This is a genomic window from Paenibacillus sp. J22P169 (genome assembly GCF_059691995.1).
Window position 1 is genome coordinate 228,135 of sequence record NZ_JCAUAO010000008.1, and the last position, 57,671, is coordinate 285,805.

Sequence of the window (57,671 nt, forward strand, 5' to 3'; positions counted from 1 at the left end):
ATCTAAGCAGTTTTAATAATATTACGAATACGATTAATGTTGGATTAAATATTGGACCCACCGTTGGAAGCGATTATGCGCCAGCCTCGGGAGTAAAATATCCAATGGCGCTTTCGGCAACCAATGGCGTTACGATGACCGTAGATGGTCAGGAAAGCGACTGGGCCTCAATCGACAATAAATCTGTTTCGAGTGCGGCTTCCATGTCTTTACATGCTGTTCAAGATGACAACAAGCTTTACTTGCTGACGCAAGGGGCCAATCTGAACTCCCAAAATGAATACTTCATCGACAGCGATAACAACAGTACAACTGGCGATCATGATTCGAGATGGCCGAATGCAGGCATTGATTACAAAGTGTCTTACAACACGCTGTACCGTTTTGATGGCCCAGGCGGCTGGGTGAAGACTGGCTCTGTATTTAATGAGTTGAATATGAGTTCAAGTCTTGTTTATCTGTATTTGGATCAACTTAGACTTGCTGGTCCAGGTCAATTGAAAGTTGCTTATGTTTCCAAAAACTCTACGGCTCTTCCTGAAGTTGGAGCGCCAATGCTCGCAGTTTCATCGCTCATACAACAAACTGTCACTGCAGGCGTTTACTATCCAAGAGAGAACTTCGATGTGCTGCATAATCCGTATATGGGCTTCATGCCATGGGCGAAAGGTGTTGAAACTCCGGGGGGGATATTGAAAAACACCCCTTACCCGCAAGATGTAAAAATTCTGTATGCAGGTATCAACTGGAAAGACTTAGAACCTACGAAAGGGCATTTTGACTGGGCAGGCATTGAAGCTGCGAACCAACTTGATTATTGGTATAGTCAAGGCGCCAAGGTAAATCTGCGTATTGTCATGGATACACCAGGCGCTGTACCGCACCGTGATATTCCGGATTGGCTGTACGACGAGATCGTTGCAGAGCAAGGGGTTGCGAATGCTGGAATCGTATACGGCGATGTTACTTCTCGCACAGGCTTTGCTCCGAATTACAACAGCCCTGTATTGATTCAAGAACATGCTCGTATGATTCAAGCTTTTGCTGAACGCTATGATAATGATCCGCGAATTTCTTATATCCAAATCGGTTCATTGGGGCATTGGGGCGAGTTCCATAACACCTATGTTAATGCACCACTTGGCAATTTCCCGAAAGTTTCTATATCGAATCAATATGTTCAAGCTTATATCGATCATTTCCACAATAAATTGTTTGGCATGAGAAAACCGTTCCCAATTGCAGCAAGCAACCATTTAGGTTTGTTCAACGATATCATAGGGGATAAGGGTTCAACGGAAACTTGGAAAGACTGGACAGTTAACGGTTGGGGCGATGTCGGGCTATTTCTCGAGCCTGGACAAAATGCTGCTGCAGCCAAAGCGGCTTCCGCCATGCCTGATTTCTGGAAGGTTAACTTCTCAGGCGGTGAATTTACTAGCAATAGGGCACTGCTCGATCATTTCACTGATGACTATGTCATGGAACAACTGAATGAAGCTCGCTATTCTCATACGTCATGGGTAGGTCCTAACTCGCCTGCCAAATTTGTAGCGGGTGAGAACGGCGTAACACAAAGCATGCAAGAAAATCTGGATTCTTGGATGAAAACAGTCGGCTACCGATATGTGCTTGAATCCGTAGCTCATCCAACGCAAGCTGCGGCTGGTGATGCGGTTTCCATTGCAACGCATTGGAATAACAAAGGTGTGGCGCCGTTCTATTACAACTGGCCGGTTGCAGTCGCACTTGCTGACGCGAACGGCAATTTGGTTGCTTCTTCCGTAACGAAAGCAACGCAAACGGATATTCGCACATGGCTGCCAGGCGGCAATGACGCTAACCTTCCACTGCAAATTCCTGCCGATCTCGCGCAAGGAACATATAAAGTGTTAGTCAGTATGATTGACCCGGATAAGGGTCAACCTGGCATCGATCTGGCTATTGCTGGACGGCGCAGTGATGGTTGGTACCCGCTTGATCAAATTCAAGTGTCGGATGCTTCAACGCCAGCCACGGCTTCTGTCGTGTTGTCAGGTCCACAGAAGGTAACGACTTCAGGTCATGCAGATTTGCAATATGGTGTAATTGGCGCTCAAGATGTTACGGCACAAGATGTTACCATCTCCTATGATACTCAGAAGTTTACATTTGATAACGCTGTATCTTTAGACAGTACATCTAGGATTCAAGACGTTGCAGACGATTCAGTTGCTGGTACAGTACGCTTAATCGTTGTTAATACAGGTTCAGGTAATGCGCTTAACGGGGATAAACCTGCATTGCTGAAAGTTAACTTTACACCGGTTGTTGCCGCAACAGGGACGGGAAGTTTCTCGGTCAATCAAGCTAAATTCTCGGATTCAAATGGGCATGTTACTTCAGCGAATGTTACGGGCGCAACGGTTTCTGTTGATATCATCAATGCTTCTGCGCTGACTTCGGCGATCGAGACGGCACAGTCCAAACTTGCGAATGCAGTTGCTGGCATACAAATCGGTCAATATCCAGCGAGTGTCATCAGCAGGCTTGAACAGGCAATTGCTGCCGCACAATTGGTTGCTGACAACTCGAATGCTACAAGCGAGATGATCAACAACGCAGTAGCTGCTCTGAACTCGGCAATTACTGTATTTGACAGCTTGGTAATTACTAGCGCGACAGGCGATGTAAATGGCGATGAAGGAATCGATATCGGAGACGTCGGTAAGATTGCAGGCAACTATGGACTTAAAGCTGGTGACAGTGGCTGGGAGTCGAGATATGACATGGACGGAGATGGCGAAATTGGTCTTTACGAATTGGTCTTCGTTGTTAGACGCCTGTTGAATCATTAATCAAGAAAGGAAGAGGGCAAGTATTTGTCCTCTTCCTATTTCTCCCCAAAAGAGGTGTTGACTCCGTGAGACGTGCTGCCATACTTGCTTGGATGCTGACTTGTTGTTTTGTCTTATTTGTAACAGGAAATAAGGTATTTGCCAGTACTTCACCGACATTCAGTTTAACTTCAGATGTAACAACAATTAATGTTGAAGATAGTGTTACCTTCACCGTCAAGGGTAGCGGTCTGCAAGGTGTTGCAGCTTATGAAGTGCAACTGAACTGGGATCAATCGACACGCATAACGCCAGGGGAACCTCAGAATGTAATGCAAGGTAATGGTTGGCCTGCTGCGAAAATAGAAAGTAATCAAATTCGCTGCGCATACGCCTTGAGCGCTAACCAGCCTGTAATAAATGGGGAAGCAGAGCTTTGTAAATTTGTATTTACCGGTAAAGATGCTGGTACCGTGAAAGTGTCAATTGCCTCGGTTAAACTGATGGACGCCAGTATGGCTGAGAGTAGGTATGAGACTGACAGCTCGATTGAGCTATTCGTGCAAAGCAAAGGAAATGATGGGAATTCTGACGGTCAGGGAGGTAATAACGGGAGTACAGATAATCCGACTCCAGGAGTTGTCCAAATTGATGCAACACCTGACACCAATGGCATAACGACTGTTACTATTGCAGCAGACTCCTTTGAAAACGCGCTTAAATCTGCAAAACAAAGCACAATAAAGATTGACATTACAGGAGCAGAACGATCGAATCAAGTCGTCGTTCAAATACCAACTCCGCTTATTCAACAGGCGAACGATGCTGGAATTGATAAGCTCGAAATCAAAGCAGGTCTGGCGAACATCACGATTTCCCCAGAGTTGTTGACTAAAGCTGGCACCGGCAAGGGCAATGTTCAGCTTACGATTACGAAAGTTGATGTTGCTGAGTTGTCGGATGAAATTAAGCATATGATTGGGAGCAGCACTGTATACGACTTCAATTTGACTGTCGATAACCAGAAAATCAGCGATTTTGGAGGTAATCATCAAGTTCAAGTTGCTCTTCCATACACACTCCATTCTGGAGATTCACCAAATCGGATCGTTATCTATTACTTAACGGCTGACGGGAAGTTGGAAATCGTTAAGAACGGTAAATATAACTCAGCAACCGGCATGGTCGAATTCAAGACAAAGCATTTCAGCGAATATGCGGCAGTGTCCGTTAAGTCAATGTTTGTTGATCTAGGTTCAGTACCATGGGCAAAAGCGGATATTGAAGGGCTTGAAGCGCGCCAAGTCGTATCCGGCGTCAGTGAAGGACATTTCAGTCCACAAAGCCAAGTCACAAGAGCTGAATTCATTCAAATGCTCATGGGGGCATTGGATTTAATCAATCAACAAGCAACGAGCAATTTTAGCGACGTAGAGCGGGGGGCTTGGTATGATCAAGCTGTGTCTACGGCTGAGCAGCTTGGCATCGTTAACGGTAAAGAAGATGGCACTTATGGAATTAACGAAAATATCAGCCGACAGGATATGGCGGTTATGATCTACCGTACCGCTCAGAAGGTTGGCATCCCCCTAACATCTGCTGCGGGGTCTAAGGCATTTACAGATCAAGCAGTGATCGCGAATTATGCCAAAGATTCGGTAACAGCGCTCCAATTAGCGGGAATCGTAACCGGAATGGAAGACGGTAGCTTTGCGCCGAGCGAATTTACAACCAGGGCGCAAGCGGCCGTTATGATTTACCGCATTTTCAATTTGGCAAGATAACAAATAAGTGAGCCATGTTTCTAACAAACACATGGCTTTTTTTTTCATTCTCTTTTTTATTCTACTTGCTTGTAAGATAGCAGCATTGCTATAATCAAGTTAGTAAGTTCAATGAATAAACTAATTAACACGATCAAAAGGAGATTATGGATATGAATACACCTGTAACGCCTAAACAGCCGTTAGTTACACACATTTTTACCGCCGATCCTTCCGCTCATGTATTTAATGGTAAGATTTACATTTATCCTTCTCACGATCTAGATCATGATGAACCATCTAATGATAATGGAGACCAATATAAAATGGAGGACTATCATGTCCTTTCCATGGATGATTTTAATTCTCCTTGTGTCGACCACGGTGAAGCGCTTCATTTGAAAAATATTCCATGGGCCAAGCAGCAATTATGGGCTCCGGATGCCGCATTTAAGAACAATACCTACTACCTCTTTTTCCCGGCAAGAGATCATGATCAAATTTTTCGCATCGGGGTTGCCACAAGCTCTTCTCCGGCCGGACCTTTCACACCGCAAGAAAATTATATTCCGGGCAGTTTCAGTATTGACCCCGCTGTGTTCGTGGATGAAGATGACAAAGCTTATATGTATTTCGGCGGTCTGTGGGGAGGCCAGTTAGAGAAATGGCAGACGGGTACGTTTATTGCGGATGCGGCCGGTCCAGCTGGATCCGAGCCTGCATTGGGACCGCAAGTGGCGGAACTGTCCGAGGATATGCTGACGTTCAAAGAAGCGCCTCGAGAAATTTCGATTGTCGATGAAGAGGGCAATCCGATTGTTGCTGGAGACGAGGATAGAAGATATTTTGAAGGGCCATGGATGCATAAATACAATGACTACTACTACCTTTCCTACTCTACCGGTTCGACGCACTACTTAGTATATGCAATGAGTAAGAGTCCGACGGGGCCGTTTGTTTTCAAAGGCACGATTCTTAAGCCTGTTATTGGTTGGACTACCCATCATTCCATCGTACAATTTGAGGATAAATGGTACTTATTTTACCATGACTGCTCCTTGTCCGATGGCGTTGATCACAAGCGCTGCGTGAAATACACCGAGCTCAACTACAATGAAGACGGTACGATTCAAACGATTGATCCCTATAAAGATTAACTAGCTAATCTGCGGCCAACATAGAAAAACCCCCAATTCGATTTCACGTCGAATTGGGGGTTTCTTTATTGTTTGCATCGAGAACCTAACTAATCAAATTGAACTTCCTGATCCAAAATGATTTCTTTGGGCGGAGCTTCCATCGGACTGGCATACGGAATTAAGGCGAAATGCACGTCATCCATATTTTCAGGTAAGCACGGGCTGACGAGGTAAGTGATTTGCGTTCGCCCGCCACCGCCATGAGAGCCATATCTACGAACACTGTAAGGATGATTACTACTAACATCTAATAATAATTGAGGCCGAACGTGACCTATGTTCATGTCAGGTTCGATAAGTTTGATTTCAACGTAAACAATGCTGCAGTTTTGGTGTTGCATGGCATGTGTCAAAGCATATTCATAGCCTTCGACGACGGATTTCTTCATAATTGGCAAAACATGCACCAAATCGCCAAGTTCAGACGGTATGACAGGGTAGTTCGTTTCATTTAAACTGTTAAGTAACCAGTTGATTTGTGGAATCTCAATACCGAATCGAGTTGACCATTCTTGAAGGACTTCCTTCTGTGGGTAAAATCGTCGGCCTTTTGCTAGAGATTTGCGTTCCGTTAACAACTGAAGAAGGGATTCATCAATTATTTTCATTTCATCATTGTATTCATTTGGTATCATCTGTAGTTCTGACCAAGCCATCGTCACGCACCTCCATCTTCCAATTGTATCCATTTAGTATAACGGTTAATTAGGGGCTGGGAAAGTTCTATGAAAACCCCATCTATTCTTCTGGACGATTCCCCATGTTTTTGAGACGGAAGCCCAAGCAACTCACGTGCGAATGATGCTACTCTTTAGGTAGTCTTTTTATAAAAGGAGCTGCTAAAACAATGGATTTGGCATATGCAAATAACGCAATTAAGGTATGGCAAGAAATGATAAAAGATCATTCCGGCGAATGGGGAATGGACATTCATCACTGGGACTGGGTGCCAGGTGTGGGTGTCATTGCGATGCTGGAGTACTACGAGGCGACTCGTAATCCTGAAGTATTGGCCTATTTGCAGGAATGGGTGAAGCAAAATAGTGAAAAAGCCAAAGGCACGAAGGTGATCAATTCGATCGCGCCGTATGCGATTTTCCCAGCTTTATACCGTGTCACGGATGACGCTTGGTTCCGAGATGAAGCGGTTCGCGTAGCAGAGTGGCTGATTAATGAAACGCCACGAACCCGAGAAGATGCCTTCGAGCATACGGTGACGGAAAATGTGGCATTCGCGGAACAGGTGTGGGCGGATACGATATTTATGGCGGTGCTGTTCCTGGCGCGCACAGCTTCGTTAGTCGGCAGTAAGCAATATGCGGAAGAAGCGCTTAAGCAGGTGTTGATTCACCTTCGATTGCTTCAGGATGATGCGACCAATGTACTTTTCCATGGCTGGAATTGCGGTTCTGGCGATCATATGTCAGCGGCGCGCTGGACGAGAGCGAATGCCTGGATTGCCGCAGGTATTCCGATGATCGTGGAGGAGATTGAGGGACTGGTCGATATGCCTGCGGAACTGAAAGAACGATATGGACGCCTGATGTCAGGACTGCTTGCGTATCAGCAGGAGGACGGACTTTGGAGCACGGTCATGGATCAACCTCATTTTTATCGGGAAGTGTCAGGAAGTGCGGGAATTGCCTATGGTCTACTGAAGGGGATGAAGTTAGGGTTAATTCCTCAGCAAGAAGAGACTGCCGCATCGGCGGAGCGCGTATTTGTATCCATTTTGCCCTACATTACGGAGGAAGGCATTGTGAATGGGGTATCCGGCGGTACGCCAGTCATGCCAACAATTCAAGCATACCAAGACGATATTCCAACGTACCCAACGCTTTACGGACAAGGTCTAGTACTCATGCTGTTGGCGAAAGTGCTGCAAATGGAGAAGATTGAACATGCATAGAGATGAACTATTAAAAGCGATTCAAGCTAATGAGAAGCAGTATGACGCTGATGTCAAATTAATTCGAACACCGCTCACGGCGACGTATCATACGGCACTGAAGCCGCAGACGCACCCTTTTGTATATGCGTTGTATCCTTCCACATGTTATGCGTATGATTTGCTCCGCTACGGAGGTCAGGCAAACATCCAACGAGCGGCTGATATCCTTGAAGTTGTGATTGAGCGGCAGGACAAGGATTCATCACGAGCCTCATATGGCATTTGGCCATACTTTTATGAAGAATCATTGGATGAGATGGATCGTCCTGACTGGAACATGGCGGATTTTCATGGGAAGAAATTGGTTCTTATCTTGAAAAATTACGCAGCATCTCTTCCTGAGGCATTAGTCGAACAAATCAGTGAAGCGATATACCACGCCTGCCAAGCGATCATCCTTCGGAATGTGGGACCGCATTATACGAACATTGCGATCATGGGAGCCTTTGTTACGCTGGTTGGCGGCGAGCTGTTGGGTGATAGTGAGATTCAAAGCTATGGAGAACAACGGCTGAAACGATTCTATGCTTTTACCTCAGGGATCGGCACTTTCTCCGAGTATAACAGTCCATGTTATTCGCCAATTGCGATTGAAGAGCTGGACAGCATTTATCAGGAGTCGGTTACCCCAGAGGCTGTAACTCTTGCTGAGCAGTTATTAGACATTGCTTGGGAGATGATTGCGAAGCACTACCACCCAGCTACCGGGGAGTGGGGCGGCCCATACAGTCGGACCTATTCGACGTTGATGACAGAACGAGAGAAGCATTTCCTGGGAAATGCGCTCAACAAGGAATCGAGTGGGATACAATGTCCTGAGAAGTATCATGCCTATTTCAGCTCAAATGAGGAGCGGTATTTCATTGAGCCAACGATGATGGCAGCCGAAGCGGGCTTTCAGAACTATGCGACAACGTATCAAAATGAGAAACTTTCGCTAGGGAGCTACACGATCGGAAGTATGTGGAATCAGCGCCGAAACTTGCTAGGCTTCGTGGACGCTGGCGGAAAGAAAGTGTTCGCACAGCTGCAATTTCTAAAAGATGGGAAAGACTTCTGCTCTGCCATTTTTACGGGCGTGCAGTCACGGAATCAAGTGCTGTTCAGCTTTAATTTGGCGACGGATAATGGGGCGTGGCATCAGGAGTTGGATCTGATCAACGGCAGGTTCCAAGCGAAGGATCTGCGCATTCGACTGCTGCTCGGCGGTGAACTTGAACAGCTCGAGCTGCCTACTTCCGTAGAAGGGAAAAGCCTGACGACGATGCTCGGAGATACACAGCTGCGTTTAGAAGCTGTCTTTGAGGAGTCGGACTATGGGTCACTTGAGGTTGCAGCGGTGCGCGATGAAGATGAGCTTCATTTGGATTATGTCATCTATGCTGGCGAGGAGAGGGCATTTGATTTCCATGCGATCCAGAAAGCCGTTTGGATATTCGCATTATCCCTTGGTGAATCGGGGCAGCTGCCGGCGGTGGATGTTAGGCATGAGGCCAATTCTGTGACAGCTACAATAGGCACGCAGGAGGAGCAGATGTCGATTACGGTTCCGAAAGCACCGGGTAAGACTGGTGATTTCTACCGGAATAATCGGGTACAGCTGCCGCAAAATTTACTTGAGCGCGTGCTGTAAGCGTGAATATGGAGTTACGAAAGAGGTGCAGGGATCTTATCCTGCACCTTTTTTGCCGTTCCTAATGTCATCGGGAAAATGGGACTTTTCCATTATAGCAATCGTCGATACTCACTAGGCGTAACGCCGGAGAATTTCTTGAATGTGCGGTTAAACGAGCTTAGTGATTGAAATCCGGTCGCTGTTGCGATGTCTTGGATTTTCATCTCCGAGTTCTGCAGCAAATTCATCGCTTGTTTAATGCGGAACTCGTTGATATAGTCGACGAAATTCATGCCTGTCTTATCTTTAAAATACGAAGACAAGTACCCGCCTGTGATGTTCAACTTGCCTGCGACCAGTTCGAGTGAAATATCCTCGGCATAATGCTCCTCTGTATAGGTGACGACGAAGCTAACGATCTGATCACGCTCCTCTTTCTTCAACCGGACAAGCCGCGCCGCCTCTTTGACCAATGTTTCGAAATAATGCTCCAGTTGCTCTACCGTATGAATCGAGGAAATTAAGTCCGCTAGCCCGTACAAGGCTTCATTATCGCTCATATGAAGCATTCGTATCACTTTATCGGTAGTTTCCTCCGCATAACGATGGAAGCGTGCCGTCCCAACACCATTTTTCCTCATTTGCGCTAATATGCGGTGAAGCGACTGCATCGCTAGCACATCGTTCCCTTCCTGCAAATGAACATTAAATTCATGCTCCAACGCTGCTGTCGGCAAGAAATACTTCTCTTGAACTTGACCTGCTTCTAAGACACAGGTTTCATCGTCAAACGGCCGCAGTTTGATCAACTGAACCACTTCCTCGTAAGCGGAGGTCATTTGCGATGTGTGATCGTGCCGTGAGCTAACGGCTATCGTAAAGAAACAATACTGGCTATCCGCTGCCAGCTCATCTTTGACTTTGTCCAACACAGCCGTTAAGCGTGTGTCGTCTTCATCCAAATAAACGAGAGATAGTATTTGGTCCGACTCAATCTGGATGGTCTGCGACCTCTTCATCTCTTCGCCAATCGCCCGACTGACATACTCGTGAATAAAAGAGGTTGCGCGCTCTTCTTCGCCGAGAAGCTCCTCTCTAAACCGCGCTTTAAATGCCAATTGAAAAAGTACGAATCGAAACGGCCTTTCGTCTGGTTCGACCCCCTCCAGCGTTTCATGATGCCCGACGCGGATACGTTTGAGACGGCTAACAAGTGTATAAGAATGCAGGAGACTCTTTTTTTCTTCGAGATCGCTTAATGCCTTCTGATTCACCCGAAGCATTCTTCCGATGTTTTCATTAATAAATTCGAACTCATTAGTCCCTCTCTGATCCGAATCCTTCTTTTCATTTAAGTGGCGAATGGACTCGACGATTTTTTTTACGGGGTTATTGAATCGCCTGCTCAAAAATATGGATACCAAGACACTGATCGCTATAGACACGACGAGCAACACTAGTAATGTAACGTTGAGACGAACAATTCGCGCTGAAATACTGGCGTCAGGCACGATGTTTATATACGTAAGACCACTTAACTCCCCTTTTTTATAAAAATAATAACTGCCTCCGCTTTTGGCCCATCCCTTTCCAGACTTTAAAGCAGGAAGTTCGCGTTTATCCGTTTGATCGGACGAGAATAGGGGTACGCCTTGCGGGCTTAAAATATAAAAATTGTCGTTGATGGACTGATGGTAGGCTTTGTACAACTTTTGGACATCAATAAAAGCGAGCATGATGAATTCGGGATACAGCTTACTTTTGACCACATACGGAATGACTAAGCCAGTTTGTGAAATGGGAATGGTCTGGGCACTAGTGAAGGTAGCGGTTGGGTACAGTTTGGTACTGAACGGCTCTGAAAACTCTTTTTTCCAAAATTCGTAGGTATACTTCGGGTTCGTATAGTGCTCGGAGAACATAACATCCAAGCGGCTTCCCCGTACTTGCTCCAGAACTAGTGAATGCTTGACATCATAAACAAATAAATTATTCAGAAATAATTGTTGATTGTTCACCGTTCTTCGCACATCATCCATGATTTGTCCGGCTGCTACATAATCAATATCTGAGCCTTTGAGACTCAGTAAATGATCATCCAGATACATGCTGACAATGACATTGTTCAACAATTGAAAATACTGTTCGAAACTTTGCGCCGTATGCGTTAGATTAGCATCGTTGTAGGTAATAATTTCATCATGAATGCTTTTTCGGAACAGAATAAGCGAGACGACATTAAACGAAACAAACAGCACTATGATTGACAAAAAGCTGAGCAATAACTTCGTCAAAATGGAACGGGTATTGAGTTTTAACTGCAGTATGCTTCTCATCAATTGCCTTGTCCACCTCCAAGTTTCTGCAAGAAAACTCATTTGGTAAGTATCTACGATATCGGGGTAGTATCATTTTCGAAAACTGTGCATTTTTACGAAAACCTGCAAATTTGCGTCAATTCCTAATAATTACAGATATTCAAGAAGCAGTTCCCATTATAACATGGCAATATCAACACAAATCAAGACTATCTTATCCATTGCTTAGTAAAGGGGGGATTTCCAACTTGGACATCAACACGGCGGAAAAGGGTTTTCGCACTATGGCGGACACGGCCCGCAATACGAACAAAAAGCGCTCAATTTCGGCTAGGTTATGGAAGGAACGCTATTTATATCTGCTGGTCTTACCAGGCCTCCTATATTTCATTATCTATAGGTACATCCCGATGGCAGGCAACATTATTGCGTTTCAAGACTTCAGTCCGTTTCAAGGATTTCTGCACAGTGATTGGGTTGGATTCAAACACTTTAAGAAAATTTTCGAAGACCAAGAAGTCATTCGTGTTGTTTGGAATACCTTGTACTTATCCTTTTTGCAAATAGCCTTCGCTTTCCCGGTTTCGATCATTTTGGCCATGATGTTAAATGAAGTACGTAACGAAATGTTCAAACGAATCATCCAGTCCATCGTTTATTTGCCGCATTTCTTATCGTGGGTTGTCGTCGTTGGGATCGTGACTGTTTTTCTTAAGTCCGAGGGAATTGTTAATAAGCTGTTGCACGCACTGTTCGGCATGGAAGCGACAGCGTTCTTGACCTCATCAGGCTGGTTTATGCCGCTCATTGTGCTTGAAGTCATTTGGAAAGAATCCGGCTGGGGAACGATCATTTTTCTCGCCTCTTTAGCAGGCGTCAATCCGAGCCTGTATGAAGCAGCCGTTGTAGACGGTGCGAGCAAATGGCGCCAAATTTGGCACATTACGTTGCCCTCGATTCGCGGCACAATCATCATCCTGCTTATACTTCGTCTAGGAAGCGTACTTGATGTGGGGTTTGAGCAAATTTTCCTCATGTTGAATTCCTTAACGATGGAAAGAGGCAACGTAATCGATACTTTTGTCTATTTCAAAGGCATTGAGAAATCCGATTTCAGCTTTGCAACAGCCGTAGGATTGTTCAAATCTTTGATAGGCTTGGTTTTGATAGTCGGGGCCAACAAGCTGGCGAAACGTTTTGGTGAAGAGGGTGTATATTGATAAATCGCTTGGTTTGTATAGCTTGCAGGAGGTGTAGAATTGGCCAAGCTCAGATCGTTATCTGAAAAAACGGGAAATGCTTTAAATATCACGATACTCACCATGGTTGGAATTGTTATGCTGTTTCCGTTTTACTATATGCTAATGATTTCATTAACTTCATACGCGGAATATGTAACGAAGGAATTCGTGCTTTTTCCAACGCAATTTGTATCTGATGCCTATCAATATATTTTTAACTCGAAAGTGTTTATGCGCTCGCTAGGCGTTACCGCTTATATTACTATAGTAGGTACATTGTTCAGTTTGCTGCTCACCTCCATGATGGCTTATGCACTTACACGTGGTATTCTGGGGCAACGATTTTATATGTTCCTTGTGCTGTTTACGTTCGTATTCGGAGCAGGGATTATCCCCACTTATATGGTGGTCAAAGCGACACACCTGCTCGATAGTTACTGGGCGCTAATCATTCCTGGTGCGATAAATTCCTTCAATCTGATCGTATTACGTCAGTTTTTTGTAGGCATCCCGCAAGAGCTGACTGAGGCTGCCGTCATAGATGGAGCCAATGATCTGCATATTTTTTCGCGAATTGTTCTGCCGCTTTCTAAGCCTGCCTTGGCGGCTTTCGGTTTGTTCTATGCTGTAACCAATTGGAACATGTATTTCACCGCGCTTATCTATATCAGTGATCCAAGTAAATGGACCGTACAAGTCATTCTGAGGCAAATTGTGATCCTAAGCCAAAAGCTCGATTCCCTTTCGGATGGCCAACAAGCGGCTTTGGCGCAAAACGCGCCGCCACCTGAGACAATCGGCATGGCTGCAATTTTAATCGCGACGATCCCGATCTTACTGATCTATCCGTTTCTGCAAAAGCATTTTGCGAAAGGGGTGATGTTGGGTTCGGTCAAGGGGTGAGAAACGGCTTATCTTTACATGCTAAGTTAGATTTATAGGTTAACAAATAGGGAGGGTTCGACATTGAAAAAAAATCTCGTTTGCATACTGCTTTCGGTTACGTTAGTCGGCGGTATAACAGGCTGTTCAACCAAATCGGAGGAAAGCCCAAAAGAAAGCCCGAGTGCAGGGGCTACGGCGGCAGCAGACAAGGCTAAAAAGCTCACCATCAATTGGTTTGACGGTACATGGGAAGAGCCGGTTCCTGGGCCAGACAGCGAAGCCGTTAAACAAATAAATGAGAAATTCAACATAGACTTTAAGTCACAATACGTACCTTTCGACACCTATGATGAAAAGCTTGCGGTTAAGATGGCCTCCGGCGATCTTCCTGACGTTATTGGTATGGAAGTAGTTGACGCCAACTACTTGAAGTGGGCGCAACAAGGTGCGTTCCTGCCACTGGACGAGTTCTTGCAGCAATATGAATCTACCAAAACCGTTCCAAGCTTTATCTGGGATGCATTCAAAGTAAATGGTAAGGTGTATGGCATTCCGACCTACTTCTCACCAAAAGGCGGCAAGAAGCCGATCATCCGTAAAGACTGGCTTGACAAGCTCGGTCTGAAGATGCCAACGAATTATGAGGAACTCAAACAGGTGGCTATCGCTTTCACGAAGAACGATCCTGACGGTAACAGCAAAGCGGATACCATTGGACTTGGACTTGCAAAAGAAATCTACTATGACCCATCTTTCGGCTCTTATTACTCTAATTCCACTTGGTATCATAAAGATGATAGCGGTCAGTACATTCCCGGGATTATAGCAAAAGGGAATAAAGAAAAAATCGAGTTTTTGGCGGATCTGCAAAAACAGGATGCTCTCAACAAAGACTGGGCTGTCACGGCGTATAAGGATGTTTTCAAAGCGTTTAACGCTGGTAAAGTCGGCATATGGTACGAGCAACCAGGAACCAGCAGCGCTAACGGTGTTATGTTGGAAACGATCTTACAAAATGATCCCAAAGCAGAAGTCGTCCCGATTCCTCCTTTCAAGGCACCGGACGGATCACAAGGACTCACACTGGGCGCAGGCTATTATCGGATGTACATGATTTCCGCAAAACTGAAAAACGAGCCAGAGAAAGTGAAACGCATACTCGAAATGATTGACTACTTCCATAAATCCATACCGGATAATCAGAAAAATCCTCAAAATAAAGATTTCGATTGGTTGTCCGGCGGCGAAGGTAAAGGATACAAAATGGTCAATAACATTGCGCAACCGATCACGGAGAACCGCTCTAATGTTGCTCCAAGCGCTTATATCACGAACGGTGGCTGGGTGAAGGACGACGAGGACTTGTTCACATTTGCCAAAATCGCCAAGGTACCGCAATATGGCAAGTTCCAACAATCGATGGCTGACATGCTGCATACAATGAAGTTCTATATTAACCCAACGAGCCGTATCATCTCTCCAATTCTCATGGAGAAAAACGCAGCACTGGCAAAATACATTACAGACGAAACGACCAAGATGATTTTCGGCCAAAGACCTCTCACTGACTGGGATAAAATGGTCACAGAGTACATGGCAAAGGGCGGTAAAGAAATGATCACGGAAGTAAATAAGGCTATTCAAGCAGGCAAGATCCAAGGCGAATGGAAATAATGTAAGCTAAGAGGCTGTTCCTAGCATCATCGCAGGATGATTATGCGGACGGCCTCTTGGGACTTAAATGGGGGAACCTGACATGCAAACATTAACAGCTGTTTTAATCGGAGCAGGAGCTCGCGGTGCACGAAGCTATGCGCCATATGCGTTGGATTATCCGCATGAACTGAAATTTGTTGCTGTCGTCGAACCGGACGATTATAGAAGAGAACAATTTGCTGCAGAGCATCAAATTCCAGATGATTATCGCTTCTTGTCATGGAACGAATTGTACGCTAAGCCGAAGCTTGCAGATATTATGGTCATCTGTACACAAGATAAAATGCATTTTGAACCGACCATTAACGCGCTAAATCAGGGGTATCATGTTCTGTTGGAAAAGCCTATGTCTCCTGACCCAAAAGAATGTTTAGCGATGGAAGCGGCAGCCAAGGCGAACGAGCGCCTGCTAACGATTTGCCATGTGCTGCGCTATACGACCTTTTGGTCGACAATCAAACGATTAATTGATGAAGGTCGCATTGGCGAAGTCGTTTCCATCCAGTTGAATGAGAACGTCGCTTATTGGCATATCGCTCACAGCTTCGTACGTGGCAATTGGAACAACTCCGACACGTCCAGCCCGATGATTCTGTCCAAATCGTGTCATGATATGGACGTTCTTTCATGGCTTATGGACCAGCCCTGTGTCCGCGTAAGCTCTTTCGGTTCCTTGATGCATTTTCATTCAGGAAATGCGCCTGTTGGATCAACTGATCGTTGTATCGAGGGATGTGCGGTAGAATCAACATGCCCGTATTCAGCCACAAGATTTTATTTGGGAGATGGAAAAAACTGGGCGAGACATTTTGCGCCAGATTTATCGAAGGAAGCCATCGTCGAAGGACTTAAAACTTCACCTTACGGACGTTGTGTATATAGGTGTGATAACAATGTCGTTGATCATCAAGTTGTTAATATGGAATTTGAGAATGGTGCTACAGCGACTTTTAGCATGAGTGGATTTACGATGAAGCAGGAGCGGATCATTCAAATCATGGGAACGAAGGGTCAAATAAACGGACATGATGACAAAATTACGATGTACGATTTTGTAACCCAAGAAGTGAATGAGATTAAGGTTCATGTACCAAACAGCGGTCATGGCGGCGGCGATACGGGGATTGTACAGAGCTTCCTGCGCGATGTTCGCAATTACGATGGCGGAGAAGGTCTCGCATCTGCTTCCGCTTCTGTACGCAGTCATTTGATGGCTTTTGCCGCCGAAGAGTCGAGATTGAACAAAGGAAAATCGATTAATATTAATGATTTTGCCAAAACGTTTACTGAGCAAGGATGAATGGTGAATAGACCAAAAAATAATAAATGGGGCGTATACGATGACAAAGCTGGAAATAGGGGACAAGCAATTTAAGATGGACGGCCGTCCATTCCGCATTGTTGCTGGTGCGATTCATTATTTTCGGGTTGTGCCTGAATATTGGCGGGATCGGTTGCAGAAGCTGAAGGCCTGCGGTTTCAACACAGTGGAAACTTACGTAGCATGGAATATGCATGAACCGAAGGAGGGCGAATTCCACTTTGAAGGGATGGCCGACCTAGAACGCTTTATAGTAACAGCACAGGAGCTCGGATTATATGTTATCGTTCGGCCGAGTCCTTATATATGTGCGGAGTGGGAGTTTGGAGGTCTGCCTGCATGGCTTCTTCGTTACGACAACATCCGGCTTCGCTGCGCTGATCCAGCATTCCTCCAAAAAGTGGATGCTTACTACGATGTGCTTATTCCGAAGTTGACGCCGCTGCTTAGTACGAATGGCGGACCCATTATCGCTATACAAATTGAAAATGAGTACGGCAGCTATGGCAATGATAAGGTTTATTTAGAACATTTACGGCAAAGGCTTTTACACCACGGTGTCAACGTTCCATTGTTCACTTCCGATGGCCCCACCGACTATATGCTGCAAGGCGGCACGTTGCCGGGTGTGCTAGCGACGGTTAATTTCGGTTCAAAGCCGGAAGAAATGTTCGCCAAGTTTAGAGAATACCGACCGACAGAACCGCTCATGTGTATGGAATATTGGAATGGCTGGTTCGATCATTGGATGAAGCCGCATCATACTCGGAATGCAGAGGATGTGGCGGATGTGTTGGATCGAATGCTTAGCTTAGATGCATCGGTGAACTTTTACATGTTCCATGGAGGCACTAACTTTGGGTTCTACAATGGAGCTAATTACGGGGATGTCTACGAGCCAACGACGACAAGCTATGACTACGACGCTCCTATTAGTGAGTGCGGCGATCTAACTCCGAAATTCCATGCCGTTAGACGGATATTAGCACAACATATGGATATAGGAGAATGTGTCTTACCGGAGCCAATTGCGAAAAAGCAGTATGGCGTTGTCAACATGACACAGAAAGCTGATTTATTCCAACAGTTGTCGCAACTTTCAACTTCAATTTCAAGCGTATATCCGCTGACGATGGAGCAGATGGGACAGGATTATGGATTCATTCTGTACTCGACAACGGTCTCGGGTCCTCGCCTAAACATGAAACTACATCTGCAAGATGTGCACGACCGTGCCATTGTTTTCTTAAATGGCTCGTATCTCGGCACCGTGGAACGATGGGCTCCCCAGTCACTGGAGCTGGATATTCCAGCCGGTAACGTCAAGCTGGATATTCTCGTCGAGAATATGGGTCGCATTAACTACGGTTCCAAGCTGAAGGATTCTAAAGGAATAACGGAGGGTGTACGGTTGAACGGTCAATTTTTGTTCGATTGGACGATTTCCCCTTTGCCACTTGATCAGTTGTCAGACTTACAATACTTACCTTTTAAAGATGTTGCTAATGAAGGACCTGCGTTTTACAAAGGTTCTATCGAGATCGACGAAATAGCGGACACATTCATTCAGCTCGACGGCTGGAAGAAAGGCGTTGTTTGGGTAAATGGTTTCAATTTGGGTCGATACTGGGAGCGTGGACCGCAAAAGACACTGTATCTCCCTGGCCCTTTACTGCGCAAAGGCATTAATGAGATTATCGTATTTGAATTGCACGGTACGGACAGTCCAGAGATTATGCTGGTAGATGCTCCGGACCTAGGGTAACGAATGAAAAGGACCAAGTGAGGTAGTGACTGCTACCTTTCTCGGTCCTTTTTGTTTTTTCTTTTAAAAGCCTCAAGTCGATACTGCTTCGGCGTCAAGCCGATTTCCTTTTTGAACACGTGGAAGAAATGCGACATATCGCCAAAACCGACTGCGGATGACACATCCGTGACCGCTAAATCCGACTCCATGAGCAATCGTTTTGCTTTATTGAGGCGGTACTCGATGAGGAATTGCTTAATGGTCGTACCGGTGGTTTCTTTGAACAACGTAAAGAGCTGTGAGCGAGAAACAGGAAACCGAGCTACAAGATCTTCAATCTGTAAAGGCTCATGATGATGCCCAATCAAGTAAGAAAGCACATTACCAACAAGGTGCTGGTCATCTGTATGTTTCACAGCATTCTCACCCTGCAAACCAAATACGATAAGGAAAAAGTCCGCAATGCTTCTCAGCACAGCCAGCTCATAGCCCATCTTTTGCTCAACTAGTGCCTGTGTCAGTTCAGCGAATATCGTCTGGATACGGTCTAACTGCTGAGTGCTCAGGAAATAATGGCTGGAATCCGGATGATGCTCGGAGAGCTCTCTTGGAATGGATAAATCCGACAGCTGGCAAATGGCGTGAAGTTGATCCAAATAAGACTCGTCTATGGATAAGACATAGCGATGGAATTCTGCGCTCTGTCCATGGTACGGCCGATGAATGACATTGGGATGAATGATCGTTAAGCTTCCTGCATGCAGCGGATACAAGCAATCGCCAACGAGATAGGTGCCAGTGCCTTGCAGGACGAGATAGATTTCGTATCCATTATGAGAGTGAAGCAGCTGCTGGTCGAGCGGAATCGTCCGAAATTCACTATGCACAGGATAGGCAGCCAGGAAATGATTCGTATAATCATCGATGGCATAGCTAATCGGTTGTTCTTCCGTTATTTGCTCACGCTCTAACTCCTGTTGCTCCTTCATATCACGCATTTCCCCTTTTCATATGCTCTACATCCAAGTTGTCGCTCATATCGCCTTATCCTTTGCCTTTAACTATACGGGAATTCTTCATCTCATCACAATACCGAACCTCCATATAAAGCGTTTTCATCCTTCAGAAGCACATATTTTAATCATTGCCAAACTCATGCAATATTAGGGGCATAGGAAGTGAGCAAAAGTCGCTGCAGTCGTCCAGACGATTTGGAAGCGATGGACTTTTTGTTGCGCTAGCGCGGGAACCGCGCGGATCTGCTGCGGAGGATACGACTGTTAGGAAAAATAGATGGAAAAAAGGTAGTTATTTTCTTGAAAATCTGAGCTTGAGAGGGATTAACTGTATTTCTTACAGCTAATTTCATGAATATCCGCCAGAGGTGAGCATATCTAGGAATTTAGCTGTAGAATTTCCAGTTAATTTTGATTTATTGCAGCAATGGGGGAAATTAACTGGCATTTTTCCAGTTAATTACAATCAAGCTTGTGGAGTAAACTCCTCTAACTAAACTTCATCTTTACACGATAATGTCATCGTTTACAATTATGATTATAAGAACTAACGTAAGTAGATTGGAGTGATTTCAACATGGAACCGATGCAGGAGAAGGTAGTCAGAAAAGTGTCAGATTACAACGGATTTGAGCGCCACGATTATCAGTTCGAGGGCAGAGATGTCATTCTAGTAAAGCCTCTCGTCGAAGCTGAAGGCAGGCCCTGGGCGTGGCGAATGGAGTTTTTTGATGCTTTTGCATACGTGGATTTGGAGCTGTTGAAGCGGGGCTGGCACATCGTCTATCATCGTGTAAGCCACAAGTACGGTGCTCCGGAGGCGCTCCGCATGTTGAATGCGTTCCAGCAGGAGTTGGGGAAAGAGGAGGGGCTTACAGCCCTTCCAGTCCTTATTGGGCTTAGTCGCGGCGGCGTTTATGCGCTCAATTATGCAGCCGTTTATTCAGAGCAGGTGGCGCTTCTCTATTTGGACGCACCTGTGATTGATCTGAATTCATGGCCTGGAGGCAAAGGCGTTGGCATCGGTTCTACTGAGTTATGGGCGCAGTGTCTGAGTGTGTATGGGGTTTCGGAGGAAGCATCGGGATCGTATTTTGCAGCCTTGTACAAGGAGAATATGCGGATAGTTGCAGAGGCTCGGATTCCAGTCATGTTGGTCGCGGGCGATGTGGATGTCGTTGTTCCCTATGAGGAAAATGGCAATGTACTTGCTGAATTTCTCCAGAGTACGGACATGGAGTACCCGATTGAGGTTATCGTCAAAGAGGGCGTAGGGCATCATCCGCATAGTCTTGAGAATCCTGCACCGATCATTAGCTTTATTGAAACAAATTATAAGCCTTAACGGTTATTTAAGTCCTCCTTAGGATGGAGGGCTCATTTTGTATTCGCTGCACGGTTTATTTAAACCAACCTTTCTTCTGGAACCAGGCAAACATGCCTAAGCCAATGCCGATCATGATCACAAGCACAGCAAAGTATCCCCATTGCCATTCAAGCTCGGGCATATAGGTGAAGTTCATCCCGTAGAGTCCAGCGATAAACGTCAATGGCATGAAAATCGTCGTAATCACCGTCAACGTTTTCATAATCGTATTCATCCGGTTCGAGTTAAGTGAGATATAACTGTCACGAATGTCAGCGGTAATTTCGCGATTCGAGTCAATCATTTCAGAAAGCTTAAGTAGATGATCATGAATATCCGTGAAAAAGACGAGATGCTCGCGCACCTGCTCAATCCGATCCGTACTGATAATCCTATACAGAAGGTCACGCATAGGGACGATGGTACGGCGTAATTTCAACAGCTGGGAACGAATTTCAAAAACCTGATTCATCAAAGCATCAATAGCCTCGGCATTCATATTGTTTTCGATATCATCGAGTGCGTCTTCAATTTGATAGACACTTGGGAAATATTGATCGACGAGATTATCGAGAACTAAATACGCAGCATAGATCTGGCCCTGATTTCTCAGACTTTCTTGCTGGGACACCCGGGTCCAAGCATCTTCGATTTCTCTGGATTCATGCAAGTGGAACGTAACAATATAGTTGCTCCCAAGGAACATATCGACTTCTTCCGCATCCAGCGTCTTCGCATTAATGGCATGCATGACAAAGAAATGAACATTTTGATAATGATCGATTTTCGGTCGTTGCATGAAATGAAAGCAGTCCTCGATGGCGAGGGGATGAAAGTGAAAATGATCCTTCAGCTTTGAGGCTTCTTTTTCATCCGGATTATAGAAATCAACCCAGTACCAACGAATCGTTGGGGCTGATAATTCTTCAAGAGGGAGATCATGGATTACATCAAAATCGGTAGTGACGGCAAGCGTTCGTATCATATAGGGACTCCTAGCATATCATTTTTTCATAGGCATTTGCTTCATTTTACCATACAATGAGGAAAGATCAGAATGGAAAGAGGGATTGGGATGAAGCTCTCCGTTTGTTTGGATGCGCTCTATAAAGGGCGTGATTTTAGGGAAAGTGTGAAGGAACTGAAGGAGATCGGTTACGATACGATTGAGTTCTGGTCCTGGTGGCAAAAGGATGTGGACGCCGTTGCGGATGCTGTGGCTGAAGCGGGAGTTTCGATTGCGACATTTTGCACGAAATTCGTAAGTTTAGTTGATCCATCTCTGCGTAGTACCTATATCGAAGGACTTTCGGAATCAATCGCCGTTGCGAAGCGCCTGAATTGCACCCAACTGATTTCGCAAGTAGGACAAGAGCTTGAAGGCGTGTCGAGAGAGGCTCAGACGCAATCGTTGATTGATGGGCTTCGGGCGTGTGTTCCACTTTTAGAAAAAGAGGGAGTAACACTGCTGATTGAGCCGCTAAATACGCGTGTTAATCATCAAGGGTACTTCTTGGCTTCGTCGGAAGAAGCTTTTCATATCATAAAGCATGTAGGAAGCCCTTATGTGAAGGTCTTGTTCGATATCTACCATCAACAAATCACTGAAGGAAATGTGATCGCCAACATTCGTGAGAATCTAGCGTTGATCGGCCATTTCCATGCGGCAGGCAATCCTGGTAGACATGAGCTCGACAATGGTGAGTTGAACTATGAACAGATCTTCCAAGCCATTGATGATGCTGGTTTTACAGGGCATATGGGACTTGAATATTTTCCGGTGGATGAGCCGCAGGTTGGTCTTCGAAAACTGTTGAAGTGACAAAGAACGTGGCGATTGTTGCACGTATCAAACATTTGTAACACAATTGGAACATTCCCGTTACAGTTCTCTAACATAGAAAGGGTATTATAATAAACAAGACCCCCTTTTTTAATATAAACTTTGGATCTGGCCCCGTTGGCCAGGTCCCTTTTTTTGTTTGGATCCTTAAAAAGAGAAGACCTAAGTTCAGTTCCGACAAGGGAGATCGCCTTGACAGAACCGAACCTAGGTTATGATAGATCATGAAGTTAACCGAATAAATAGACTATGATTACTGATTCCAAATACGGTACAGAATGACTGCTGCTTCAGCACGTGTGAGCTGATCATTCGGAGCAAGCTTATCGTTCTTGCCATTCACAATCCCAGATTTCACTAGAGCTGCAGCGCTGTCTTTCGCGTAGTTAGATATACTCGCCGCGTCAGGATAAGCATCTAAAGATCCGCCGGCTTGGACTTGCTTGCCAGCTGCCGCCATCGCGCGTGTCGTCAGCACCATCATATCTTGACGGGAGATATTGCTGTTCGGCTTAAACGTATTGTCTTCAAAACCAGTAGTGATGCCCAATGCCTTCGCGATAACTAGCTCATCATAATAGTAAGCGGTTTTTGGGACATCGCTGAACATCGCTTCATTTGTGCCTGATCTATGCAATTCAAGTGCTCTCACAAGAAGCGAGATGAAGTCCGCTCTCTGGATGGAAGCTTCAGGCGAGAAGCTTTTCTCAGCCGTACCATTGATGACAGCACGAGATGCCATTATGTCAATTGCTTGTTTAGCCCAAGGAACGTTCTGCAGGTCCCCAAAGGTCTTGAATACAGAGGCTACCGCATAGGTGCTGAAATGGGTCGTTTGGAAGACAACCGTTCCACTTGCCGCGTCATAGCGACCATTCGGAACCACTGTCGCCTTGCCTTGACCATCGATGTACCAAATGACGATATGATCTGTATCGCTAAGCTCTTCCGTTGTTGGTGTGTAAGGAATGGCTACTGTTACAGGTGCATTTGGGTTGTTCCATGCAATGACTTTGTCGCCTGCTGATACGGTCAGTTCGATAACTGGGCGGTTTCCGATTTGTTCACGGGTAGCTGCATCCATGTTGTCCGTTGAAACCTTAGCTACACGCAGGGACACTTGCTCCGCATTTTCTGTCACGCTGGACAGCATGTTGCTTGGAATTTGGATCGTTGCGTCTGCTGTTTTCAATGAAAGCTCGAAGGTTTCTTGACCTTTCAGGCTTTGTGTAGGCAATTGCACTTCATATGAAGTTGCATTCGCTTGCTTCGGCACTTCGATGACGATTTGTTTCTTGTCGTTTGCTGCAGGAGCGGCTTGTTCAAGCGCCTTTTTCAATGTGTCGCCTGAAATCGTAGCTACCGTGCGTCCATTATCCGTTTTCAATTCAGGTTTGATTGTACCACTACCGCTACCAGTGTCAGTGCCGGTGCCCGGATCAGTGCCGGTGCCTGGATCAGTGCCCGTGCCCGGATCAGTGCCGGTACCCGGATCAGTGCCGGTACCCGGATCAGTGCCAGTGCCCGGATCAGTGCCCGTGCCCGGATCAGTGCCCGTGCCCGGATCAGTGCCGGTGCCCGGATCAGTGCCGGTACCCGGATCAGTGCCGGTGCCCGGATCAGTGCTGGTGTTTTTGCTGGTTAGGTTAAGCACGCCGTAAACAGATGTGTCCTGAAAGCCAGTGCCTGTCGTATCGTTCCATGCGGCAACACTTTGACGAGCACCGCTTTTAGCATCATTGATTTGAACGTCGAAGCCAAGCTTCGTAGCGTCAGCTGGCGTTATTGTTTTCAACGGAATCTTCACTTCAACCGTGTAGTTGGTGCCAGAAATATGGGTTTTGGATTCAAAACCAGTTGCTTTACTTGCTGGATTGAATGATTGTTCGTTGTCAAAGTTGATTCTGTATTGTCCGTCATCTGCTTCATAAGACGATGTCTTTGCATTGTTTTCGTCCAAGAAGATTTCGACGGAGTCTTGTTCATAGGCATTTTGGCTGCTTTTATCAAGCTCAGCGTTGCTAACCTGGATCAGAACATACAGATTTTGATCATCCCAAAGTGCTTTAGCTACTCCGCTTGCCCCTTGCCAAGCTAGCTGATACCGGTTAATCGGCATTTCAGGGGTCTGGCTCCAAGCAACATCATCAGCTATCCCGTCGATGGTAGGCGTAGCAAATTTGGCGGTTGACTGATTAGCTTCTGCCACTGGCTCAGGTGGATGTGCGGCTAAGAATGCAGCTGGGTTAATTACGCCATAGTACGCGGGTTTGGCTTGCAGATCGCTATTAAACAATTGCGGATTCTGACTGGCTCTCCAGCTTGTAGCATCGTTCAGTCCCCAGAAGGTAACACGTTCGATACTAGATGCGTGAGCCTTAAAAATCTGGAGTATTTGCGCGTATAAAGAGCCCTGAGCAATTGCTTCTTTTTCGGACAGACGAGAGTTGCTACCTGCCGTAATATCTAGCTCGGATATGCTCACTTGTACGCCTAAAGAAATAAATTTCTCCAGGGACAGCTTAACATTGTCCGGATTCGTGTTTAGATTATAGTGCGCTTGCATGCCGACGCCGTCGATGAGAAGTTTGCCAGGGTGTGTCAGTGCATAGCTATTATTTATTTCTTTGACCATGCTGTAAATAGCCTGAGCTTTGTTCTGATTATCTTCGTTATAATCATTGTAATAAAGTTTGATATCCCATGTAGGATGGGCGTCCAGCACTTCTCTTGCCGCCAAGAATGCCTGCTCTACATAGTCATCTCCAATGGCAGCTTTCCATGGGGATTGGCGCAGTGCTCCATGCCAATTCGTCGGATTAGACGGGTTATCATTCATCGCCTCGTTGACGACATCCCACGAGATCACCTTGTTACCGTAATGCTCCATGACCGTTTTAATATGGTTCTTCAAGTTGGCAAGAGCCTCAACTCGTCCTAATGGGAGTGAATCAGTTGTCGTCGTCAACCACGTAGGTGTTTGTTGATGCCATACGAGCACGTGCCCATGCAACTTGAGTCCCGCAGCCTGAATTTTAGTAACAAGTGCATCTTCTATAGCAAAGTCAAATTCTTTATTTGCATTATACGTTTGATCAGGTTTCATGGCATTTTCTGCTGTAACAACATTGTTGTGCAGCTTGAGAAGCTGAAGTCTGACGCCATCCAGATCTGCGGACGATACTGCGTTGCCAATCAAGAAATCGTTCTGATAGGCATCTTTAATCGGAGTTAAATTGGTTTGCACGGCGATTGGTGCCGAACTCTCTACAAAGCTGATATCATCGATATAGAAAGAAGCATCTTTGCTGCTAGCGCTTTCAATATAGATGCTCAAAAACTCATCAGGTACCGTGTTATAACGGTAAGTTCCTTCGAATTTAACCCAGCCATCTTCAGTGCTAATTGTTTTTTTGTCAATGGTATTATAACTTGCGCTTGTATTACCAACCTGTGTGGACAGCTGGAGTTGCGAGCTTCCAGGGGAGATGAGCTTAACCCAAGCCGTGATTTTATATTCGTAGCCCTTATCAACATATTTCTCCACACGCAACGTTGGTCCATGCCAAGTTTCTGATCGGCCCTCTACCTTCAACGCGCTTGTACCGCCATCAGTATGGTTGGCTTCATTGGTGACAGTCAGTGTTTCCGTACCTTTTCTACCAGCAAATCCGCCTTTCGTTTGATCTTCAAAAGTAATGGTAGACAAATCCACAGCTGGGAGTCTAGGTGTCTCAACGACAACGACTGGAGCTGCTTTTTCGGTGATCAGGATATCGCCAATATAGAACGGCACAGATGCCCCGCTAGCGCTCGATTGAACACGTAGTCGGTTATCTTTGCTCGTATCTACGGTAAACTCTTTTGTCAGCGTGATAGCACTTCCAGCTACAAAGTTTGCACCTGCCAAGAAGCCATAGCTGCCTATCGTTTGAAGATAAGATTGTGCGCCGCTTGGCACAGTTACATTGGCGTCAACATAGACGGTTGCAGTCACCGTATAGGTTTTACCATTTACCAAACCGATGTCGCTGTAATTGAAATCCACGGCGTCATAATCGTTTGAACGGGTGCTTACATATAGCGCTGCTCCGTCAGTATTGCCTCCAAAAACCTTGCCGGTGACCGGAGTTAGGGTAGCACCTCCTGATTTATTTGCTTTTCCTTTACCGGTTGTAAAGTCTTCGTGAAAAACTTGACTTACGGTGTCTGTTGCTTTTTTAGCCGTGATTAGAATATCTCCAATATAGAACGGCACAGATGCCCCGCTAGCGCTGGATTGAACACGTAGACGGTTATCTTTACTCGTATCAACGGTAAACTCTTTCGTCAGGGTGATAGCGCTTCCAACAACAAAATTGGCACCTGCCAAGAAGCCATAACTGCCGATCGTTTGAAGATAAGCTTGTGCGCCGCTTGGCACAGTTTCATTGGCGTCAACATAGACAGTTGCAGTTACCGTATAGGTTTTACCATTTTCCAAACCGATGTCACTGTAATTGAAGTCTGCGGCATCATAATCGTGTGAACGGTTGCTCACGTATAGCGCTGCTCCGTCCGTATTGCCTTCAAAAACCTTGCCTGTGACCGGAGTTAGCGTAGCACTTCCTGATTGATTTGCTTTTCCTTTACCGATTGCAAAGTCTTCATGATAAATGGTCGTAGTCTCCGTAGTCGCAGCTTTCGTAACCGTAGTAAGCAAGCTTGATGGTATAACTAAAGCCGTTGCGAGTAAGATTATGGCGAATCTAACGAATTTTTGTCTCATATTTGGCATTCCCCCTTCTCCATAATCAGTAATCAGCGAATTAGTTAAGCGTTTACATTTTGTTGAAAAGATCTCCTTTCCAACGTAATTATAGCGTGATCAAAAACACGTTTAACTAAAAAAACTTTACATGATACTGTAATTATTAAATACAAAGTCGGTTTTTTTATAGGATATTCATATTGTAAAAACGGAAACTGACCTTCGAGGCGGTTTAATAATGGAGAGGATAGCATGTTGCGAATCACAAAGTTATTTCTAAGCTTATTACTGCTCATATATTTAGTTGGATGTATCGCCGATCCCAAAGTCGAAGGCGCCAAACAGCTTAGCCAGATGGAAAGGACTCAAACATCTGCAGCTATTTTGAAAGAAAACAAAGATGCTGACTTCCTATGTGTTTACGGATCCCGTTTCTATATTCGTGCTGAGAATCAGCAACAGTATGTTCAGATGAATTTGAAAATCAATCAAGAATTCGGCGAAATCAAGAAGAAATACACCACAGGTTCTGATTTTGAAGATGAGATGTCAACGAAACTACCAGTGGGTACGAAAATATTTACGATACAAGGTGAGAGTCAGTCTGAACTTTTGCTAGTAAAAGAAGGCTCCAATTACGTTGTTTATATACATAGAACTATGTAAGCCAATTAAAAAGAGCAGCCTCAGCTGCTCCTCCATTACCTATGATTGAATGCGAAAACGTTGCAGCAACAAATATCCGTTTACGCTTGTCGTTCTTTTCTGATATACGATTTTGAAATCGTCCAATAGACAACTCAATGCCGTACTAAGCAAACCATTGGTTACCAAGGTAGCCCGGCAAGGTTGTGAACTACCAATTACACGTACAGCAGTAATCCTTCTCGGGGAGCCTGCAATAAGAGGGTTTCTAGACCAACGGATCAAAACTAAGTCAGGTTGACGAACAGCTTTAATTTTAATACAAGCCATTCCAATCACCTCGTTTCTAGTTAGCATCAGTAACAGTATATAGAATGCATGATAGATTAACGGTGTGAGGGACAAGGGCGGAGTCAGAAACCATAGATAATTTCCCAACAGCTTGGATAGTATAACCAGATAGCTTTAAATTCTAAAGGAGGATATACATGGCGAGCGAAACAACCCTGTACAATAAGCTTGGAGGAGAAGGGGCGATCACAGCAGTGGTGGACTACTTCTATGAGTTGGTTTTGGCGGATGAGACGGTCAATCACTACTTTCGCAACACAGATATGGAGAAGCAGCGCAAGCATCAGGCGAAATTTTTTAGTTTCGCGTTAGGGGGGCCGAATCAGTATACAGGGGCATCCATGGCCAAAGCGCATGCAGGAATGAATCTGCAGGAGGAGCATTTTAATGCGATTGCCACGCATCTTCATGATGCACTTGCTCATTTTCAGGTGGGGGCAGAAGAGATCAATCAAGTGTTGGCGAAGGTATCTACGTTGAAGGAAGATATTTTACATAAATAAATGTTAGTTAAAAAAAGAGGGTTTCCCAAAGGTCATTATGTGGCTGGGGACCCTCTTTTTGTAATTTAATGGACTTGGAGGAAGTCCGTATGGTGAATACGGTAGTGAAAAATGCAAAAGTGCATCTTTTTTCCTTCGAATTCATCTCTCTATTTGAAATGCGTGCGAAAGTGCAACTATTTCTGCCGGCACTCCTCATATTGGTATCATTCGGTCCAAAAGGTTGCCTTTTTGCACTTATTCATCCACGTTCAGCTGTTTTCATCGAAAATAAGTGTATATTTGCATCTTTGACCATTTTCGTCTACACCCAGACCTGAGTTATTGTTCTTTAAGCTATTCCCCCCGCTGAAGCCACATTGTATAAAGGGGATCGACAAAAAAATAAGGAGCTAAGAGTAAACACGCCTCTTAGCTCCCTTTCCATTACCGTTCAGAGCGATAAATCTCCTTCACTAAGCGATAAGCCAATTTCGGCTTGCGATATTCGCTGAGCAAGCCTTTGTTGTTGAAGCTCCGCGCGCGATCGCGGAAGTAAGGGCGGTCGCTTCGCACATCGACGCGAATGTCTGCGAAGTGCCAGATTAGCGTCCCGACGATGCGAGGGTCGTCGCGGAAGATTTTCAAAGCACGCGTGACGACATCAGATTGATAGTCTTCACTGAACAGGCGCGGCTCCCAGCCAGCATCGCCAAAAATCCCCGCTGCGCCGAACTCGCTCATGATCACAGGCTTGCCAGCAGCGCCATGCTTCTCCGCATTCATGAAGTAGTTCTGCAGCATAGTACTAAATCCATCCACGCTGCCTTCATACCAGCCGTAGTATTTGTTAATCCCGATAACATCAAAGTAGGAGAGTACGATATCTTCCTCCGGTTGCATAGTCGCGTAAGTGACGAGTCTGCTGGAGTCCATGCTGCGGATTTTGCCTACGAAAGCTTTCGTGAGCTCCAGCGCTTCCTGGGTACGTGTATCGATTTCATTGTGCGCCCCCCAGAAAATGATGGAAGGATGGTGGTAGTCGCGGCTGATCATTTCATCCAGCATATGGACGCCACGCTCTCTGAAGATAGGGCTTGCCAGCGTTTCCATACTCATAAAGCAACCCCACATCGGAATCTCGCTCCAGAGCAGCATTCCGTGCTCGTCGAGCAGATCAATCCAGAACTGGCTTTGCGGATAATGGGAACCACGCACTATGTTACATCCCATGTCGTTCAGGATGTCCAAATCCTTCAGCATGAGCTTAGGCGGAAACGCAAATCCCCACTCCGGGTGCTCTTCATGACGATTCACACCTTGGAGGTAGAGCTTTTTGCCATTCAGCAGGATATCGCTGCCCTGAACTTCAACCGTACGGAAGCCAGTCCGATCGATGAGATCATCTTCACCGGCCTTAACTGTGAAGGTATACAGTGCAGGTTGTCCGACATCCCATCTTTGAATATTCGCTAGGCTGCCATTTAGCGTGAGCTTAGTAGATTGACCCGCAGCGACCGCGACATGACTAGCGGAGAGGGAGAGTCCTTCCGTACTAGCACTAACCTCAATCTGACAATCTTCCTGACTTAATGAACTTACTTGAATCTGCAGCTGAACATCAGCCGTGTCGTTCTTCAATTGATAATCGATTTTCATCGAATCAATGTAGACATCTGGCAACTCTTGAAGCTCAACAGAACGAATAATGCCCCCGTAGGAGTGCCAATCGGCAATGTCAGTCGGTAGTGTTTGCCAATCCACCGTATTATCAACGCGAATTACAAGCTCATGCTTGCCTGCTGCTAGGTGGGGGAGAATCATAGAGAACTGTGTAAACCCGCCAAAGTGGTAACCAATATGCTGACCATCCACGTACACATCCGCATGATGAAGAATGCCTTCAAAGACTAGTCGAATATTCGCTTCTTGTAAATTATCAAAATAAGTGCGGTACCAGGCTGCACCAATATAATCGTAAGTGCCTAATTCATTATTCCAACAGGAGGGGACGACGAACTTTCTGGAGCTCGCTGGGAAATGTGAGGCCCACCCCTCGGAAACACCTTTATTGTCAGGATCCGTAATGAAATCCCATAATCCATCCAAAAGTCGGTTAGGTCGCAAGTTATGCTGCTGAAAAGTACGTATCACGTTCGTTAAAACCCCTTTCATGTATGTTTCGTAAAGCGTATCATAGAAGAAGAGTTCATTTGAATGGATAAACCTTATCTCTATTTGTCAAAATCGCTACAAGGGAGGTGATCAACTCCATTGAATAACCATCGTATTTATCATCATCGACTTTCGTACGAGAAGCCTCCAGTCCCAGGTTGGAAAGATATCCGCAATACGACAGATGTACACTCGCTGTATTGGATTATGAGTGGTGAAGGCGAATTTCGGCATGAGACAGACGAAGTACCGCTGCACGTACACGCCGGGAATTTGTTGTATTTAAAGCCTGGTTTTACATTGACAATGACCTCTTCTACAGACAAGCCGTTATGTATTAGGATGCTCCTTTTTGATGCATGGAATATTCCTTATGAAAATCTCAATTGGCTGAAGCCGGTTCCTGTAGATAAGCTGCCGATTCCCTTCTACAAACCGTACACGGTGGAGCAGTCAGACTGGCTGGAAGCACAGCTAACACGCTTATGGTCGATGAAAGGGACGGATCCTCATGAACGGCAGGCGGAATTTCAGTATGTGCTAACACGGTTGATCCAATTTATGAAGGATACGGATACGTCGAGTGACCCCTACATGAGAGCCTTTCAACAAGCGAAGCTATGGCTCGAAACCTGCTACCATCAGCCGATTCGGCTGGAAGAGTTGGCGAAAACCTACCATATCTCTGTCTCACAGTTACGTAAAATGTTTATGAAGCACGTGGGTATCTCTCCCAAGGCGTATTTAAATAAGGTTCGGAATGAGCAGGCGAAGACGATGCTTTTATTGACCGATGAGCCTATGAAGGCGATCGCGGATGCTTGTGGATTTGCAGATGAGTTTCATTTTGGTAAAATGTTTCGAGTATGGAACGAGATTTCACCGGTTCGATTTCGAACAATGAACAAATAGAGAGGGGCTAACCGAATTATGGGTGCCGAAATTGAAAGAAAGTATTTATTGCCCGCATTTCCTGCGGCTGAACTAGCGAATAACGAGCTGACCCAAGTGTCCAAGCAATACATTTATCAAACGTATCTGGCCTTCTCCGACGATCAAGAAATTCGCGTGCGCCAGCTTGTAGACAGCTCAGGGGAATCGCATTATACGCATACCTTTAAGTCGGGACATGGGATGGTTCGAGAAGAAGTAGAGTACAGTATCACAGAGCCTATCTATAAACAGCTGCTGGAGCGCACGGGATTGATCCCGTTGGAAAAGATTCGTACGACCCTCGAAGCGAATGGCGTTACCTATGAAATCGATGAATATAAACAAATTGACCTGCTTGTCGTAGAAGTCGAGTTCCCTGATTTGCAGGCTGCGCAGCAGTTTGAACCGCCTACCTGGTTCGGAAGAGAGCTTGGTTCGGAGGAAGAGTTCCGCAATAAGTCGATGTGGGTTGCTTTACAGAAGCGCTAATTCCAATGGGAAAAGGTGGTAGATAGACATGCCTAGGCCGCAATTGGTCCTTGATGTTGCAGGTGTGCTCGTGACGAATTTTTCACCACAAGCTTGGAGTGGATTTTCTAGTGGCACTGACGGCGTGTCGCTGGTATCCTTGCCTCATCGTTTTAAGGAAATTAAGGGGGATCTGTGGGTTGGTAAAATGACAGAAGAGGGCTTCTGGATCTGGCTGAACGAATTGTTCCCAGAGCTGGAAAACAAGGTCGATCGTACCTGGATATTTCAACAGTTACAACCATTAACGGCGATGCAGCATCTGGAAGCTTGGAGTCAATATGCTGACATTCACTTGCTGAGTAATCATCGAATCGAATGGCTGACTCATCTGCTGGATCCTATTCTACCCTTTTTGAGAAGTTCAACCATTTCGAGCGAGGTTGGTTACTGTAAACCGAATAACGAGGTGTATGAGCTTGTTCGCACCCATTTTCCGGATGAGCAAGCTGCGGTCTTGTTTGTAGATGATCAAGAGAGAAACCTTGTGCCTGCCAGAGCGATGGGGTGGGATACATTAGTAGCAGACGCCGAAGATGCTTGGATTGTAAAGGTTACGGCATTTATAAATGAGCACGCTGATTAACATGTCCCCTCCATCCTCGGATTCATTAAGGAAGTGTGAGTAAAAAACATGCTTCCCTAAAATTCTAAATAGAAGTTTTACAACAATTTCTAGGTATGATCTAAGTGTTGTTAGAACTTCTAAAGGAATTGCGAGGGGCCATCCATGAATTTAATCCACTATTACCGTCAGCAGTTTGTTGAATTAACAGCCCAGTTTGAGCAAGTGTGGGAGGAAGATTCGCATTATAAATTCGGTTTTCTTTGGCGTTCACAAGTGAGTACTTCATATAAAGAAATGTTCCAAATGATCCAAACCGGGCAGGAGCCACTTTATTTGATGTATGCCATTGAGTTACCTGAGTCGTATAAAAGAACGAACATTAGCGATGTTATCAAGCATGTAGTCTCCGCCTATGAGCTGTCCATGTATGTGTTCTCAAGTAAAATCATGTTGACTTCTTGTATATCCATCGAAAATTTACAACAAACGTCATTAGGCTTTATTCATCATGCTCGCGCCGAGTTGATCGATTTAGTCTTCTCTGCCATTAAACAAGTCGATTATGAAATACAAACAAAAACCGTTCCACTGCATAGCTCACAATGAGCGTTATGCAATGAAACGGCGTGTGCTTCACTCCGTCAATCTTTTCTAAACGCCCGAATAGGCCATGAATCCGCCATCCACAGGGATTGTTGTTCCTGTAACGAAGCGGGACATGTCGGAATCAGCCAGCCACAGCAAGGTACCTAATAAATCTTCCGGCTTGCCGAAGCGACGCATCGGGGTATGTGCAATGATTTTATGAGAGCGTTCCGTCAGTGATCCATCCTCTTTCATTAACAATTTGGCATTTTGCTCAGTCAAGAAGAATCCTGGAGCAATGGCATTTACACGAATGCCGCTTTCTGCCAAATGAACAGCTAACCATTTCGTAAAGTTATCAATTGCTGCTTTGGCTGCGCTGTAGGCAGGAACTTTCGTCATTGGCGATGGGGCGCTCATGGATGAGATATTGATAACCGTTGCACCGGTTTTGCCATGCATATGCTTAGTGAACACTTGCGTTGGAATTAATGTGCCCACGAAATTAAGATCCAGCACGTTTCGGAACCCAGGGATGCTTAGATCATAGAAGGATTGCACATCTGGATTCGCCATATCCTCCATTTTGAAAATCTCATTCGTCGTATTTGCACTGGCATGATTACCGCCCGCACCATTAATTAGAATATCGCAGGTGCCCAACTGTTCAGTTACAGAAGCTGCAGCCTGCTCTACACTTTCGGCTACGGTTACATCGCAAGCAACAGCAATCGCTTCGCCGCCAGCAGCTTGAATTTCGTGAACGACGGCCAACCCTTTCTCATGGGTACGATTCAGAATGGCAATGCGTGCGCCTTGTCTAGCTAATTCTAATGCCATTACGCGGCATAGAACGCCAGCTCCCCCTGTAATCACAACGACCTTCCCTTTTAGAGATGGAAAATTAGTTAAACCGCTCATTAGCTGTGACAGCTCCTTCTTGTAAAGTAACTTCTTTGCGACACATCATATCCCAAAGTCCCCATAAATACATGATACCTAAAGCACGGTCATAGAGTCCGTATCCAGGTCTGCAGCGCTCATCCCAAATATGTCGGCCATGATCAGGACGGCAGAAGCCTTCGTAATTGTTCTCATGCAGCGCCTGTACAATGCCTGACATATCAACCGTGCCATCTTTCGTACGATGAGAGGTCTCGATGAAATCACCATTCTCATATACACGAACATTCCGCAGATGTGCAAAAGGAATCCGATCCGCGAATTCATGCACAATCGAGACAATATCGTTACTCGGATTCGCACCGAGTGAGCCACTACACATGGTAAGCCCGTTATAGGGGCTGTCATGCAAGGCTAAGAAGCGGCGAATATTCGCTTGGCTTGTCATTAAGCGTGGAAGCCCAAAGACGGACCAAGGCGGGTCGTCCGGGTGAATCGCCATTCGAATACCGTGCTCAGCGGCCACGGGAATAATTTCATCCAAGAAATACTTGAGGTTTGCCCAGAGATGCTCTTCTGTGACATCCTTATAGGCGTCAAAAAGCTCCGTCAAATGAGCAAGCCGCTCAGGCTCCCAACCAGGCATACTAAAATCAGGATTAGCATTAATCCGCCCGACATGCTCAGCCAGATCGAGATTGGCAATTTTACTTTTTTCATAAAAGAGTGCCGTCGAGCCGTCTTCCAGCTCCTTATGTAAATCCGTCCGTACCCAGTCGAACACTGGCATAAAATTGTAGCAAATGACTTTGACACCTACCTGTGCTAATGTGGCGATCGTTTTCTTATAATTAGCGATGTAGGTATCGCGACTTGGCAGTCCTAATTTAATGTCCTCATGAATGTTGACGCTCTCAACAACCTGCATATGCAGACCAGCCCGATCAGCTTCAGCTTTGATCTTCTGAATCTTATCCATCGGCCATTCTTCCCCGGCAGGAACATCATGCAGCGCCCAGACGATGCCTTCAACACCAGGGATTTGTTTAATTTGCTTAAGCGTGACGGTATCGTTACCCTCTCCAAACCAGCGGAAAACCATTTTCATAGCAGCACACTCGCCTCCATTATCGTCAACCTATTTGAAATACGTGGGGAACTTCTCTTTCAGTAATGCCTGATCGGAAATGCCAACTTGAAGATGGGCGCGAATTAATTGCTCTGCCTTATCTGGCTGTTGCTCCTTGATCGCGTCAACAATCTGCCCATGCTGTGCATACAGCTCATCCCAATGATGATCCGTGGCCAATCGAAGCATACGGGTGCGGTTCAAATGCACGTTAATTTGCCCAATGACCGCCCAGGTGTTCATTTTCTTACAGCCTTCGAAAATCGTCCGATGAAACTCCTCGTCAAGCTCGAACATCTTCTTGAAATCTTGCTCATCCGAACAGACTTTCTGAGAGGCTAAGTTCATCTGCAGAGAGCGGAGAGACTCCTCAGGAAAAGAGTGGCAGGCTAACCGGATAACGGCGCTTTCCAAATGCTCTCGTATGAATCGTGCTTCATCCACAAGCTCCAAATCAATGAGGGAGACAACCGTGCCGCGTTGCGGATAAATATCCAACAAGCCCTCCTGCGCTAATTGCACAAAGCTTTCCCGAACAGGTGTCCGACTCACATTAAAGCTTACCGACATTTCTTTCTCCGAAATGGTCGCACCTGGAAGCAGGGTAAGACTTAGAATTTGTGCCTTAAGCGTGTGATAGACGGCATCACGGGTCGAACTAATCAGTGGTTTTTTGAAAAAATCCATGCTTATCTCCTTTAGTAAATGAAGCCTAAATTAATACTACCATACTTGTATGGTAGTGTGGTAGTAGGGAATAATAATCTAGTTTCTCGATCCCCCATGGATTTGAACAAACAACAAAACACCGCATGCGGCCCGTGCTTCCCTAGATAGGAATAGCACAAGTCACATGCGGTGTCAGTAAGCTTTATCGAGAAACGGCTAAAACTTGAACCTTTTTCCAAGCTTCCAATTGTTGTTCCAACTGTTCCACTAACGTTGAGACGTCTTGTGAGAACTGTTCTTTTTCTTGCTCATTCATCGCATCCTGCTCCGTGCGCAGCTCGCTCGAAGCGGGAGGAGCGGGGATCGTGCGAAGCAATTGCTGCAATTTAGCTTGAATAGGGCTTACAGCAGCTGCGGAAACATCAGCTTTTTGGGAGAAAACCGTTGTTTCTGCTTCCCCGACGCCTTTGATTTCGACTTTAGCTTGCTCAGCAACCTCAGCTTCATGAATCTCTACTTTAACCTTCTCTGTCTTAGCAGGTGCCTTGGCCGCGATCGGCTTTGCTCGTTCTGCTCGATTGTTCTGGAAGGTGGACCAGGTTTCAATTAATTCAGGCCCAGATTTATAGAGCAGTTGGCCTTTAATCCGATCTGATATGTCTTTATCCTTAAACATCTTCGCAATTTTCTTCACATCACTAACCGGCATCTCATCACGTGCCATGATCAGGGCTAGGGGGTCACGATGCTCCAGCGGCAGATCCTTCAACGGTAATAGTTGATCCTCAGTAAGCTTATCTTTGCGAATCTCGGTTCCACCAACGATAAGCTTCTTAATGGCGTTCCCAAATTTGAGCAGCTCACACTTGTTTTTGATATAGGACTCAGGCTTGCCCAGTTTACCGGAAAGGTATTTAATGGAGGAGCTAAACTTCGCGTCATGCATGAGTTTATGAAAAGCTTCGGCTTCCTCGATCGGAGAGAAGCCTTCTCGAGTTAGATTTTCAGCGATCTGCTCCAGATAGATTTCCATCTCATCCGTTACCGTGGATACGATACAAGGTATGGTCGGAAGCCCGAGCATTTTACTAGCCTTATAACGGCGATTGCCATAGATGATCTTATATCGATTGTCAGTGGTAGTGCGCACCTTAATCGGAGAGAGTAAGCCAATTTCACCTATGCTTTTCATTAACTCTTGAAGTGCCTCTTCATCGAATTGATAGCGGGGTTGGTCCGTGTCCTCATCAATGAGCTGCATAGAAATGTTATGTATGTCCATCTTCATGTCTCCATTCGTTCAGGGTCATCTAGCTTAATTATATATCAAGGTTCGTAGCGTGGGAACGCCTATTCTGTTGAAAACAAGTTGGAGGGAAGGGGTCGTGATGATTCCGGACAAGCTCTACAGTAAATAAATATATTGCCAGTAAGGGAGAGGAGATGAAATAATATAGAAAGATGTCGAATGATGTCATAATTTTTAATCGAATTCGGGAGGAGAGAACTATGAAAAAATTGCAGTATTCCTTCTTAGCCCTCATCTTTGTCCTTCTCTTTACTTCATCCGAATCGGTTCTCACCACCTATAAAACATCGCTGCTTAATGAGCTGCAAAGCACAGAGACGGCTCAATTGTCTGCTAAAGCCGTTGCCTTGCAGTCCGTCATTAATCGCAATTTCAATTTGATGGTAAGTCTCGAAGCTTACGTTAGTACTGGTTACTTACAGGATAAAAATGATCAAGAGGTGCAGGCCTATATCGAAGCGCTATACGCAGGTTCCCAGGCGTCTGCTTTGAATGTTGTGATTGCACCGCATGGGGTCATGAAATTCGTCTATCCCTTTAAAGGGAATGAGGATATTATGAACTGGGATCTGCTCAAGGATCCACGAGATAATGTACAGGCACAAGTTCAGCAGGCTTTGCAATCGAAAAAAATGACAACCGACGGCCCGTTTACGTTGCTTCAAGGTGTGCAAGGCTTGGTAGCTCGTAAAGCACTTTTTCAAGATGTTGTTTTCTGGGGTTTCGTTTCCGTTGCCATTAACGTAGATGAATTACTCATCGAATCAGGGATTAATGACAATGCTGCTGAAGGGCCAAGGATGGCGATTCGAAGTCCAGGCATGCCCGCATTTTACGGGGAAAATACAACGTTCTTTCAGTCCCCCTTGATCACTGTAATCGACCTTCAGGATACGAAATGGGAGCTTGCAGCGACCCCTCCTGCGAATGCAGTAAAAACGATTAATAATCAAATTCTTATTATCCGATGTTCGCTACTTCTCGTTTTACTTCTAGGCTTATTCTTTATTATTTATATCATTCGGCAACGTGATCGATTAGGTCAAGCGGTCAACGAACGAACACAAGAGCTGCAGATTGCGAATGAGGATTTGACGGCAGCCAATGAGGAGTTAATTGCAGGTCAGCAGGAACTTCAGGAGTCTACGAAACGGATGCAGGAATCTGAGCAAATGTTATCCTACATGGCCTACCATGACGTACTGACAGGTATACATAATCGAGCCCATTTTCAAAGGATATTGAAAGAGCAGATTACTTACAATGAGAAGAAGGGCACCTCGTTAGTCGTTCTTTTCTTTGACCTTGACAACTTCAAAATGGTCAATGATTCACATGGACACCATATGGGAGATCACATGTTGCAAGAGGTTGTCCATCGGATTCAGCAATCCACTTTGGCTTACCATACCTTTGCTAGGTTTGGTGGCGATGAATTTGCCATTTTGTTGGAAAACTGCTCCAGCGAGCAGGACATACAAGCGTTTTGCGGGGAACTCATTGCCGTCCTGAAACCGCCTTGTATCTTAGCGAATCGTGCGTTCTTTATTAACGCGAGCATTGGGATTGTACAGTATCCTTATGGTGGCACGACTTGGGATGCACTATTGAAAAATGCGGATATCGCTATGTATATGGCTAAGAAAGAAAGCGGCAGTTCCTTCTGCTTCTTCAATCAGCAGATGGAGATGCTATCGATCTCGAAGCTGGAAATGGAGAATCATCTTCGTCAGTCGCTTGATCGAAATGAACTTGAAATTGTATATCAGCCGCAGATAGATTGCGTGAAAGGGACTATTATTGGCGCAGAAGCACTTTTGCGTTGGAATCATACGACGAAAGGCTACATTTCGCCATCCGATTTTATTCCTTTAGCAGAGGAACTAGGCTTTATTGATGTGATTGGTGAATGGGTGCTCCGCGGCGCATGCAGGCAGATGAAAGCTTGGCATAGTCTTACAGATGAACCTCTGATGATCTCCGTTAATATTTCTGTCAAGCAATTAAATGACGAACGCTTTGTGGATAAGGTCATTGCGATACTAAAAGAGACAGGACTAGAAGCGCGATACTTGGAGATAGAGATTACGGAGAATGTCGCTATGCTGGATGAGAAGATGGGTGTACTGTACATGCTTCGCCAACTAGGGATTGCCATTTCCGTGGACGATTTCGGTACACATTATTCATCTCTTAGCTATTTGAAAAGGTTCCCGGTTACGAAGATCAAACTGGACCAGTCGTTTGTCCGTGGCATTCAAACTGACAGTAAAGATCGAGCCATGATCAAAGCGATTATTTCTGTGGCGAAGGCCTTTCAGCTGCACATGATTGCAGAGGGCGTCGAAACCGAAGAGCAAGCGGAATTCTTAGTAGCGAATGGCTGCTATCAAATACAAGGTTATTATTTTCATAAACCGATGATGCCGGAGCAGCTAGAAGCTGTATTCAGTGAAGGATTACATGTAAAACTGGCTTTCTTAGGCAAGAAGTCTATCTATACGTATGAGATTTAAATACAAAAGAGGTGCCCCTACGCTGGGAGCACCTCTTTGTGTTTTAAGTAAGAATAGTACGCTATAGTGCGACGATTTGCTTCTGTTTATTTTCAAAATAGACCCAATGCTTGAATCCAATTTCCTTCAAGGTTTTCTGAACTTCTTCCCAATCGTCAGCTACGCGACTAGGGACATGAGCGTCAGATCCGAAAGTAACTTCAACACCGTAATGGAGCGCACGTTCTAAAATTTCGTGTGAGGGGTACCAGCCACCAACGTCTTTCGTTTTGCCTGACGTATTGATCTCAATCGCAACACCTGATTCTCCGATGATTTTCAGTGTCTCTTCGACCTTGGGTGTCGCGATATCAGAGAAGGCAGGGTAGAAGCCTTTCATCGCATCGATATGTCCAAGAATTTGAAACATACCTGAACGTGCAGAATCAGCAATGAGGCGATAATATTCTTCCTTATGCTCGACGTGCTGAGCTTCGTTCAACTTTTTCCATCTGTTGCGATTGAAGATACTCACTCCACCGGAGAGATGAACAGAACCTATGATGTAGTCGAATGGATACTTTGCGTATTCTTGCTTATAAATCTCCACGTGCTCTGGGAAATAATCAGACTCAACACCTAAGAGTACATTAATTTTACCTGCATACGCTTGTTTGAGTTGAAGTACTTCCTCAATATAGCGGGGAAATTCGCTTTTTGCCATGGCGATGGCAGGTTGTGCACGATCTTCGGAGCTTCCAAAGTATGGGGAGTGATCCGAAATGCCGATTACCTGAAGGCCTGCTGCAATGGCTGCTTCAATATAGTCACGTATGGTATCTTGCGCATGTCCGCACCGCTCATGATGCGTATGTAAGTCGAATTTCACTGCAAGTCCTCCTATTCTGAACCGATAAATTGCGTTTCTGGCATTCCTTTGAGATCGCGAAGAAATTGTTGCATGGCAGAATTCAAGTAACGTCCTGACTTATATACTACGCCGACCGGATGGGTAATATCCAGTTCGTTCACTTTTACCATCTTCAATGAACCATGTCGAAGTTCATCAGCAACAGACATTTTGGATATGATCGCAACACCTAGATTTAACTCCACCATGCGTTTCACTTCCTCACTGCTAGACAACTCCATGACAATATGAGGCGAGACATCATAGGACTTGAAGATTTGATCAACGAATCGTCGACCCGCAGTTTCTGGAGAAAGCATGATAAAAGGAATGTTTCTAAGCTTTTCAATAGATAAATGTGTGAAACGACTAAGAGGATGATGCGTGGAGACGATGAGTTCAAAATTATCATAGTAAAGCACGGACGTCTCCAGTGCTGGATTCTTCTCAAACAAATACGTGATCCCAATATCGATATGACCGTTTTCCACGGATGTCATGATCTGAGAGGAGGTCATGGAATGAATCGTTGTTTTGATCAGCGGGAATTGATCTTGGAAATAGGAGAGGACCCTCGGTAGTATCTGCATGGCAATGGAAGTCGTTGTGCCAATATGGATGTGACCCTGAGGAGTTTGGCTAAGATCGGAAAGACGCTGTTTCAGGTCATTGGTGATCCGCAATATTTTCTCCGCATGCTCTAAGAAAAGCTTTCCACTATCCGTTAAAGTGACAGGCTGATTACGATCAATTAGAATCGTACCGAATTCATCCTCAAGACTTTTTATTTGCGCGGAAACGGCAGGTTGGGTCAAGTTTAGAATTTCACCAGCTTTACGGAAGCTCATCGTCTTGGAAATCGTGAGCAGGGTTTCTAACTGGTTCATATTCATGAGATTACCTCCTGCAAGTTAGATTTAGGGTGTTTAGGTACAAATAAAATTTATCGGAATTGTAAAGGGAATAAAAACCTTTTCTTACTTTATTATATGATAGGAAGTGCTAACTAGGCAACATGGCAGGATAAGTGCAGGTTTCTGAGAGTAAGTTACCAAGGAATGGCAGAGGATAACTGGAAAGTTATCATTGCAAATTACTCAAATTTGAATATAATAATTTATGTATTTAAAATAATGTTTTGAGGAGACTCTCAATATGTCTTTAACACGTAAATCAAACCCGACCTGGACAGTTGTGGCCTTGATGCTTGGTCTATTACTTGCATCACTGGATCAAACGATTGTATCCACCGCGATGCCAACGATTGTGTCTAAGCTAGGTGGCTTCAGCCAATTCGTTTGGGTTTTTTCGGCCTATCTGATTGCCAATGTGGCGGCCATGCCGATCTTTGGTAAACTATCGGATATGTATGGCCGTAAATTATTTTTCATCATCGGAATTGTTGTCTTTATGATTGGATCTGCGCTATGTGGAACTGCATCTTCGATGACTCAGTTGATCATCTACCGCGCAATTCAAGGTATTGGTGGCGGTGCTTTAATGCCAATTACCTTTGCCATTATTTTTGATATTTTCCCTCCAGAGAAACGGGGTAAAATGCAAGGCTTGTTCGGAGCTGTCTTCGGTTTATCCAGTGTGCTTGGTCCTATTATTGGCGCTTACTTTACAGATCATGTTACTTGGGAATGGATTTTCTTTATTAACTTGCCTCTAGGAATTATTTCACTGATCATGATTATTTTCTCGTACCACGAGTCCGTGGAACATAGTAAGGCTAAGATTGACTGGGGTGGTACAGTTGTTTTAACTGGTGCCATCGTTTCACTGATGTTCGCATTAGAGTTTGGCGGAAAAGAGTATGCATGGGATTCCATGCAGATCATTGGTTTATTTGCAGGTTTCGTTGTGCTGTTAGCAGGCTTTATTCTCATTGAGAAAAACGCTGCAGAGCCTATTGTACCGCTGGATTTGTTCAAAAATCGGTTATTTACATCCAGTATGGGTGTAAGCTTTGCCTATGGTGCGGTACTTATTTCCGCAGGTACGTACATCCCCTTGTTTATTCAAGGTGTATTCGAAGGATCCGCGACATCGGCTGGCTCGACATTAACGCCTATGATGCTAGGTGTCGTCGTAAGTAGTGCGTTAGGTGGACGATTTATCGGTAAATTCTCCTATCGGAATGTGCTGCTTGTCTCTGTGGCTCTTCTGCTGGTTGCGACATCGCTGCTTGGTGGCATTTCCATTGATTCAGAGAGATGGGTCATCACTACTTATATGATTATTCTAGGATTGGGTATCGGCGCGTGCTTCCCAATTACGTCCATGTCCGCACTTCATAAAGTTGATTTCCGACGTCGGGGTACGGTAACATCTTTAGTTGCTTTCTTCCGCTCGGTTGGTTCTGCCATTGGGGTAGCGATTTTCGGGAGTATTCAAGTGAACGCATTGAAAGACAACATCACGACTTCGCTGAATGATCCGGCAATGGCGGAGAAGTTCCATGATGCGCGAATGCTGCTTCAACCCGAAGTGAGAGCGAATATTCCAACTGAGGTCTTGCACAAGCTGCTTGCTGCGTTGGCAGATTCGATTGCTGTCGTCTTCCAAACAACGATCGTCTTAGCTATACTAGGTCTTGCGTTCATTTTATTGATGGGAAATGCTAAACTAGAAGTCGGTAAAGCACCTGTCAAAGGAGATGTACCGGTAGGACACTAGGAGGTTAACGCAAATGTCGATGAAGCTGGTCATTCTCGGACTATTAATGGAAGCCAATCGGCATACCTATGAGATTCGCCAAACGATGAAAGAACGTGGCATGACGAATTATATGAAGCTTCAGGACGGCTCACTCTACTATGCAATGGATCAACTGCACAAGGATGGTCATGTAGAGGCACTTGAAGTCGTTAGGGATACGAATCGGCCCGAGAAGACGATTTATCAAATCACAGAAGCTGGCAAGCAAAAATTTCAAGAACTGTTGTCTCATCAACTGCATGAAGAGATTAAACATTATCATCCGCTCTACGTCGCACTGCCATTTACCGTTCATGGCGACCAAGCTAAGATTGCCGGTATTCTAGAGCATAAAATTTTGGAACAAAAAATGATTATGAATTTGATGAAAAGTCTCTACAATGAGCATTTGAACATTGTTCCACGCGTCGTTTTGCATATGATGGTCGGCAGCTATAAGCGAGCTTTCACCGAGTTGAAGTGGCTGGAAGAGCTGCAACAAGATGCGAGGGATGGCCGGTTGCAGGAAAGAAATACGGAGCTCGATGTGGATTGGGATCGGATTGAGTGAGGCAGATAAAAAAACGCACTACCTTGGCAAACAAGGTGTGCGTTTTTTTTGATTATAAGGAAGATACCAGTTTCATTAATAGGACGATAACGAATTCAGCTGCGCAATGAATTGAGGCAAATCCGTGCAGACCAAGTCCGGCGTCATGCCAGCCGACGCCAGCTGCTCGTGCACATTGTCTGGCGTGGCGACGCCCGTCAGTACAAGTGCCGTGCGGCACCCCGCCATCGCGCCTCCGCGGATGTCGGTGTGCACGTTATCGCCGATGACCCAGACATCGGCGGCAGGCAGACCGAGCCGCTCAATGGCATACGCCATGATGATCGGCGAAGGCTTACCGATCACCACCGGCTCTACGCCGGAGGCGGCGGTGATCGCAGCGGCCAGGGAGCCCGCCCCTGGCATAAGACCTCCATCCGACGGAAGCATCCGGTCGGGATTGGTTAAGACATAGGTCGCGCCATGCTTCAGATGGCGGACCGCTTCCGTCAGCTTCCCGTAGGTGAAGCTGCGATCAATGCCTTGGACGACGTAGTCCGGCGTCGTCCCGTCGAGCTCGAAGCCGGCTGCGTCTAGAGCAATCCGCAAGCCGTCTTCGCCGATCATATGCACGCGTTGACCTGCGCGCTGCTCGGTCAAGTACTGCGTCGCCGCCTGCGAAGAGGTATAGACGGCTGCCGCGGGCACTTCGATGCCGAGCGCTTGTAGATGCTCGGCTACTTGTTCGGGGGTGCGTGACGAATTGTTCGTCACCAATAGGTAAGGCAAATTCTCCTGATGCAGCCATTGCAGGAAAGCCGCGGCACCAGGGATGGGCTCATGCCCTCTGTAAAGTGTTCCATCTAGATCGATCAGAAATCCGTTCATCCTGTTGCTGCTCCTTTAGATAGGTAAGTTGTTGTCGGCAGAGTGATCTCAACGATCGTACCCTCCGTAAGTTTACTGCTTATGTTCATGAAACCGCCATGCGCTTCAATAATGCGATAACAAACCATTAGACCGAGTCCTGTTCCCTTTTCTTTCGTGCTGTAGAAAGGTTCCCCAAGCTTGGGTAGACGTTCAGGGGCGATGCCGCAGCCCTGATCCTCGAAACGAACAAGAATTTGGTCTCCTGTGCCTTTGAGCTCTGCATGAATTCGCAGCTTGCCGCCTTGCGACATGGACTCTATTGCATTTTTCATGATATTAATAAAAACTTGTTTGATTTGATTCTCATCACAAGTAACTGGCGGAAGCCCAGAGTCAACCTCTGCGTCAATTTCAATGTTACCGAGCAACGCTTGAGGCTGAAGTAATTCTACAGTGCTCATGATGATTGTGGATAACGTGCTAGTAACGAAATGGGTGGCCTGAGGTTTGGAAACAAATAAAAATTCATTCACAATGAATTCTATACGCTGCAGTTCTTTTTGCATAATTTCAATGTAATATTGCTCCTTCGAAGAACTCGTTTTAAGCAGTTTGAGGAATCCTTTTAAAGCGGTCAACGGATTGCGGATTTCATGTGCAACACCTGCAGCCAATTGCCCTACAGCTGATAGTTTATCAGATTTTATTAACAATTCCTGCGTCTTCTTTAATTCCGTAATATCGTTGAATGTAATAACGGTACCTATCAGGTTACCGCATCCATCCAGCATGGGGTTAGACATATATTCAACAGGGAAGCTGGCTCCATCCTTTTTCCAAAACACATCTTCATTCAGAATCGATCCTTCTCGCTGAAGCATCGTGTTGACTGTCGCGTTTTCCTCAGGAATCACGTAGGTATCATTCTCATGAATTGGTCGAATTAAATTATGTATTCGCCTTCCCAGCATTTCGTCTACCTTCCAACCGGTGATGGCTTCTGCTGCTTTATTCCAGAAAATGGTACGTCCATTCGTGTCTATGCCATAAATGCCTTCAGAAACAGAGTTTAGAATCAGTTGATTTTGTTTATAAAGCTTATCAATTTCTTTCTTCTGTTCTCTAATCTCCGTCAAGTCTTTGAGGATAGCATAGACCCCAACGATGTGGTTGCCCACCTTAGTTGGAACAAAAGTTACATTAGAAGGGATGGGAAATCCATTTTGATGCAAGAAAGAAGCATCGAAATTCTGAGGCATTCCCTCAGAAGCCACTTGGAAATGGTGCAGCGTTTTGAGTAGATCAGGAGGGTGGATCATCGGTAGAAAAGATGCAGATTTTGACGATTCTTCGCCCAATCCAAGCAGGCTTTCAAGTCCATGATTCGACGAAAGGATGTCGCCATCCAAGCTGAAGGAAATGATGGAATCAGGATGATTGTCAAATAGTGATTTATATCGCTCAGCAGTTTCTGAAATACTGTTTTCACGTCGCTTGAGTAACCTGATTATGAATAAGAGAAGTATCATGAATACGACGAAAACACCACAATCAAGAGAAAAACTTGCCATGCGGTTATGTTGAAAATAGGATAGCTGTTGTAAACCAAATAAATCGACTCCGAAGAGTACTATGATACATACCAAGTATATCGATACTTTTCGCGCACTAGCAGGAGGGGGGTTCATCGTCATTGACTCTCAGCTCTCCTTCTTGAGATTCTTTCTAATAGTTTAACAGGTATAGCTATTATTTTGTATAATTTACCATTCTTATTACTTTTTAAATATTTTTAATCGGTCAATATCAGGCTTCGACAATTTAAGTATGAAGGTAGAAGTGGGGGCGTGTATCTGAGTAGTTGGAACTATTTTTGTTAAATTGACAGTATACTTGTCCTAAAATTTTATGTATAATGTTGAAAAAGGTCGTTTTTCTGCGGAACTTATTCACAAATGAGATCGGAGCGGAGCTATGAAGGCTGAGTACATTAATCCCTTTTTGGAGTCGGCTAGAATCGTCATTGAGCAAGTTGCTAACATTCGCCCAACAACGGGGCAGCTCGGCATTAAAGACGTCAAATTTGTGGAAAATTATATCTGGATCCAAATTGGGATGACTGGGCAAATGGAAGGCGATGTCGTCTTTGGCTTGGCTGAAGATGTTGCTTTGAAAATGGTATCTGCCATGATGGGTGGATTCGTCATCACGGAGATGGATGAAATGGGAAAGAGTGCCATTTCTGAACTAGGTAATATGATCAGTGGTAATGCGAGCACAATGCTCTTTAACCAAGGCGTTCGGGTAGACATTACACCACCTAAGTTGGTCCAATCTGCAACGGCAGCAGGATTTGTGCCGAAGAAAGCATTAACCATTCCATTAATTATGGATGGCATTGGTGAACTAGACATTCAAGTGCTAATTACGTAATATAAGTAAGAAACGTATGGGGTACCTACATCATGGTAACTCCTTTTTTTTGTGCGTAGAAGGGAGTGGAACGGGTTGGAAATCAAGAACAAGGTCGTTTTAATTACAGGCGCTTCAAGTGGGATTGGGGCTGTAATGGCGCAGCAATTTGCGGCTAAAGGTGCTATTCCTGTGTTAACAGCGCGACGTACAGATCAACTGCAGCAAATTGCTTCAAGCTTGCCAGGACGACATGCCGTCTACGCCATGGATGTTACGAAGACAGATGAGGTAAACGAAGTTGTGAATCGAATCATCGCCGAATTTGGGCGTATTGATATACTGGTTAATAATGCCGGATATGGCATATTCGAGGCTTTTGCCGAAGCACCTCTTGCTCATTTTGAAGAGATGATGAACGTGAACTATCTTGGGCTAGTAAGATGTACGAAAGCTGTTCTCCCGCATATGTTAACTGCAGGTAGTGGGCATATCGTGAATGTTGCCTCCATGGCGGGGAAAATCGGCTCGGCCAAATCAACAGCCTACTCCGCAACGAAGCATGCCGTGCTAGGCTTTACGAATAGTTTGCGGATGGAGCTAGCAAGAACGGGCGTATCGGTAACAGCGATTAACCCTGGTCCGATCGCGACACCATTTTTCGATAAAGCGGATCCGAGCGGTAATTACGTAAAGAACATCGCTTGGTTTATGCTAAAGCCAGACAAAGTTGTTAAAGAACTCATGCATGCCATCGAGAAAAACATTCCTGAAAAGAACCTGCCTTTTGTAGCGGGTGTGGGCGTTAAATTGTTTCATATGTTCCCACGGTTATTCGACAAGTTGGCTTCAGGCATTATGAATAAAAAATAAAGCGGCACCCAGTCCGATGATTGGGGTCGCTTTTTTTCTGCCTATTCTACGTATCGGCTTGATCGGGCTTCGCTGCTTGCTTCGCTTGATTGAGCGCGCGAATTTCCTCGAAAATCTTTCGCATTTCCGCCTTGCCTTCGGGATGTGATTGATTCCAATGGGAGGCAAGTGCAGGCAGGGCCTTATGAACATGGTTGAAGAAAGCCCATATTTTGATTTTTTCGATCATTTCTGGGGACGTATCACCTGTAATAAGTTCAGCTGTTTTGGCAACCAACGTATTAAAATCGTTTTCGAAATCCGTATTCATTCACTTCATCCCTTCGGATGGAAATAGGGTGGTTGGAGCACTTTTAGTTTAATGGATGAAGATGAGGCTGTCAAAATGTCTAATTCGGCATGTAGGGAAATTTTTCCGTTTATTTTGTCGTTAACGATTGTTTACTCCCCTTTTTTATCCTAAAATAAGGTAGATACATATTGGGTCTTTTTACCTGTAGGCTAGGAGGGAATTTGATGAAGTCACTGAGAGAGATATTTAACAGCGACTTTAACACATTAGATAAGAGCATGCAGGAGCAGATTTATAAAGAATTTTACTTGCTCGTTTATCCGATGATTAACTTTATCTTGAGAGATCACGCGGCTGTGGAGGATATTATCCAGGAGTCCTTTCTTCGTGCGGTTCACAAGGCCCCGTTATTAACGGAGATTGACAAATATGAGGGCTGGCTCAAGAGACTTACCCGTAACGTAACCCTAAATCATTTGCGCAAACATAGACGTAACCGAGATGAACTCGAAACGGATATGTTGTTCTCCTTGAAGGAGTCTGCCCCAACATCGGATTATTCGGCTACGCCTGATGTAGAGGTTGAAATGAAGGTCATGCGAGAAGCTGTTATCGCTTATATCAATCAACTTAACCCCTCCTATAGACAGATTATCGCTATGAAATGGATACACAATTTATCTTACAAGGATATGGCTAGTGAACTCTGTGTGACTGAAGGCGTTGTGCGACAGAGGCTGTTTCGTGCACGCGATGCGATTAAACAGAAGTTTTTGAAGGAGTGGGGCTCTGATCAATAGAGGGGAAATGTTCAAATATTTGTTTGCTGAGGCACTCTAGCATATAATATGGGCATGAGGTTGGAAGAGAAAAGGGGTATTTAGCATTGAGCACGAGTTTTGAACAGCTGCAGATTGCACAGACATATTTAGATAAATTACAACAATTAGGGATTGGTGAGCCAACTCCGATTCAAGCGGAGGGAATCCCGGTTCTCTTACAGGGGAAAGATGCAATTATCCAATCTCAGACAGGAACGGGTAAAACACTAGCGTATTTACTGCCTGCTTTGGAGCGAATTGATCCTACAAGTAAACAATTGCAAGTACTGGTTGTCGTCCCTACGAGAGAGCTAGGGATGCAGATTATGCAGGAAATTGAGAAGCTGACGAGTGGTGGACCTATTCGTTCGCAATCCTTGATCGGAGGAGCAGCAGCTGCAAGACAGGTAGAAAAGCTGCGCCTTCACCCGCATATTGTCGTTGGAACGCCAGGACGTTTGCTTGAATTGATGAAAATTCGAAAACTTACGCTGCATCACGTGAAAATCGGCATTGTCGATGAAGTCGACCAAGTGTTTGAACTTGGCTCTATGCAAGATGTAGAAGGCGTGCTCAAAGGGATGCTTCGTTCCAGTCAAATGGTGTTTGTCTCGGCGACAATTCCCCAAAGTACGGAGCAAGCTGCGGGCAGATGGCTGAAGGATCCGGTTATTATCAAAATTAACCCCTCCCAGCGTACCGCTGAAACGTTGGAACATCATTATGTGGTGTGCCAAGAACGTGAAAAGATTGACACCCTCCGGAGACTCGTTCGGATGATTAAGCCGACTTCCGCGATTGTGTTCATTAACGTGACCGATGATATTGCGCAAGTTGTTGGGAAGCTTCAATATGTAGGACTTTCCATTGAAGCTCTATATGGTGAAGCGAGCAAACAGGATCGCGCCAAAGTTATGGGTAATTTCCGCGAGGGGAAATTCCAACTTTTGCTGGCTACGGACGTTGCTGCGAGAGGACTAGATATTGAAGGTGTTACACACGTCTTCCATCTGGATGTGGCTACGAATGCGGAGTATTATCTTCACCGTGTAGGTCGGACAGGCCGGATGGGTCGTGAAGGGACGTCGATCTCTATCGTGACCTCGAAGGAACTCTTCATCATCGAAAAATTCGAGAAACAGCTCGGCATCACGATTGAGCCGAAGGCTATGTACGAAGGCCGGTTAGTTGACCCGGCCCAAGATCGCAGTGCGGCTACAATGCGCAGCCGCCGTGAAGCTGCGCGCCCAAGCGGCGCAGCACCTTCGCGCAGCGGCTCCGCCAGCGCGCGTGATGCTGCCGCGCCTGCGGGCGCGGTGCGTGTTAGTGCCGCGGCGCCAGACGCGCGCGGCCAGCAGAGCGCTGCGCCGGCGAAGCCGGCAGCGCAAGGGAAGACGGCTGCCCTTGGCAAAGCCGTCAGTAAAGCGCAACGCGAGCGCGATCGCAAGAGCAAGGGAGCTCCGCGCTGGCTGAAAGAGAAGCAGCAGAATAAAGAAGAATAGCACGCTTCTGAAGGAAGCCTATTCATGATCTGCGGGGTGTCATGCATGCTGAAGAAAATAACGATTGCGATCTTGACTCTGGCTGTCATCGCTGCGGTGATGCTAGTCATCGTCATTCAGTATGTGAAACCATCAGAGTCGCTCGATTTGCAGTATAAAGAGATTTCAATTAGTAATAAAATTGCAGAAATGATCCTCTCCCGAAAGCTGGACGTGCGGCTCTCGGAAGAGGATGTGAATCAATTGCTCAAGAAGCAATTAGCTTCGCACAGCATGCTGCCCCATGATTTTCGGATGGAAGGCGCCGCGCTGCATCTGCAAGGCTCTATGGTTGAGGCCGATGTCAATGTGAGGTGGCACGAACAGATTCCGATCGGTGCTCACGCGATATTTACATTGGCGTGGGATCCACCTAATTTGGTCATCCAGCATGTGAATACGCAGATCAAGGATTGGCAGCTGCCGAGTTCATGGCTTCAACTAGCTCCAGTTGAAATTCCACTTCAATCCTATTTGCCTAAATTAATTGGGATTAAGAATGTGGTTTTTGAAGATAAGTCCATTCTGATTCAGCTAAAGCCATTCCAGTAACGCACAAAACCCTTCAAGTCCACCTAAGTGGATCTGAAAGGTTTTTCGCGTTCGCGTTCTACTCCCAACACTGCCGCACGCAATAGCTGGATTTCCTACAGTTAATTTCACTAGTTTCGTGATAATCAGACAAGTAGATGGATTTTCTACAGCTAATTTTTAGCCAAATGGGTCAGAGAGGGCGTTTCAGCAATAATTAACTGCAGTTTTTCCATCTAAACGGAATTTGGAGCGAAAGTTTAGAAAAATAGATGGATTTTATCCAGTTATCTATTCTCTGATCACGGGGAAGCAACAACGTCATCATGCTGTACACGCAACACAGGAACCTGCCATCTACGCGTATACATAATAATGCCAAACACAACACACATGCTGATCAGAACAAACCAGATCGAGACACCTACATGGAAGTGATCCATTCCCCAACCGACACCTAACGGCAGGATGGCTCCACCTAAACCACCAGCGGCGATAAGTGCACTCGTGGTTTGTTCCGTACGCCCTGGCAATAGTTGATTAGCATAGATTAGTGCAACGGCGAACATACCTGACATGAATAACCCTAGCAAGAGGATTACAGCAAAGCTACTCCATAGATTCGTGCTAAACACCCAAATGAATACAGTGATTAGGCTTAGAGCAAAAGAGTAGGCTAAATAACGGAAATATGTCATTTTTTCTGCTAGTATGCCTGCAAATAAGCGACCCACAACCATGGTTACCCAATAAGCCGTAACGCCTAGTGAAGCGATGGAGCTTGAAGCTTGTAGCTGGTCCTTAAAAATCGACGGTAAGAAATTAACAATCGTATTTTCCATCCCGCAATATAAGAAGAATACGGTCATAAGTAAGCAGAGAAAAAGGAATGACTTTTTAGATAATACGGGTATGCGCTCCACTTTTTGAGTACGGTCTGCTTTATGTGCAAGTAATTCATCATGCTCGCCTAAAGAAAGCTTCGACCATATGATGCCTGTGGCAAGTGCGCTTAAGCCGAGCAGCATGAAGGCGAATTTCCATAACCCATTAGCAATAAGTAGACTGGAAACTAGCGGCATGAATAAGGCGCCAAGTCCAAAGAAAACTTCAAGCTTGCTGAAGGCAACCGCTTGTTGATCTTTGGCAGCCATGAGAACGAAGGTGCTGATACTGGACTCTACGAGTCCGAAGGAGATGCCAGCGATGAAGGTCAGACCCACGACCATCGGCCAGGGAGGCAATAAGCCTATGGCAAGCATTGCGATAAACAGAAAACTAAAAGCAAGCGTAATCGTACTGCGACGACTAATACGACGAATCAGTGAAGGCATCGCAAGTACACCGAGCATGAAGCCGCCAAACTCCAGAAAGACGAGCATTCCGCCGCCGCTGTAGCTTCGATCATAATGGGCCAGCAGTTCAGGCAACACAGCGCCAAAAATAACGTGCGTACAGCCTGTTAAAAGGTAGGACAAGCAGCCCATGATTAAAAGTCTTTTCATAATACGGCGCTGCCTTTACCTTCTGTCGTAAACTTTTCATTATAAGCTAGTACTTGTTCAATCGCTTCGGAGACAGAATTCACTGTATTCGAGGCATGCTTTTTCACATCTGAATGTGCGGTATGCATGGCAAAACTGTGCGGTGTAATACCGAACATGGAGACATCATTAAAAGAATCTCCAAAGCAGGCTATTTCATCAGGCTTTAAACCTAAATGTGCTGCAAGGGTAAGCAGGGAGCTGCCCTTCGACACTTGGTGTGGCATGATATCGAGACAATCTGTATCGGCCATATAAATGTCCAAATGGTCATTTAGCTCTTTTTCTAGCAGCTTCTTGATTTCAAGTAAATTGTCGACAGGCCCGAAAAGTGAAAATTTACAGATTGGAAAAGCATCTTTCAGGGATTGTTCAATCTCGCTTTTTACTACGAACGGTTCAAACATTCTCATTTGAATTTCCTCGGAAGCAGGGTTCAAGCGCTCAATATAGTTGGCATCCCCAGAGCAAATCAGTTTAACGACATCGAACTCTTTGATAAGTTGATAAACTTGATGGGCAATGGAAGGATCGAATAGCTTCGCATGCAGAAGGGTACCATCCATCAAATGGATGAAGGCACCATTTTGAGAAACAGAATAAGCTTGATGTTGTATGTCCTGAAGTACTCTCTGCATTTCCAAATTCATTCTACCGGAGGCTAGACAAAGCGTAAGTCCTGCTTCATTCACTTTACGTAAAGCGTTAAGCTCCCTCTCAGTAACTTTCTTATGATGATCAAGTAACGTGCCGTCAAGATCGCTAACGATAAGTTTAATCATGGTGGTCTTCTCCTCCTGCAAGTACAATCTCCACTTCACTGGCTAATAAACGCTCTTTCATTTCCTCACTTAGTGCTTGGTCCGTAACTAAAATATCTATACTTTCAAAACCTACGACACGATGGAACAGTCGCTTGCCGAACTTTGAATGATCTGCGAGAACAATGACTTGATCAGCATGCTCCATCATCGCTCTGACTAAATAACAATCCTCTTCATTGGGGGCAGACAGCCCATTCTCGGAAATGCCACATGTACCAATAAATAGTTTATCGACGTGATATTCTTTTAACATTTCAATCGCCTTAGCTCCGTAAACACTATGATGCTTATTATCTAGTACACCGCCAAGCATATGAATCGTAATGCCATCCTTACGGGTAAGGATAGCGGCTGTTTCAATCGAACTTGTGATGACAATGTTGTTTTTCGAAGTTAAGGCAGTTGCCGCGTGCAAGACCGTTGTAGAAGCATCCATCATCAGATAATCGCCATCTTGTACGAGGGCAGCAGCTGTTTTACCTATCGTCAGTTTGGAAGAGGATTCTTCCTGAAGACGTTGATCATAATTGCCAACTGCTTTAGATAGTGTAGGAAGAATAGCTCCGCCTCTTGTACGAACGATTGAGCCTTGCTCCTCTAGTTTGACCATGTCTCTTCTAGCGGTATCGCGCGAAACTTCATAGAGCTCACAGATCAAATCCACAGAGATTCGCTTATTTGATTTTAAGTATTCAAGGATGGATATGAGTCGTTCTTCTTGAAACAAGGATGTTCACCTCCTTCACTTAAGTAATCATAAGTAATTATAAGTATATGACTTATTGTATACGTATGTTGCTTGGCTTTCAATCCTTTTTTCAAAAGAAAAACCGTGCTCACTCGCTGCATGAACGAGAACACGGTTAAAACATCTATATCTTATTTAACGGCTGGCTTTTTACGTGTTTGAATGTAGCTCGGATACGTAATCTCACCTGAATCAAGTTTGCGAATCTCCTCTTCATTCCAGCCGGTAATCTTATTGGTAGCAGTTACGCCGGTCAGCTTGATTTGATAACGAGTCGCTAAGTACGCTTGGAGCTTCGTCATTTCTTCCGGTGTAATCTCGCGAAGCTTGTTCTTTCCATGAAGCTGTCCTAGGATGACACCGATGGATTCAGCGGCCAAACTCGTGTTTGGTTGAATACGTGTACTTCCATATGCAATTGCTGAGGAACCAACATTTTTCCCTGCGGCAATGACATTCTCATAATTTTTCAGTAAAAAGCTGCGAAGCGGCATGCCATATTTATCAGGACGTCCCATCTCAATTCCCCATTTGTTAGCACTTGTTCCCTGTAAATCTAGGGGATAGCCGCCAATACTGACATTGTCCCAAAACATGGTGCCTGCGAGGAGATCAGAAGGCTTTAATGTGTAGTCCATTTCATAATGGTTGTACTCACGTATATAAGGATAGGTCGGAAGTTCGCCTAGTTCTGCTTTTTCCCAACCAGGCAGCGTTTTACGGAAATGTTGTAAGATAAGTGCAGTTTCTTTATTTCCTAAATATACAGCTTCTTGTACGGACGCTTGCTTCGCAGGATCCACGGTATAAACGAGCAGCGCGTTAATGAGGACCTCACCATCGCGTTGATTCACCGCATTTAAACCTCTTAGGAAAACACGATCATTAGAAGGATGGTACGCTTTCGTCATCCCGCTAAGTCCAATGGCGAAGCTATCGCTTACACTCCCACCGCCAAATTGCTTTGCTCTATCCTCGGGCTTTAATGCGTTAAAAGTCGTATTGAACTTCTTCCAATCTACGTTTTTGAACTTCATCATCATGCCAGCGCTCATGTACTCGATATCTTTCTGCCCATAGAACTTTTCAAGGCCTGGTAGACGTTTGGTTTCCAATCGGCTAAGTAATGCGGCGAAATCACTATTATCTACCCAATAAGAAGCTGTGATTTTCTTTACTTCATTCTTGTTCGTTCGATATACGATCGATGGAATTTTGTGCATATAGTCAGGCGTTTGAATTTGTTCAACATCTTGAATGGTGATTCCTGACTCAATGGGGATATCCTTGCTCAGTTTATTCATATAAGTCGTGAATTCAGAAAGCTTACGAATCTTAGCGTTGCGGAAGCCGTCAAATAGTTCCTTGGCTCGGCCTTGGACGAGTAAATGTCCTTGTTCATCGCGCGTTTCATCTAGAAATAGCATCTGACTTTGCAGAATTTGTCCGCCAAAGGCTTGGTGCGGGTCTAAGATTTTCACTTTGAGCCCTTCATCCATGGCTGCGCGGGCCAAGTAGAGGCCTTCGAGCTCGCTTCCAATAACAACGACATCTACGTTTTCTGTTGGATATGTGGTCGTGCTCTCTATTTTCGTATCTTGTGTGGGTACTGATGATGGCATTTCACTTACTTGTGGGGGGGCTGGATTTGTGACAGATGGAGCTACTGCGGTCACGTTAATGCTTCCTTGCTTAAACCAAATCTTGCTGAATGAAAAGGCTGATACAAGGATTAGAAGTACAGCCAGAGCAATAACGAGTTGAACTCGCGGGTTTCGTAAGCGCATACATAAGCTCCTTTAGCGTTAGACTATATGGTCTCAGTTTAGCAGTTTCAGGGTGGATTTAATAGACTTTGAGAATTGATTTTAAAAGATTTGCAAGCTCTACCCCCAAAAAATGACATGCATTGGCGAATCCTTGTAGCATAACCAGGAACCCTTCGCGAAGGCTCCATCTTATGTATAAACCATAAAATGACTTAAGGGAGAGATTTTAAAATGAAAAAGGATCTAATGAAAAAATTCGTAGCTACAGGACTTGTTCTAACAATGGTAATGGGTGGCGGAACTGCCGCATTTGCAAATGGAAGTAAAAACGATGACCACGGCAAAGGCAATAATAACAATGGACCAAAAAATAATACGAACTATACACAAAATGTTATTAATGGAAACGTAACAATTAACATTAATTTCAACGATATGAAAAATTCACAATGGGCAATGCGTTATATTGCAAGCCTAGCTTCCAAGCGTGTTTTCGAAGGATATGAAGATGGTAGCTTCAAACCAGAGAAAACAGTAACTCGTATTGAAGCAATTACAGCAGCTGTTCGTTTGATGGGATTGCGTGAGCAAGCTGAGTCCGATGCTGAAAAATCCACGAAATTGAACTTCAAAGATGCGGACAAAGTTCCTGCATGGGCAGTAGGTTATGTTGCTGTAGCTCTTGAGAATGACCTATTCACAGAAAGCGATGACAGCGTTCGTCCAAATGAAGAAGCAAATCGTCTATGGGCAACTACACTTCTAGTGAAAGCGTTGAAATTAGAAGCGGAAGCAAAAGCAAACATGACAAGCAAACTTACATTTAAGGATGCGAAGCAAATTCCAGCAGGATCTGTTGGTTATGTGAAAGTAGCGGTTGATAAAGGCTTAGTCGACGGTTTTGAAGACAACACATTCAGACCAAATCAAAATGTAACACGTGCTCAACTGGCAGCTCTTCTAG

47 protein-coding genes (2 of these 47 cut by a window edge) are annotated in these 57,671 nt (G+C 45.2%); 27 read left to right on the top strand and 20 right to left on the bottom strand.

Features of this window, described 5'->3' with window-relative positions; genetic code table 11:
• The 3 genes from AC58QG_RS28765 to AC58QG_RS28775 form a co-directional block, all read left to right on the top strand.
• Window positions 1-2,837 carry the 3' portion of a DUF4832 domain-containing protein gene (locus AC58QG_RS28765; RefSeq protein WP_497365497.1) on the top strand. It extends 1,471 nt beyond the left edge of the window, so 2,837 of the gene's 4,308 nt are visible here — the last part of the coding sequence; its start codon lies beyond the left edge, outside the window; it ends in the stop codon at window positions 2,835-2,837.
• A gap of 65 nt (window positions 2,838-2,902) precedes the next feature.
• Window positions 2,903-4,600 carry an S-layer homology domain-containing protein gene (locus AC58QG_RS28770; RefSeq protein ID WP_497365498.1) on the top strand — a complete coding sequence of 566 codons (1,698 nt, stop codon included), beginning with the start codon at window positions 2,903-2,905 and terminating at the stop codon, window positions 4,598-4,600.
• Between the two features lie 152 nt (window positions 4,601-4,752).
• Window positions 4,753-5,736, top strand: a complete 984-nt coding sequence (locus tag AC58QG_RS28775) for a glycoside hydrolase family 43 protein (RefSeq protein WP_497365499.1) — start codon at window positions 4,753-4,755, stop codon at window positions 5,734-5,736.
• A gap of 89 nt (window positions 5,737-5,825) precedes the next feature.
• On the opposite strand, the gene AC58QG_RS28780 is transcribed toward AC58QG_RS28775, so the two are convergent.
• On the bottom strand, window positions 5,826-6,434 hold the full coding sequence (locus AC58QG_RS28780; RefSeq protein WP_497365500.1) for a hypothetical protein: 609 nt from the start codon (window positions 6,432-6,434) through the stop codon (window positions 5,826-5,828).
• Between the two features lie 191 nt (window positions 6,435-6,625).
• Here AC58QG_RS28780 and AC58QG_RS28785 point away from each other — a divergent pair, with 191 nt between their 5' ends.
• Together AC58QG_RS28785 and AC58QG_RS28790 are read left to right on the top strand one after the other, a co-directional pair.
• Window positions 6,626-7,687: a glycoside hydrolase family 88/105 protein gene (locus tag AC58QG_RS28785; RefSeq protein ID WP_497365501.1), complete on the top strand. Its 1,062-nt coding sequence runs from the start codon at window positions 6,626-6,628 to the stop codon at window positions 7,685-7,687.
• Window positions 7,680-9,362, top strand: a complete 1,683-nt coding sequence (locus AC58QG_RS28790) for a DUF8769 domain-containing protein (protein WP_497365502.1) — start codon at window positions 7,680-7,682, stop codon at window positions 9,360-9,362. Before AC58QG_RS28785 ends, AC58QG_RS28790 begins: the two co-directional genes overlap by 8 nt.
• A 92-nt stretch (window positions 9,363-9,454) precedes the next feature.
• On the opposite strand, the gene AC58QG_RS28795 is transcribed toward AC58QG_RS28790, so the two are convergent.
• Window positions 9,455-11,680, bottom strand: coding sequence for a helix-turn-helix domain-containing protein (locus AC58QG_RS28795; protein ID WP_497365503.1), 2,226 nt, complete (start codon window positions 11,678-11,680; stop codon window positions 9,455-9,457).
• Between the two features lie 266 nt (window positions 11,681-11,946).
• On the opposite strand from AC58QG_RS28795, the gene AC58QG_RS28800 reads away from it, so the two are divergent.
• The 5 genes from AC58QG_RS28800 to AC58QG_RS28820 all read left to right on the top strand — a co-directional run bounded on the left by AC58QG_RS28800 (window position 11,947) and on the right by AC58QG_RS28820 (window position 18,590).
• Window positions 11,947-12,882, top strand: coding sequence for an ABC transporter permease (locus tag AC58QG_RS28800; RefSeq protein WP_497365552.1), 936 nt, complete (start codon window positions 11,947-11,949; stop codon window positions 12,880-12,882).
• A gap of 39 nt (window positions 12,883-12,921) precedes the next feature.
• Entirely contained in the window at window positions 12,922-13,806 is an 885-nt protein-coding gene (locus tag AC58QG_RS28805; protein ID WP_497365504.1) for a carbohydrate ABC transporter permease, read from the top strand.
• A 63-nt stretch (window positions 13,807-13,869) separates the two neighbouring features.
• A complete protein-coding gene (locus tag AC58QG_RS28810) occupies window positions 13,870-15,462 on the top strand; it encodes an extracellular solute-binding protein (RefSeq protein WP_497365505.1) in 1,593 nt (530 codons plus the stop codon).
• 82 nt (window positions 15,463-15,544) lie between these two features.
• On the top strand, window positions 15,545-16,804 hold the full coding sequence (locus AC58QG_RS28815; RefSeq protein WP_497365506.1) for a Gfo/Idh/MocA family protein: 1,260 nt from the start codon (window positions 15,545-15,547) through the stop codon (window positions 16,802-16,804).
• A 40-nt stretch (window positions 16,805-16,844) separates the two neighbouring features.
• Window positions 16,845-18,590, top strand: coding sequence for a glycoside hydrolase family 35 protein (locus AC58QG_RS28820; protein WP_497365507.1), 1,746 nt, complete (start codon window positions 16,845-16,847; stop codon window positions 18,588-18,590).
• Window positions 18,591-18,622: 32 nt separating this feature from the next.
• Here AC58QG_RS28820 and AC58QG_RS28825 read toward each other — a convergent pair whose 3' ends face one another.
• Complete coding sequence (locus AC58QG_RS28825) at window positions 18,623-19,561, bottom strand: helix-turn-helix domain-containing protein (RefSeq protein WP_497365508.1); 939 nt, start codon at window positions 19,559-19,561, stop codon at window positions 18,623-18,625.
• Between the two features lie 604 nt (window positions 19,562-20,165).
• On the opposite strand from AC58QG_RS28825, the gene AC58QG_RS28830 reads away from it, so the two are divergent.
• Window positions 20,166-20,933, top strand: coding sequence for an alpha/beta fold hydrolase (locus tag AC58QG_RS28830; RefSeq protein WP_497365509.1), 768 nt, complete (start codon window positions 20,166-20,168; stop codon window positions 20,931-20,933).
• Window positions 20,934-20,988: 55 nt separating this feature from the next.
• Here the strand turns inward: AC58QG_RS28830 and corA are convergent, their stop codons facing one another.
• Entirely contained in the window at window positions 20,989-21,939 is a 951-nt protein-coding gene (gene corA / locus AC58QG_RS28835) for a magnesium/cobalt transporter CorA (RefSeq protein ID WP_497365510.1), read from the bottom strand.
• A gap of 72 nt (window positions 21,940-22,011) precedes the next feature.
• Here corA and AC58QG_RS28840 point away from each other — a divergent pair, with 72 nt between their 5' ends.
• Complete coding sequence (locus AC58QG_RS28840; RefSeq protein ID WP_497365511.1) at window positions 22,012-22,776, top strand: hydroxypyruvate isomerase family protein; 765 nt, start codon at window positions 22,012-22,014, stop codon at window positions 22,774-22,776.
• A gap of 274 nt (window positions 22,777-23,050) precedes the next feature.
• On the opposite strand, the gene AC58QG_RS28845 is transcribed toward AC58QG_RS28840, so the two are convergent.
• Window positions 23,051-27,565: an endo-1,4-beta-xylanase gene (locus tag AC58QG_RS28845; protein ID WP_497365512.1), complete on the bottom strand. Its 4,515-nt coding sequence runs from the start codon at window positions 27,563-27,565 to the stop codon at window positions 23,051-23,053.
• Between the two features lie 234 nt (window positions 27,566-27,799).
• Between AC58QG_RS28845 and AC58QG_RS28850 the strand changes: the two genes are divergently transcribed.
• Entirely contained in the window at window positions 27,800-28,213 is a 414-nt protein-coding gene (locus tag AC58QG_RS28850; protein ID WP_497365513.1) for a hypothetical protein, read from the top strand.
• A 39-nt stretch (window positions 28,214-28,252) separates the two neighbouring features.
• Here AC58QG_RS28850 and AC58QG_RS28855 read toward each other — a convergent pair whose 3' ends face one another.
• Window positions 28,253-28,522: a hypothetical protein gene (locus AC58QG_RS28855; protein WP_497365514.1), complete on the bottom strand. Its 270-nt coding sequence runs from the start codon at window positions 28,520-28,522 to the stop codon at window positions 28,253-28,255.
• 158 nt (window positions 28,523-28,680) lie between these two features.
• Here AC58QG_RS28855 and AC58QG_RS28860 point away from each other — a divergent pair, with 158 nt between their 5' ends.
• A complete protein-coding gene (locus tag AC58QG_RS28860) occupies window positions 28,681-29,046 on the top strand; it encodes a group I truncated hemoglobin (RefSeq protein WP_497365515.1) in 366 nt (121 codons plus the stop codon).
• Window positions 29,047-29,472: 426 nt separating this feature from the next.
• Here AC58QG_RS28860 and AC58QG_RS28865 read toward each other — a convergent pair whose 3' ends face one another.
• Complete coding sequence (locus AC58QG_RS28865; protein WP_497365516.1) at window positions 29,473-31,179, bottom strand: glycoside hydrolase family 2 protein; 1,707 nt, start codon at window positions 31,177-31,179, stop codon at window positions 29,473-29,475.
• Window positions 31,180-31,299: 120 nt separating this feature from the next.
• On the opposite strand from AC58QG_RS28865, the gene AC58QG_RS28870 reads away from it, so the two are divergent.
• From AC58QG_RS28870 to AC58QG_RS28885, 4 genes are all read left to right on the top strand, one after another.
• Complete coding sequence (locus AC58QG_RS28870) at window positions 31,300-32,112, top strand: helix-turn-helix transcriptional regulator (RefSeq protein ID WP_497365517.1); 813 nt, start codon at window positions 31,300-31,302, stop codon at window positions 32,110-32,112.
• Between the two features lie 18 nt (window positions 32,113-32,130).
• On the top strand, window positions 32,131-32,622 hold the full coding sequence (locus AC58QG_RS28875) for a CYTH domain-containing protein (protein ID WP_497365518.1): 492 nt from the start codon (window positions 32,131-32,133) through the stop codon (window positions 32,620-32,622).
• A gap of 28 nt (window positions 32,623-32,650) precedes the next feature.
• The gene (locus AC58QG_RS28880; protein ID WP_497365519.1) at window positions 32,651-33,247 is read left to right on the top strand and encodes an HAD family hydrolase; all 597 of its coding nucleotides are present in this window, start codon (window positions 32,651-32,653) and stop codon (window positions 33,245-33,247) included.
• Window positions 33,248-33,391: 144 nt separating this feature from the next.
• Window positions 33,392-33,835, top strand: a complete 444-nt coding sequence (locus tag AC58QG_RS28885) for a hypothetical protein (protein WP_497365520.1) — start codon at window positions 33,392-33,394, stop codon at window positions 33,833-33,835.
• Between the two features lie 45 nt (window positions 33,836-33,880).
• Here the strand turns inward: AC58QG_RS28885 and AC58QG_RS28890 are convergent, their stop codons facing one another.
• The 4 genes from AC58QG_RS28890 to AC58QG_RS28905 form a co-directional block, all read right to left on the bottom strand.
• Complete coding sequence (locus AC58QG_RS28890; RefSeq protein WP_497365521.1) at window positions 33,881-34,735, bottom strand: SDR family oxidoreductase; 855 nt, start codon at window positions 34,733-34,735, stop codon at window positions 33,881-33,883.
• Complete coding sequence (gene uxuA / locus AC58QG_RS28895; RefSeq protein WP_497365522.1) at window positions 34,719-35,825, bottom strand: mannonate dehydratase; 1,107 nt, start codon at window positions 35,823-35,825, stop codon at window positions 34,719-34,721. Before uxuA ends, AC58QG_RS28890 begins: the two co-directional genes overlap by 17 nt.
• Window positions 35,826-35,855: 30 nt before the next feature.
• Entirely contained in the window at window positions 35,856-36,533 is a 678-nt protein-coding gene (locus tag AC58QG_RS28900) for a GntR family transcriptional regulator (protein WP_497365523.1), read from the bottom strand.
• Between the two features lie 184 nt (window positions 36,534-36,717).
• Window positions 36,718-37,797: a ParB/RepB/Spo0J family partition protein gene (locus tag AC58QG_RS28905; RefSeq protein ID WP_497365524.1), complete on the bottom strand. Its 1,080-nt coding sequence runs from the start codon at window positions 37,795-37,797 to the stop codon at window positions 36,718-36,720.
• A gap of 227 nt (window positions 37,798-38,024) precedes the next feature.
• Here AC58QG_RS28905 and AC58QG_RS28910 point away from each other — a divergent pair, with 227 nt between their 5' ends.
• The gene (locus AC58QG_RS28910; protein WP_497365525.1) at window positions 38,025-40,340 is read left to right on the top strand and encodes a bifunctional diguanylate cyclase/phosphodiesterase; all 2,316 of its coding nucleotides are present in this window, start codon (window positions 38,025-38,027) and stop codon (window positions 40,338-40,340) included.
• A gap of 61 nt (window positions 40,341-40,401) precedes the next feature.
• Here the strand turns inward: AC58QG_RS28910 and AC58QG_RS28915 are convergent, their stop codons facing one another.
• On the bottom strand, window positions 40,402-41,208 hold the full coding sequence (locus AC58QG_RS28915; protein ID WP_497365526.1) for a histidinol-phosphatase: 807 nt from the start codon (window positions 41,206-41,208) through the stop codon (window positions 40,402-40,404).
• Between the two features lie 11 nt (window positions 41,209-41,219).
• Window positions 41,220-42,122: a LysR family transcriptional regulator gene (locus AC58QG_RS28920; RefSeq protein ID WP_497365527.1), complete on the bottom strand. Its 903-nt coding sequence runs from the start codon at window positions 42,120-42,122 to the stop codon at window positions 41,220-41,222.
• A gap of 262 nt (window positions 42,123-42,384) precedes the next feature.
• Here AC58QG_RS28920 and AC58QG_RS28925 point away from each other — a divergent pair, with 262 nt between their 5' ends.
• A complete protein-coding gene (locus AC58QG_RS28925; RefSeq protein WP_497365528.1) occupies window positions 42,385-43,911 on the top strand; it encodes an MDR family MFS transporter in 1,527 nt (508 codons plus the stop codon).
• Window positions 43,912-43,924: 13 nt separating this feature from the next.
• The gene (locus AC58QG_RS28930; RefSeq protein ID WP_497365529.1) at window positions 43,925-44,503 is read left to right on the top strand and encodes a PadR family transcriptional regulator; all 579 of its coding nucleotides are present in this window, start codon (window positions 43,925-43,927) and stop codon (window positions 44,501-44,503) included.
• 75 nt (window positions 44,504-44,578) lie between these two features.
• Here the strand turns inward: AC58QG_RS28930 and AC58QG_RS28935 are convergent, their stop codons facing one another.
• Both AC58QG_RS28935 and AC58QG_RS28940 read right to left on the bottom strand, forming a co-directional pair.
• Entirely contained in the window at window positions 44,579-45,370 is a 792-nt protein-coding gene (locus tag AC58QG_RS28935; RefSeq protein WP_497365530.1) for a TIGR01457 family HAD-type hydrolase, read from the bottom strand.
• The gene (locus tag AC58QG_RS28940) at window positions 45,367-46,923 is read right to left on the bottom strand and encodes a PAS domain-containing sensor histidine kinase (protein ID WP_497365531.1); all 1,557 of its coding nucleotides are present in this window, start codon (window positions 46,921-46,923) and stop codon (window positions 45,367-45,369) included. The genes AC58QG_RS28935 and AC58QG_RS28940 overlap by 4 nt, the downstream gene beginning before the upstream one ends.
• 403 nt (window positions 46,924-47,326) lie before the next feature.
• Here AC58QG_RS28940 and AC58QG_RS28945 point away from each other — a divergent pair, with 403 nt between their 5' ends.
• Together AC58QG_RS28945 and AC58QG_RS28950 are read left to right on the top strand one after the other, a co-directional pair.
• Window positions 47,327-47,785: a chemotaxis protein CheX gene (locus AC58QG_RS28945; protein ID WP_497365532.1), complete on the top strand. Its 459-nt coding sequence runs from the start codon at window positions 47,327-47,329 to the stop codon at window positions 47,783-47,785.
• A gap of 75 nt (window positions 47,786-47,860) precedes the next feature.
• On the top strand, window positions 47,861-48,637 hold the full coding sequence (locus tag AC58QG_RS28950; protein ID WP_497365533.1) for an SDR family NAD(P)-dependent oxidoreductase: 777 nt from the start codon (window positions 47,861-47,863) through the stop codon (window positions 48,635-48,637).
• Window positions 48,638-48,683: 46 nt separating this feature from the next.
• Here AC58QG_RS28950 and AC58QG_RS28955 read toward each other — a convergent pair whose 3' ends face one another.
• A complete protein-coding gene (locus AC58QG_RS28955) occupies window positions 48,684-48,947 on the bottom strand; it encodes a DUF2573 family protein (RefSeq protein WP_497365534.1) in 264 nt (87 codons plus the stop codon).
• A gap of 206 nt (window positions 48,948-49,153) precedes the next feature.
• On the opposite strand from AC58QG_RS28955, the gene AC58QG_RS28960 reads away from it, so the two are divergent.
• From AC58QG_RS28960 to AC58QG_RS28970, 3 genes are all read left to right on the top strand, one after another.
• Window positions 49,154-49,729 (top strand): RNA polymerase sigma factor, encoded by a 576-nt coding sequence (locus tag AC58QG_RS28960; RefSeq protein WP_497365535.1) that lies wholly within the window; start codon window positions 49,154-49,156, stop codon window positions 49,727-49,729.
• A gap of 86 nt (window positions 49,730-49,815) precedes the next feature.
• Window positions 49,816-51,252 (top strand): DEAD/DEAH box helicase, encoded by a 1,437-nt coding sequence (locus AC58QG_RS28965; protein ID WP_497365536.1) that lies wholly within the window; start codon window positions 49,816-49,818, stop codon window positions 51,250-51,252.
• A 45-nt stretch (window positions 51,253-51,297) separates the two neighbouring features.
• Window positions 51,298-51,843 (top strand): hypothetical protein, encoded by a 546-nt coding sequence (locus AC58QG_RS28970; protein WP_497365537.1) that lies wholly within the window; start codon window positions 51,298-51,300, stop codon window positions 51,841-51,843.
• Window positions 51,844-52,124: 281 nt separating this feature from the next.
• Here AC58QG_RS28970 and AC58QG_RS28975 read toward each other — a convergent pair whose 3' ends face one another.
• The 4 genes from AC58QG_RS28975 to AC58QG_RS28990 form a co-directional block, all read right to left on the bottom strand.
• Window positions 52,125-53,327: an MFS transporter gene (locus tag AC58QG_RS28975; RefSeq protein ID WP_497365538.1), complete on the bottom strand. Its 1,203-nt coding sequence runs from the start codon at window positions 53,325-53,327 to the stop codon at window positions 52,125-52,127.
• A complete protein-coding gene (locus AC58QG_RS28980) occupies window positions 53,324-54,148 on the bottom strand; it encodes an HAD family hydrolase (RefSeq protein ID WP_497365539.1) in 825 nt (274 codons plus the stop codon). Before AC58QG_RS28980 ends, AC58QG_RS28975 begins: the two co-directional genes overlap by 4 nt.
• Window positions 54,141-54,917, bottom strand: coding sequence for a DeoR/GlpR family DNA-binding transcription regulator (locus tag AC58QG_RS28985; protein WP_497365540.1), 777 nt, complete (start codon window positions 54,915-54,917; stop codon window positions 54,141-54,143). The genes AC58QG_RS28980 and AC58QG_RS28985 overlap by 8 nt, the downstream gene beginning before the upstream one ends.
• Before the next feature lie 152 nt (window positions 54,918-55,069).
• A complete protein-coding gene (locus AC58QG_RS28990; RefSeq protein ID WP_497365541.1) occupies window positions 55,070-56,725 on the bottom strand; it encodes an FAD-dependent oxidoreductase in 1,656 nt (551 codons plus the stop codon).
• 213 nt (window positions 56,726-56,938) lie between these two features.
• On the opposite strand from AC58QG_RS28990, the gene AC58QG_RS28995 reads away from it, so the two are divergent.
• Window positions 56,939-57,671: the 5' portion of an S-layer homology domain-containing protein gene (locus tag AC58QG_RS28995; protein WP_497365542.1), read on the top strand. 482 nt of this gene lie beyond the right edge of the window; the window shows 733 of its 1,215 coding nt (coding positions 1-733); it begins with the start codon at window positions 56,939-56,941; its stop codon lies beyond the right edge, outside the window.

Excerpts from the sequence above, each read along its gene's own strand:
- AC58QG_RS28775 (WP_497365499.1), top strand. The coding sequence starts at position 4,753 with ATGAATACACCTGTAACGCCTAAACAGCCGTTAGTTACACACATTTTT.
- AC58QG_RS28945 (WP_497365532.1), top strand. The coding sequence starts at position 47,327 with ATGAAGGCTGAGTACATTAATCCCTTTTTGGAGTCGGCTAGAATCGTC.
- AC58QG_RS28905 (WP_497365524.1), bottom strand. The coding sequence starts at position 37,797 with ATGGACATACATAACATTTCTATGCAGCTCATTGATGAGGACACGGAC.
- AC58QG_RS28935 (WP_497365530.1), bottom strand. The coding sequence starts at position 45,370 with ATGAACGGATTTCTGATCGATCTAGATGGAACACTTTACAGAGGGCAT.
- AC58QG_RS28925 (WP_497365528.1), top strand. The coding sequence starts at position 42,385 with ATGTCTTTAACACGTAAATCAAACCCGACCTGGACAGTTGTGGCCTTG.
- AC58QG_RS28830 (WP_497365509.1), top strand. The coding sequence starts at position 20,166 with ATGGAACCGATGCAGGAGAAGGTAGTCAGAAAAGTGTCAGATTACAAC.
- AC58QG_RS28855 (WP_497365514.1), bottom strand. The coding sequence starts at position 28,522 with ATGGCTTGTATTAAAATTAAAGCTGTTCGTCAACCTGACTTAGTTTTG.
- AC58QG_RS28990 (WP_497365541.1), bottom strand. The coding sequence starts at position 56,725 with ATGCGCTTACGAAACCCGCGAGTTCAACTCGTTATTGCTCTGGCTGTA.
- AC58QG_RS28845 (WP_497365512.1), bottom strand. The coding sequence starts at position 27,565 with ATGAGACAAAAATTCGTTAGATTCGCCATAATCTTACTCGCAACGGCT.
- AC58QG_RS28955 (WP_497365534.1), bottom strand. The coding sequence starts at position 48,947 with ATGAATACGGATTTCGAAAACGATTTTAATACGTTGGTTGCCAAAACA.
- AC58QG_RS28885 (WP_497365520.1), top strand. The coding sequence starts at position 33,392 with ATGAATTTAATCCACTATTACCGTCAGCAGTTTGTTGAATTAACAGCC.
- AC58QG_RS28900 (WP_497365523.1), bottom strand. The coding sequence starts at position 36,533 with ATGGATTTTTTCAAAAAACCACTGATTAGTTCGACCCGTGATGCCGTC.
- AC58QG_RS28785 (WP_497365501.1), top strand. The coding sequence starts at position 6,626 with ATGGATTTGGCATATGCAAATAACGCAATTAAGGTATGGCAAGAAATG.
- AC58QG_RS28980 (WP_497365539.1), bottom strand. The coding sequence starts at position 54,148 with ATGATTAAACTTATCGTTAGCGATCTTGACGGCACGTTACTTGATCAT.
- AC58QG_RS28820 (WP_497365507.1), top strand. The coding sequence starts at position 16,845 with ATGACAAAGCTGGAAATAGGGGACAAGCAATTTAAGATGGACGGCCGT.
- AC58QG_RS28800 (WP_497365552.1), top strand. The coding sequence starts at position 11,947 with ATGGCGGACACGGCCCGCAATACGAACAAAAAGCGCTCAATTTCGGCT.
- AC58QG_RS28910 (WP_497365525.1), top strand. The coding sequence starts at position 38,025 with ATGAAAAAATTGCAGTATTCCTTCTTAGCCCTCATCTTTGTCCTTCTC.
- AC58QG_RS28795 (WP_497365503.1), bottom strand. The coding sequence starts at position 11,680 with ATGAGAAGCATACTGCAGTTAAAACTCAATACCCGTTCCATTTTGACG.
- AC58QG_RS28860 (WP_497365515.1), top strand. The coding sequence starts at position 28,681 with ATGGCGAGCGAAACAACCCTGTACAATAAGCTTGGAGGAGAAGGGGCG.
- AC58QG_RS28880 (WP_497365519.1), top strand. The coding sequence starts at position 32,651 with ATGCCTAGGCCGCAATTGGTCCTTGATGTTGCAGGTGTGCTCGTGACG.
- AC58QG_RS28920 (WP_497365527.1), bottom strand. The coding sequence starts at position 42,122 with ATGAATATGAACCAGTTAGAAACCCTGCTCACGATTTCCAAGACGATG.
- AC58QG_RS28975 (WP_497365538.1), bottom strand. The coding sequence starts at position 53,327 with ATGAAAAGACTTTTAATCATGGGCTGCTTGTCCTACCTTTTAACAGGC.
- AC58QG_RS28930 (WP_497365529.1), top strand. The coding sequence starts at position 43,925 with ATGTCGATGAAGCTGGTCATTCTCGGACTATTAATGGAAGCCAATCGG.
- AC58QG_RS28825 (WP_497365508.1), bottom strand. The coding sequence starts at position 19,561 with ATGAAGGAGCAACAGGAGTTAGAGCGTGAGCAAATAACGGAAGAACAA.
- uxuA (WP_497365522.1), bottom strand. The coding sequence starts at position 35,825 with ATGAAAATGGTTTTCCGCTGGTTTGGAGAGGGTAACGATACCGTCACG.
- AC58QG_RS28875 (WP_497365518.1), top strand. The coding sequence starts at position 32,131 with ATGGGTGCCGAAATTGAAAGAAAGTATTTATTGCCCGCATTTCCTGCG.
- AC58QG_RS28960 (WP_497365535.1), top strand. The coding sequence starts at position 49,154 with ATGAAGTCACTGAGAGAGATATTTAACAGCGACTTTAACACATTAGAT.
- AC58QG_RS28815 (WP_497365506.1), top strand. The coding sequence starts at position 15,545 with ATGCAAACATTAACAGCTGTTTTAATCGGAGCAGGAGCTCGCGGTGCA.
- AC58QG_RS28780 (WP_497365500.1), bottom strand. The coding sequence starts at position 6,434 with ATGGCTTGGTCAGAACTACAGATGATACCAAATGAATACAATGATGAA.
- AC58QG_RS28940 (WP_497365531.1), bottom strand. The coding sequence starts at position 46,923 with ATGGCAAGTTTTTCTCTTGATTGTGGTGTTTTCGTCGTATTCATGATA.
- AC58QG_RS28850 (WP_497365513.1), top strand. The coding sequence starts at position 27,800 with ATGTTGCGAATCACAAAGTTATTTCTAAGCTTATTACTGCTCATATAT.
- AC58QG_RS28840 (WP_497365511.1), top strand. The coding sequence starts at position 22,012 with ATGGAAAGAGGGATTGGGATGAAGCTCTCCGTTTGTTTGGATGCGCTC.
- AC58QG_RS28790 (WP_497365502.1), top strand. The coding sequence starts at position 7,680 with ATGCATAGAGATGAACTATTAAAAGCGATTCAAGCTAATGAGAAGCAG.
- corA (WP_497365510.1), bottom strand. The coding sequence starts at position 21,939 with ATGATACGAACGCTTGCCGTCACTACCGATTTTGATGTAATCCATGAT.
- AC58QG_RS28970 (WP_497365537.1), top strand. The coding sequence starts at position 51,298 with ATGCTGAAGAAAATAACGATTGCGATCTTGACTCTGGCTGTCATCGCT.
- AC58QG_RS28890 (WP_497365521.1), bottom strand. The coding sequence starts at position 34,735 with ATGAGCGGTTTAACTAATTTTCCATCTCTAAAAGGGAAGGTCGTTGTG.